Below are 56,614 nucleotides of genomic sequence, written 5' to 3'. Positions count from 1 at the left end.
TCATAGAGGTTCTTGTCCATGGCCTCGCCCGGCTCGATCTTGTTGGTGATCCCGTCAAGACCGGCCATCAGCAGGGCTGCAAAGCACAGATAGGGGTTCGCCGAAGGATCGGGGAAGCGGGCTTCGACGCGCTTGGCCTTGGGGGATTCCGTCCACGGGATCCGGACGCAGCCCGAGCGGTTGCGGGCGGAATACGCGCGCAGCACGGGGGCCTCGTAGCCCGGCACCAGACGCTTGTAGCTGTTGGTGGACGGGTTGGTGAAGGCGTTGAGCGCCTTGGCGTGCTTCAGGATGCCGCCGATGAAATACAGCGCTTCCTGGCTGAGATCGGCATACTTGTCGCCCGCGAAGAGCGGCTTGCCGTCCTTCCAGATCGACATGTTGACGTGCATCCCCGAGCCGTTGTCGCCCTTGATGGGCTTCGGCATGAAGGTGGCGGAGCGGCCATAGGCCTGTGCCACGTTGTGGATGACGTACTTGTATTTCTGCAGGTCGTCGGCCTGTTTGGTCAGCGTCCCGAAGATCAGGCCCAGCTCGTGCTGGCTGGTCGCCACTTCGTGGTGGTGCTTGTCGACCTTCATGCCGATGCGCTTCATGGTCGACAGCATTTCGGACCGGATGTCCTGACCGTCATCCGCGGGGTTCACCGGGAAATAGCCGCCCTTGTAGGTCGGACGGTGGCCGAGGTTGCCCATCTCGAAATCGGTGTCGGTGTTCCATGCGGCGTGGTCGGCATCGACCTGATAGGACACCTTGTTCGGGGTGACGGCGATCTTGACGTCATCGAACAGGAAAAATTCCGCTTCCGGGCCGAAATAGGCGGTGTCGCCGATGCCCGAGGACACGAGATAGGCTTCGGCCTTGGCAGCGGTGCCGCGCGGATCGCGGTCATAGGATTCGCCGGTATCGGGTTCGACCACCGAGCAATGGATGCAGAGGGTCTTTTCCGCATAGAACGGGTCGATATAGACGCTCTCGGTGTCGGGCATGAGCTTCATGTCGGACGCTTCGATCGACTTCCAGCCCGCAATGGACGATCCGTCGAACATGAAGCCTTCCTCAAGGAAGTCCTCGTCGACCTGATCCGCCATGACGGTCACGTGTTGCAGCTTGCCGCGCGGGTCGGTGAACCGGATGTCGACGTAAGCCACGTCCTCATCCGCCATGAGTTTCAGAACAGCGTCCTTGCTCATTCCCTTCTTCCCTTTCTGTATTTGGGTCCGGATTTTTCTTGGTCAGGCGTTACAGCGCGTCCGAGCCGGATTCACCGGTGCGGATGCGGATGGCCTGTTCGATCGGGCTCACGAAGATCTTGCCGTCGCCGATCTTGTCGGTCTTGGCGGCGGAAATGATCGCTTCGATGGCGGCGTCGACCTGTTCGTCGTCCAGCACCACCTCGATCTTCACCTTGGGAAGGAAATCGACGACATATTCGGCGCCCCGATAAAGCTCGGTGTGACCCTTCTGGCGGCCGAATCCCTTGACCTCAAGCACGGAAAGACCCTGAATCCCTGCGTCCTGCAGGGCTTCCTTCACTTCGTCGAGCTTGAAGGGCTTGATGATCGCCTCGACCTTCTTCATGGCCTTAGTCTCCTCGTGTTCCCGTGTCGGACCCTGCCAGACCACTTCTCGGGCGGCGTCACAATCGCCTAAGCCGTCCGGGCGCCGCCGTTCTGCGGGGTTTTGTGTCAGGAGTATAAATTTTGTGCAACTTGTCTGCAAAACAGGCAGAAATGAATCGCTGAGGAGACAGGCATGGCCGAGCTTCTGACTGCCGAACAAATGCGCAGTCTGGAACGCGCCGCCATCGACAGCGGGGCGGTCACCGGGCTCGATCTGATGGAGCGGGCGGGCGCCGGCGTGGTGGAGGCGGTGCTGGAGGAATGGCCGGATCTGGCCGAGGGGCCACACCGCGCCGTGGTGCTCTGCGGGCCGGGCAACAATGGCGGCGACGGTTTCGTGGTGGCACGCCTGCTGCACGCGCGCGGCTGGCAGGTGGACGTGTTCCACTATGGCGACGCGGAAAAGCTGCCGCCCGACGCGCGGGTGAATTACGAGCGCTGGGGCGCGCTGGGGCAGGTGTCGCCGCTGACGGAGGCGGCCATCGACGGCTATGCCGAGGACCATCCGACCTGCCGCCTTGCCGTGGATGCGCTGTTTGGCACGGGTCTTGCCCGACCGTTCCTGACTCTTGCGCGGGTGCAGATGGAGGTGAACAGGTGGCAGGCCGCATCGCGCGGGGGCGCCGCGCCGCATGTCGTCGCCGTGGACATCCCCAGCGGGCTTTGCGCCGATAGTGGTCGGTATCTTGGGCTGGACGGGGAAAATCCGTGCGACGCCTCCATCATGGCGAACCTGACCGTGACCTTTCACAGTCGCAAGCTGGGACATGTGCTGGCCGATGGTCCCGCCGCATGTGGCAGGCTGGTGGTGCGGGATATCGGGTTGCCCGCATCGCCCCGTGCCGAAACCGACGTGACGCAGGACTGCGGGGCCCCCGATGCACGCGGCTTGGGCAAACATGCGGGCCATAAATACGGCCACGGCCATGCGCTGATCCTGTCGGGCGGGTTTGGCCGCACAGGGGCTGCGCGGTTGGCGGCGCGCGGGGCGCTACGGGTCGGCGCGGGGCTGGTGACGCTGGGCGCGCCGGGCTCGGCGCAGATGGAGGTCGCAAGCCAGATCACGGCAGTGATGCTGCGCCGGGTCGAGGAGGCGGAAGATCTGGCGCTGCTGCTGGAAGACCGCCGTCTCAACGCGCTCTGCCTCGGGCCGGGGCTGGGGGTCGGGCGGGCGCGGGCGCTGGTGCCGGTGGCGCTTCGGGCGGAGCATCGGCCTCGTGTCGTGCTCGACGCCGACGCGCTGACCGCCTTCGCCGACGACCCTGCGGCGCTCTTCGGAATGGTGCACGACACCTGCGTCCTGACCCCGCATGGCGGCGAATTTGCGCGGCTCTTCCCTGACATCGCCGGGTCGCTGACCGCCCCTGCCGAGACCGGCCCCGCCTTTTCCAAGGTCGACGCCACCCGCGCGGCGGCGAAACGGGCGGGCTGTGTGGTGCTCTACAAAGGCCCCGACACGGTGATCGCCGCGCCGGACGGTCGGTGCCGCGTCAATGCCGCCGTCTACGACCGCACAGCCCACTGGCTTGCCACGGCGGGCGCGGGGGATGTGCTGGCGGGGATGATCTGCGGGCTGATGGCACGGGGCTTTCCGGCGATGATGGCCGCCGAAACGGCCGCCTGGCTGCATGTGGAGGCGGCCCGCAGCTTCGGCCCGGGGCTGATCGCCGAGGATCTGCCCGAAGACCTGCCAAAGGTCTTCCGCGCGCTGGGGCTCTGAACATCCCGCACGGGAGGCCGCAATTTGCTCTCGCCACCGGCGCGCGTGTTTGCTAGGTATCCGCCGCAATCGCGCGGCACTGTCGCGGGATCCGTGCGGGTGTGGCGAAATTGGTAGACGCACCAGATTTAGGTTCTGGCGCCGCAAGGCGTGGGGGTTCAAGTCCCTTCACCCGCACCACATTGAAATTCCTAGGAAATTCTTCGGATCAGAGGGCAAGCCGCTCAGGCGCCGCGAAAGAGTTTCGCAATTTGTTTCGCAGATTCATGCTTTGCCCCCGTTCCGTTCCCGTGCCTCCTGCGCCCGCTTCGACCGTTTGCGCTGGCTGGCGCGGCCCCGGTATTTCTGGACCATCTCCAGCGTCTTGTGCCCGGTGACCGACTGGATCTCCGCATCGCTGCATCCGGCCTCCGCCAGTTCCACCGCCGCATTGTAGCGCCAGCCATGCGGCACAAGCCGCCCCGCGCCATACATGGCGCCGATGCTGTCGCGCACCGCTTCGATCCTGATCTGCACCCGCCGCTTGGTCAGCGGCTCGGTCGCGGTGCGGGCAAGGATATGCGCGCCGCGCTTCGGCAGGGCGGCGAGATAGGCGCGCAGGCGGGCGGGGCAGAAGATCCACACATGCACGCCGGTCTTTTCCTGCACCACGCGCATGTATTCGCCGTCAAAATCCTCCCACCGCATCTTCACGCAATCCCCCAGTCGCTGCCCGGTGCCAAGGGCGAGCTCATAGGCGGTGCGGGCGGTGGTGGCCTCCAGCGCATCACAGGCGGCCTCAAAGGCGCGCAGCTGCGCCTCGGGCCATGGCTCATAGCCGCCACCCGTCAGCTTCGGCACGTCAATCACCGGGTTGCGGTCGATCCATTCCAGATCGACGGCATGGCGGCAGAGCGATGACAGCACCGATACGCGCATGCGCAAGATCATGGGGCTGCGGGCGCGCTGTCAGAAGGTGATCTCGGGCACCGCGCCGCCCGATGCGCTGGATCTGATGGCAGGCGCCAATGCCTCCGTTGCTTTTCCGGCGCCGCTTTCGGCGCGCAACGGCACCTATAAGGTGGAGTCGATCCATCCGGCGTTTGACATGGTGGGGCAGAGCGGCCTCGCGCTGCGCTGCCCGATCACCCTGCGCGAACATTATGCAGGCATCTATGCCTGGGATGCCGCCAGCGAGGAGGAGGCGCTGGACGATCCCGCCTATGAGGTGCCGGAGCCGGACTATCCCGGGCCCAGGGATCTGACCTATGCCACGGGGCCGGAGTTCGATCTGGTCACCGGCTGGAGCCGGATCGAGCGCATCTTTCTCAGCTTCGATCCCGGCGAGGCCTCCGAACATTACCTCGAGTACCGGGTGGAGCCGGACGGGCCCTGGATGGCGGCGGGGGTCATCAGCGAGGACATGCGCGAGGCGGGTGGCCGGGCCTATGCCTTCATCGCGCCTGCCAATCCGCTGGCACGCTACACGGTGCGGCTGACCGCGCGCTACATGTTCGGCGAGTCCGAGCCGCTGCTGCTGACCGGTGTCACCATCGGCGCGGGCCTGCCCGCCGTCAGCGGCAGCGCGGGTCTGGGCGCCGCCACCTTCACCGGCACAGCACCTGGCCTGTCCTCGCTGGCCGGGCTGCGGGTCTATCGGGCCGATCCCGGCGCGGGGTTTGCGGCGGCGGTGCCGGTCTCCGAGGTCATCGCCGTCACCCCGGGCGGGGCGTTCGAGATCGTCGCGGGCTCTTTTGGGGCGGTTGATCTGATTGAGAATGGGGAGTTTGAGGACGGCAGCGCCTGGACCTTCGGCGGCGGCTGGCAGCAGGAGCCGGGCGCTGTGCGGCATCTTCCGAGCAGCGCTGACAGTCTGACACAACCTGTCACGCTGTCAGCAGGCAGCCGCTTCCGGCTGGCGGTCACGATCACGGGCCGCAGCGCCGGGCAGGTGACACCGCAGCTCAGCGGCGGCGAGATCCAGAGCGGCGCCCCGATCACCGCCAATGGCCGCAGCCTGCAGACCCTGACGGCAACCTCGGGCAATGACACGCTGAGCCTTGTCCCCAGCGCGGATTTTGATGGCGCCCTCACAAGCGTGACACTCTTCGTCCAGACCGTCAGCGCCCTGCCGCAGGGCCCGGGCGCCTTCTTCGTGGTGCCGGTGCTGCAGAGCGGCGCCGCCGCCCCGCCCTCCAATCCCATCCCGCTCACCATCCCTTAAGCGAGAACCCTATGGCTGCTCCCACCTACAGGCTGCCGGTCACCGGCAGCGCCCATCCGCTCACCTCCAGAGCCGCCCATGAGGCGGCGGTGCAGGCCGTGGCCGATGCGCTTTATGCCGAGCTCGGCGCCATCGCCACCGGTCTCCGCCTGGCTGGAAACTGGGATGCCGCGTCCGGGACATTCCCGGCGAGTGCCGAGCGTGGCAGCTATTATCTTGTGTCGGCGGCGGGCACGGTCGACGAACAGGCTTTTGCGGTGGGCGACTGGCTGGTGCCTTTGGTCAATGAGGCCAGCACCAGCAGCTTTGCGGGACAGTGGGCGCGAGGGGATTATTCCAAGGTCGTCAAGCGGGTCTATGAGGACGTGCCCGCCCTGCAGGCCTCGGTGGAGCCTGCGCGGGGGGTCGGGGCGGAGTGGCGGGATCTGGGCGGCCATGTCTGCCGCGAGGTTGCGCCCGACTCGGAGGATTATCTGATCCGGACCTCGGCGGGGGTGAAGCTGCAGGTGGCCCCGGGGCCTTTGGGCCTGGTGGTGACGGCGGCGGGAGTGGACCCGACCGGCGCCCTGGCCTGCGATGCCGCGTTCAACGCGGCCTTCGCCTATGCCAGATCGAAGAATTACGGGCTGGCGCTGCCGCCGGGGCGGTTCCGGGTGGCACAAGGTCTGGACTTCATCGGCAGCCCCACGGTCAGCGGCTTCCAGATCCGGATGGGCATCCGGGGGGCCGGGGCGCAGAACACGGTGTTCTTCTCGCATGGCGCGCCGGACTATGTCCTGCGGATCGATGCCCGATATTTCGAGGCCAGCGGCTTTGCCATCACCGGCAGCATCGACGAGATCCGCGACACGGCGCATTCCGCCAAGACCGGCATCTGGGTCGAGAACATGCGCCAGGGCGCGCTGACCAATTTCGAGGTGCGCCATATCGTGGGCGCGGGGCTGCGGATCGACCGCTGCATCGTCAGCCGCATCGACGGCATCGTCTATCGCTGCGGATCGGACACCGCGTGCGCGGTAGATCAGACCGTCGCGGATCAGGATGGCTGTCAGGCCTCCTGGGTCAAAATCAACTGCGAAGATGCTCAGGGAGCCGCCGGGGCGATGCGCTTCCTGTCGCACCGCAACACCCATATCGAGGCCAAGCTGGAGAACCAGCCCTACTGGATCTTCGAGACCTCGGCGCCGGTGGGCAATGCCGCGCGCGAGGCGGCGGTCAGCTTCTCGGGCGGGGCCACGGGCGTGGTGGCGCTGACCAACACCGATCCGTCGAACCTGATCAACGGCAATGGCCAGCTGACGGTCAAAGACCTGACAGGAACGGTCACGGTGGGCGAGACCTTCACCAGCTCGGATGGCGCCAGCGGCACGGTGAAGGCCTTCACCGCCGCCAACGGGCCGCAGTTCTGGGCGGGGGGCGAGTATGGCACCTTCGACATTTACGCCAACCAGAACATCCTGAAGGCCGATCTGACCGCCGGTGACATCACCTTCGCCTGCAGCGACAGCCATATCCTGAAAGGTCAGGTGCGCGGCCCGCATATGGGCTATGGCGTGGTGATCTCGGGGGCGCGCAACGCGGCGCAGCTGCTGTATGTGGATCAGGGCCTGACGGATGTGGCCGAGGAGGCCAGCCGTTATGACGCGGTGCTGTTCAGCGCGGGGTCTGCCAACAATACGGTTCACACGATCCGGACGCGCAATGCGAAGGGCGTCGACAATGCCGGATCGCGCAACCGCATCGACCAGCTGGACCAGACCAACCTTTATGGCCGCTCCTATCGCGGGCAGGGCAACTACAGCGGTGTCACCTATTCCAACGTGCAGCAGCTGGCGGCGCTGGCGGAGACCTCTCCGGTCAACCTGCAGGGCGAGGGCACGTTCTTCGGCATCGGCGGTGGCGTGATCAGCGCGCCTGCGGCCACGGGCGAGGTGGTGCTGCTGGCCGGGGCGCGCGCGCGTCTTGGTCCGGTGCAGATCCCCGACATGGGGGCCGCCAATTATGGTCTGCGCCTGACCGGGGCCGATGCGCTGGTGCAGGGGGCTGTCATCGCGGTGGCGGCGGGCAAGACCGGGATCCAGAACGTGGCGACCCGGGGCCGGGTGCTGGACTGCGACATCAGCGGCGGCGCCAAGGGTGTTTATGCCCGCACTGCAGGCTGCGTGATCCGCGGTGGCAGCGTGTCGGGCTATACCAGCATCGGCGTGCATTGCGATCCGGCTGCAGCGGTGACCGGGATGCGGGTGGAGGGCGTGAGCTTCCACAGCGCGGGGGCTGGCGCCAGCGCCGACATCCAGTTTGCCGCGCTCGTCACCAAGTCGTTTGCGATCAACAACAGCCTCGCGACCGAGCTGGGCGCGACCGGGCTTGTCCTGCCGGGCAGCGGCTCCGGCAACATCCTCACCCAGAACGCCACATAAGGAGACAAGGATGCCAGATCAGGCTGATATTGATGACGCGCTGACCCGCTTGCGCGCCGAAGGCTATACCGACGCCGCCAATGACCAGCAGCTTTATGGCGAGCTGACCCGGGCGGCGACCTGCTATGAGGCGGCAGACGGCGCCAACAGCCCGATGCCACGGCACTGGCCCTTCGCCACCGCTGCCTGGGCCCCCGGCTCACCCGGCGCAAATACCGCCACCGCCGCCGCCTTCCGCGTGATGGACGCCGAACGCCTGGCGCGCGCCTCCTGATGCTGCCCGCGCTCCTCACCGCCCTGTCGCGGCACGATCTCGAGTCTGAGGCCGGAAGGTGGCCTAGGGGCAGGGCAGCCGGATCACTCCCAACTTGAGGCGATGAAGGCGCCGATGGCGCGCAGCAGCGGGACGGTGACGGTCACAAGGATGATGCCGAAAATATCCGCGATCACGTCATAGCCATGGACATGGCTTTGGTCGATCCGCAGCAGCTCCATCCCGATGGCGAAGCAACAGGCCAGCGGCACCAGCCAGAACATCCAGCGCGGGCGGAACAGCGCGGCGGGCAGCACCAGCGCGGCAAAGAGGATCACATGCTCCATCATGCCGCCCATCTGCGTGCGCGGCACAAGGGTGCCGTGCTCAACCAGTTCGACAAACAAAATTCCGAGGGCAAAGCAGATTGTAAGAATAGCTGTCAGAAAACTTCCGATGGTCACGCGCAGGCCCCTTGCATGGTCGGGTGGCTTGGACTGGCACGATGTACAACTTGAAGGCGACCGTGGCACGGCGGCTGCAAGGAGGCAAGCGCGCCGTAGAGGCAGGCTCCGTTCTCCCTAGTCCGGAAGCGGAGTCTTGCCATGTTTCCGCTCCCCATTCCCCCGAGGTGCCGACACCATGAACCCCATCCTGACTGCCGTCGCGCGACATTATCTTGATGCCTATGCGGGGCTTGTGCCGGTGCTGCTGGTCACGCTTCTGGCCGTCTATGCCTCCACCAGCGGCAGCGTGGTGTTTCTGGCCAGCTGGTCTGTCACGCGCATGGCAGGCCGCGCGCTGCGGCTGCTGGTGAAGGAGGGCGCATGAGCAAGACGGAAAAGCGCATCCGCTGGGCGCAGGTGCTGAGCCTCCTGGCCATCATCGCCCTCTTTGTCGCGGATATCGGCATGGACGTGTTGGCCAAGGAGGTGCCCGGCTGGGTCTATCCCATGCTGGGCCTGCTGGCGCTTGGCGTGGAAGCCCCCGCACTCTCGCGCTTCGTCATGGCGCTGCTGCGCGCCGGGGCAGGCGGCGGGGGCGATCCTCAGAAATGAGGATGGGTGTGAGCGCGACACTCGAGGCGCCACTGGTGCTGTGCGCGGGTAAGGGGCCTGCGCGGACGCGCTCACGGTTTCACGCTACAGGCTCAGACCGGTAGATGCCTACCTGTTGCGCCCAAATTGCGCGGGCTGACGCGGTCCCGTGCTGGCTATGCCTGTGGTTTGCGTCGTGCCGGGAAGTGTCGCGTCGCCATGGTCCTGAGGCGCGAGGGGATGAAAGCTGAGGGGAGGACCGCGTGAGCGCAGCAGATACCGCGTGCGGCCATACTCGAAAACTTCAGGCTGCGCTCACGAGACGGAACATGAAGCATTCCGCCGAGAAGGCGAGAGCGAGTTTTTGCAATTCCGGCTATGCAGGTGCGAACGCAGCCATGGGTTGGGGAACCGCAGGTTTATATGCCGGCCACGTTCGCGGACTGACCCTAGCTTTAGATCATACCATATATAATCCGATTTATTGGAAACAATAATCAGGTTTGTTCACGTATTTTGCACAAAAGCCCTGCGGGTTCGCGCAGTAGCCGCTTGAAGCGCAGGCGGTTGCCTACTTGCTGTGCATCTCAATCCCCATCTGCCCTGCGGCCCCGCCTTTGTGCGGGGCCTTTTGCTTGTGAGGAGAAAACAATGAAAGAGGACATCCGCCTGCTGCAGACAGCGGCCTCCGCGCTCAATTTTTCTGCAGGTCCAGCTGACGGGCTCTGGGGGCCAAAGACCCGGGCCGGGCTTCAGGCGCTGCGCGATGCCCATCAGGGGCGCTGGGGCGATTCGGTGCTGGAGATCGGGCGGGCCCTGATTGGCCTAGGCTATCTGGCTGAGGGACCGCTGAGCCGGGTCTGGACGCCGGAGCTGGACCGGGCGCTTGGCGCCCTGATCGCCGCCGATGGCCTGCCGCGCTCCGGGGCTGTCACTGAGCCCGCGCCGCAGCGCGCCGGGCCGGTGCTGCGCCCGGGTCATGGCAACCGGCTGTACCAGGGCAGGGCGGGGCATCTGGTGCAGCTGTTCGTGATCCACACCACAGCCACGCCCACCGGCTGGGGGCAGGGCCGCAGCAATGCCGAGCTCTTCGCCGAAATCCGCCGCTGGCACATGGACAAGGGCTGGCGCGACATCGGCTATCACGGCGTGATCTTCCCCGACGGCGAGGTGATCGAGGGCCGCCCTTGGGGCGAGATCGGCGCCCATGCCATCGGCCACAACGCCGGATCGCTGGGCTATTCCATGGTGCCGGTGCGCACCATCGCCCGCATGGCGCGGGCGGAGGACTTCTACACCGACGCCACCCTGTCCGCGATGCGCACCGTCATCGTCCGCGCCTGCGCCCGCACCCCCATCACCCGTATCGCCGGACACAATGAGTTCGCCGCCAAGCTCTGCCCTGGCTTCCCCGTGCGGCCCGAAGACTGGGCCCCGGCAGGCTGGGCCTGATCCCCATCACCGGCTGGCGCGCGCTGGCCCGTTCCTGCGGCCCGCGTGCCGCATTCCCCGCGCCGCTGGCGCATCTTCCCTGAAAGGACACATCATGACCGGACAAATCGCCCTGCTGCTGCGGGTCTTCATCCTGCTGCCCCTCGCGGGCCTCGCCGCCACGCTGCCCTTCGTCACCTATGACAAGGCGGCAGGCCTGCTCACCATCGACCTCAACGCCGCCTCGCTCGCCATCGCGGCGCTGCTCTATGGCCTGCTCAGCGGCGGCACCTTCGCCTGGTCGCGCTGGGTGAAGGGGGTGGGCGGGAAGACGTGAAGAAGGCGTGCTTACAGACACTTTAGCGGAAAAAACGGATGCAGGGCATCTCACGCCCTTCATCTGTCGCTGCATTTGCACAGAGCTACAACGGCGCGAACGGCCCTAAGCCGACATTCAGGCCGTACATGGAGCACGGCCGGACCCCAGCCCGAAGCTGCCGGTCACGTTCCTGCGCAGCGCCAGGTGCGCTGCCACCCGTAGTGCCGCAAACTCCCCTGTTGCTGTGCCGCATGGCAGTCTGGACATGGCTACGGATGCCGTCGTCAAAGCGGTCGGCGAAGCGAAAATGTCACCATGCGAACCAGCTCTGGTAGCTACTGGACCGTGAGCGCAAGCTACAGTGCAGAATGGCAACCGGGGGAAATGCTGCATGTGCGATGACTCAAGCAACAGCCCAAAATGTCCTCAGAGTAAATTAGAGGCAATCAAAGATGGTACAGGCAATCGCACGCCGTCGCGGCGCTCCGCTCGCATCCACTCAATCAGCCGCAGGTACAGGTCTTGTGCAACGGCAGAATACGGTCGATTCTTGGCCGCACGAGCGGCGATCGCGGCTAAAGCCGTAGTAGACCGAGTATTGGCCGCATGTTTAGCTGCTTGGTCTTGGGCGGCTTCCGCAGCGTCGAGACTACTCTCCAGTTCCAGGACGTGCTTCCGCAAATCCATGAGAACGCCTGTTCGCTCGCGCACCAGTCGGAACCTATTTAACGCTGAGACATTTATCGTAGCTAATCCATAGACGTCGGGGCCCGTTGGGGTTTCTCGAGGAACAGCAAGACTGATCCCTTGATCGGGTGGGAAGTAGAGATGTTTCCTCGGATCTCTGCGGGTAGGATCGATAAGGAGGGCATCCTCTTTTTTGGGCCGCCGACGAACACCCTTGATAGGAAACTGATTTCCTTTGCCATGGGTGGGCTTTTTAAGGGTATCGCGATGGAGACGAGTCGCTTCCTCCATAGTCATGCCCGGCGTGACTATGATCTGTCCGCGACTCTCGTTACAGTGCTGGCAACTGAGCAAAAGGTTGTCCCACCTTGCGGCCAACCACCAGTAGCCCGGGCGGTTTTCAGCAATAAATCTACCCTTCGGTCGATAATGTTCGACGGCGCCATCACCACTAGCTCCAAATCGGGTTTCACAATATGCGCACTTCTCGTCAAACACGATATAAAGCGCCTGCTTGACGTCAGCCCTTCTGTAGGCGGTGAATACCAATCGACTGAGGGGATTGGCGTTGAATAGAGCTTTGTTGGAGTTGAACTCTATCGCTCCATGGGAGGTCGATCCGCGCAATGATTCTGGACCTTTTTTGGGACGGGAAACAAAGATCATTGTTCAACGTGACCCGCCTCAATCGCAGCCAGAACGGCTTCAATTGCCTGCCTGCGGCTTTCCGAAACCTCCTTGCCAGTACGGGAAGGACGATTTCGAAGATACTTGAGCATCGCTGTGTCCGCAATCTGCCGCTGCGGACTATCGCCAATAAGCAGCCCGTCGAAGATACTACCGATCCTCTCAGATAAATCTAAACTACTATGGGTAAAGTCGTCAGCTTTGCGTGCGATAAGAATGTCAAGAGTTGGGTCGGACGTCGTCGAAAGGCCAAAATAATCCGACATCAACAATTGTTCGGCGCTCATCCCGCGAAAATCTGGTAGTTCTGTAACAAGGTCGAACCGTTGAAGCGATGATCTCTTCATTACGGAGACCTCTCCCGGCCCCATACCACGTAAGCACAACGGGTCATGTGTTGTCGCGATAAATTGCACCTGAGGCATGGCCTCGCGTAAGGCCTTCATGATTTGTAACTTCCATCTTGGGTGCAGGTGCGCGTCGACCTCGTCAATTAAAACAACTCCCCGGGCCGTCTCGAGTTCAGGCCAATCAGCAAGAAGCCAGCGCATCGTGTCGACAGCCATCGCGATGACTGATCGATAGCCGTCACTTAGAACCTCGATGGGTGTCGGTTGGCCGTATGTTTTAACGAAAATGTTTCCGCTATCGTCTCGGACCAAACCATCGCCATCCTGAAGTAAAAGCACTTCAGCCAATGCTCTCGCAATCGGCTCGAACAGAATATGACTTCGCGCAAGCCAAGCCTCAGGATGTGCAATGACGGCTTTGCTGTCAAAGAGCGTTGCGACGCGTGCAGTTGAGAGTTTGCTACGCCTAGTCCGGTGGTCAAGTAATCGGTGAGCCCCATAGGCGATAAGAGCATCGGGATATTTGCTATAGCCGTCAAACTCCAGCCGGATAGGGTCGACCACTATCTCGGAATGGTCACCTGAGTAATATTCGACTCGTACTCGCGCAGGCTTTTTTGACAGGATGCCCCATTCTGTCGCCCCGCTATTGCGCAATAGACGGTCTGGCCTGATTTTGAGCTTTTTTGCCCGCTCCGCGCCCATCATCGCCAAGGCTATGGCTTGCAGGACACTAGTTTTTCCGGCACCATTATCGGCCAATAGCATCATGCAACCAGCCGAATGCCCCTCAGGACTCACCTCGGGAAACCTAAGCTCAAGATTATCAATCCCCTTGAAGTTCTCAATCTTAACACCACTAATATGGCGTTCGAACCTTAATGTCTCGGTCGGCACGCGGCGTTGCACCACGTCCAGATATCCAGCGCCGACTCTGCCAACGCTGCTTGAGGAAACAGAACTTTGCACGATCCTAAAAAAATCGCTCTGAGGTAAATCTCGCAGGTGCTTAACGAAGAAATTCAGCTCTCTCGAACGCGTGGGAATATCTAGGTCGAGAAATCGCGCAACAGCTCCTGCCGACCGCCGAGCCAAAATTTCGAACCCACCGATATGAGGTCGCCTTATGTCGAAGACTTCGCTCTCAGTATTCGACAGTCCGTTGCGTATCTGGTCGAGATACTCCCGAAAAGCTGAAGATCGCGCTTTTACTAGGTCATCTCTATTTAGATTGAGGACTGCAATCGTCATCTTTCCCACCGTGTCGCGTCCGAAGCACACCCCACCAAGGTCAAACTCAAAACTCTTCGTCGGATCGTCTTCGCACGGATTCAATAGGAGCGGAGCTTCTCTAGCGTTAGCTTCATCAAGGGCAACTAGGAGTGGCAGCCTGGGCCCTTTTACCGGGAAGCGATTGCGTTTAGATGCGTTGCACTCTCGGCAAGCTAGATAGATATTGCGCCAATCGTAGGCTAACCAGCTATAATGATGTAGCGATGTATTTCGCTCACCTTGGTCGGCTGCTGCGCCGATTGGCCGAAAATGATCAATATTAACGTCTTGCACTCGCTGTTCGCAATACGCACACTTTTCCGAGAATAATTTCAGAAGCGCGTGCGCGACCTCTTGAGAAGAATATATTTCGTGATTTACACTAATACGTCGCACGAACGAAACGCGATCAGCACTAATGGCTCTCGCAATTTCATTATAGGCATTGATTGCTGCTGACCCCAGAAGCGATGAGGGTGTTTCGATCGAAGCTCTGTCTATCTTGCGCATGTCCCCTCGAACGCTACTATGGGTGCAATTTCAAGCTGTGTAATTCGAGATTAGAGGAATTTCCTCCGCATCTCTGCCGTTCTTCCAAGATGCAGCGAAGGTCGGCTTTCCGCCCTTCTGGACGCTGGCAATTCCTAACCGAGAGCTCGATGGGTCAAGGGAACCCTCTCTGGATCTCGCCTTCAGTTGCCAGCACTGCAGGCTCCGGAACGCTGGTACGTTCGTATTCCTTGGCCATAGCTCTCCCCGCTCTGGCACTTCTTCCGTGGCGGGGAGCCTGAGGTTGTGATGGGCGAGCTTATAAATGTGCGCTCAGCGCGCCTTGCGCGCCAGAGCTTGACCTGCGCTTGCCGCCTTCTCCGCCTCGATGACAGTGGCGAGCCGCACGGCATCTGGCGGGTGGGTGCCCCAGAAGGAGAGGTTGCCTGCGCTTGTCTTGGCAGCCGCGGCGCGGGCGAAAAACTTCGCGCCCTCGATGGGATCGTAGCCTGCGGCCCGGGTGATATGGGTGGCGATCACGTCCGATTCGAGTTCGTAGCTTTGGGAGTAGGCGCTATGCCCCAGCGCCATGCCTAGGTTAACATTGCGCTCCATCTCGGCGCTGTCGCCGCCGGTGTAGCGATAGGGGTTGGCTTCTGTGGCATAGGCCTGTCCTGCCGCTGTGATCGCGCCAAGGATCAGCGCACCTGCAAGCGCCTGCTGGCGGCCCTTCTCGATATGGTCCGCGATGTGGTGGCCGTATTCATGCCCGAGGATAAAAGCCAGTTCGTCATCGCTGCCGATCTCCAGGAGCATGGGGACGGTCACTGCGACATAGGGCTGATCTTCGGCATCGCGGGTGTGATAGGCGTTCGCGACCGGCATGTCGCGGTCGATCAGGATGGGCAAATCACAGGATTTATCTGCGCGTTCCCCCAGCTGCGACTGGCAGAACGAAGATGCGACCGGCTTCACCCGGGAAGCGACGCGCTCCAGCCGGGCCACTGCCGCCTGCGAAGACGTCTTTGCCCGATGGGTCTTGGACTGTTCCGCAGCGAACATCGTCCGGGCTTGAGCTTCGGAGCCTTCACTGACCTCGGGCAAGCTGTAGGTTGTCCCGCAAGCCGTGAGGCTCATGAAGGCGAGCGAAAGTCCCGCCGCCAGAAGATGTCGCAAACGCATATCGTCCCTCTGAGTCTTTAAGCGGTCTTTGTGCCGCAGTTCTCTAGGTGTATATCCGGGCCGGTTTTTCCGGCAAGGTAGAAGATGCTTTCAAAGCGCGTCTGTCGTAATCAGCAGACTGGGCTGGATCGGTGAGAGCCCTAAGGGGTTTTCTCCATCTTAAGGCGTCCCTGATGTTTGGCGGAGACGCGCCAGAGTTTCTTTCGCACCCCTTCGGGTTCCAAATGGCGATAGGCTCCGCCGCTGAATTTTGCCCAATCCAGCGCGAGGCCCTGTTTCACCATCTCTGCGGAAAGATCGGTGCCATCTGGCAGGTAACATTTGGCGACCAGCCGGTCATAGCTTGTGCTTTCGTCCAGCTCCGCCGTGATGACATGGCCTTTGCACAGGGTCACCATGGCGAACTTGGCCTTTCTTCCCCAGGGCTGATCCATCTCGGGGGCATCGATGCCTGCAAGTCGGATATGGGTGCCGTTGATGACGATGGTGTCGCCGTCGATCACATAGCAGCGTCCCTGCAGTTTTCGCAGACTGGGGGCCTGTATGGGGTCTGGTGGGGCGGTCTGCGGCTGCGGCGCCAGAGAGGGGCGGGTATGGACGGTGCGCGGCCTTTCCGGTCTTTCCGGGGGTGGTGCGGGTTTGCGGCGGGCAGGCGCGAAGAGTTTGCGCAGAAGCGACAGGAGCGACATCAGGGTATTCAGCTTTCCGATAGGCAAGGCCCGTCAGCTTCACATGACGCCCGAGTGTGGCGCGCAAAGAGAGGCTGAAAGGCCGGTCGATAGGTTCCGATATCCACCGGTAAACGGGCGTTCCGGAGCCGCCGGAAAACCAGATGCAGGGGGATCAGGTGAGTCTTATTCTGAGGTGCCGGGCCGCAGGCAGAGCTGCAGCGGCTTCTGGATCACGGCTTCTTTTCGCGATTGAAAATTCTCCAGATACCCCAGCAAACAAGGGCGACAAGGATCAGGCCGGGCAGGCCAATGTTGTTTAGCAATCTCTTCTCCTCCATTTGGCAGTCAAAAACGAAACCTCAAAAAGGTTGTTATACGCAGCATAAGGAGGGAGTGACCAGCCGGGCCTAGACCTTTTGTCTAGTCGCGCCAGCAGGCAGGGCGCCTGGCGTGACGCAAAGGCGATAGGGACGGGGGCAGATCAGGGGCAGATGGCCCCGCAAAAGGGGCAAAATCAGGTTTCGCAGGTTGCCCATTCGTTTCCGATTTGTCCTGCGAAACTTTTGGGGTAATTCCGTTGAAAGGACTGGATTTTCGCTGAATTTAGGTTCTGGCGCCGAAAGCTATGGGGCAAGACGCTTCACTGACTGTCTTCGGCGGGGGCGGGGGGTGTCAGGTAGGGGGCGGTCAGGGCTTGCAGATCCACCCGGGCGCGCAGGCGGGTTGCGAGCAGATAGAGCCCGCCGAATTTGCGCTGCACGTAAAGCGCGTCCACAGGCGGCAGGGGCAGCTCTGCGCGCTCTTCGGCCAGCGTGAGCCCCGCCGCATTGAGCCGCTGCGCCAGATCCGAGCGGCCGAAGTCGAACTCGCCCGTGGTGCGGAGCGGGGACAGCGCCAGCGTCAACAGATCGAGCAGCGTTTTCTCCAGTCCGGGCGGGGTGCGGGCCTCCAGCAGGCCGAAGCCCTGTGCGGCGGCCCGCAGCGCCTCCCGCTCGCCGCTCTGCCCGGCGCGCAGCATCTCGCGGCAGAGCGCGCGGAACGGCGGGGCAAAGCTGCGCGTCGCGCCAAAATCCAGCAGCACGATCCGGCCGGTTTCGGGCTGGTAGCGGTAATTGGCGAAATTGGGGTCGGTCTGCATCAGGCCGAACTCGAAAAGCTCGCGCAGGGCCAGCCCCAGCAGCAGCGTGGCGACCCGGTCGCGCTCCTCCTGCGGGGCAGCGACCAGATCCTCCACCGGGTGGCCCGGCTCGTGGCTCATGGCGAGCACGCAGTCTGTGGTCAGGTCGGGCACAAGCGCAGGCACGTGGAAGTCGGGCGTATTCTCCAGCAGCGCGCCGAAGCGGCGGAGGCAGGCCCCTTCGCGGGGATAGTCGGCCTCTTCATGCAGCTGCCGCCTGGCCTCGGCCAGAAGGGCGTCCAGATCGAGCCCGCGCGGCACCAGACCCGACAGCCGCAGCAGGGCGCCCACATTGGTCACGTCGCTGTCGATGCTGCGGCGCACGCCGGGATACTGCACCTTGATCGCCAGATCGCGCCCGTCGCGGGTCAGCGCGCGATGCACCTGCCCGATGGACGCCGCCGCGAGCGGCCGCACCTCGAAGCGCTGGAAGCGCCGCAGCCAGTCCGGCCCCCATGCGGCGGTCAGCACCGTCTTCAGCTGCTGGGGCGGCATCGGATTGGCCTCGGCGCGCAGGCGCGACAGGATCTGCGCCAGCTCGGGCGGCAGCAGCTCGCCTGCATCCATCGACAGCAGCTGCCCCATCTTCATGGCGGCGCCGCGCATCCGCGAGAGTTCATCCGCCAGCCTGCGGGCATTGGCGGGGGTCAGCAGCAGGTCGTTCCAGCGCGGACTCCGTCCCTGCGCCAGCTCGCGCGCTCCGCCTGCCGCGACCCCGCCTGCGATGCGCGTGGCGAGCCCGCCGAGCCGGGTCATCCGCGACAGGCGCGAGGCGGGCAGGGGCAGGGGCGGCGGCTTGGGCGGGTCTGCGGGCATGGCGGCATCCGGGGCTGGGAAGGGGCTGATCCGGCCAAGATAGCGCGCGGTGCGGGCCTGTCGCTGCGGCACAGGCGCCCTGCGGCGGCGCATGGCAAAAGGCCCCCGCGTTGCGGGGGCCTCTGCCGGTGTCATCTGGTGTCGTGTGCTCAGTCGGTCTTGCCATGCGACAGGGTCGCGGCGGTGACCACGCGGCGCTGCCACAGGAACAGCGCCACGGCGCAGGCGAGACCGATCAGGTCGGTGATCCAGCCCACCGAGATCATCGACAGCGCCGCCCCGACCAGCACCAGCCGCACCAGCAGCGAGGCATGGCCGAAGTAGTAGCCGATCACCCCAGCGGAGAGCAGGAACATGCCCAGAAGCGCCGTGGCCGTGGCATGGATGATGTCCAGCGGTTCACCCTGCATCAGCAGTTCATGCGCGCCGAAGAACATGAAGGGCACGATGAAGGCGGCAAGGCCAAGCTTGAAGGCCTCGACGCTGGTCTTCATCGGATCCGATCCCGACAGGGCCGCGCCCGCATAGGCGGCCAGCGCCACCGGGGGCGTGATGGCCGACATCACCGCGTAGTAGAACACGAAGAAATGCGCGACCAGCACCGGCACGCCAAGCGCGATGAGCCCCGGCGCCACGACCGCTGCCGCCACCGCATAGGCCGCCGTGGTGGGCATGCCCATGCCGAGGATGATCGAGATGCACATGGCGAAGAACATCGCCAGATACTGGTTCTGGTCGGCGATGGTCAGCAGCAGCGAGGAGAAGCGCGCCCCCACGCCGGTCAGCGCGATCACGCCGACGATGACGCCCGCCGCCGCACAGACCGCGACCATCTGGATGGACATGCGCGCACCCATGTCCAGCGCCTTGAAGATTTGGCGCGGCCCCATCTTGTAGGGGGTCAGCCAGCTGACCACCGCGGCGGCGGCCATGCCCATGGCGCCTGCGCGGATCACCGAATAGCCGGCGAACAGCGTGTAGATCAGGATGATGATCGGCAGGAACAGGTAGACCTGCTTGATCAGCACGTCAAAGCGCGGCAGTTCCGACCGGGGCAGGCCCTTCATGTCAAGCTTCAGCGCCTGCAGGTCGACCATGAAATAGACCGACACGAAATAGAGCAGGGCCGGAATGATCGCCGCCACCACGATGTCGGTATAGGGAATGCCCGTCACCTCGGCCATGATGAAGGCGCCCGCGCCCATGATCGGCGGCAGGATCTGCCCGCCGGAGGAGGCGGTGGCCTCGATCGCGGCGGAGGATTTTGCCGAATAGCCCACGCGCTTCATCAGCGGGATGGTCAGCGAGCCGGTGGAGACCACGTTGCCCGCCGAGGTGCCGTTGATCATGCCCATGAGGCCGGAGGCAAAGACCGCCACCTTGGCGGGGCCGCCGCGGGCCTGACCGGCGCAGGCAAAGGCGAAGTTCACGAAGTAATCGCCGACCTTGGACGCCTGCAGGAAGGCGGCAAAGACGATGAACAGGATGATGTAGGTCGACGAGACCGCGATGGGATCGCCCAGCACGCCCTGATCGGTGAAGATATAGGTGAAGAACCGCGTCGCGGTATAGCCGCGGTGGTTCAGGAAACCGGGCAGCCACGGCCCGAGGAAGCTGTAGGCGATGAACACGCCGACGATGACGACGAGCGCAAGCCCGGTCAGGCGGCGGGTCAGTTCGAGGATCAGCAGGACACCGGTCACCGCCGCCCACAGATCGCCGGGCTGCGCCAGCGCCGTGCCTGCGCGCATCCGCAGCGCCCCCACGACGAACAGGATGTAGCCCAGCACCGCGATGGAGGCGAGGCAGAGCAGCAGATCACCCGGATAGACCCGCGCGCGGTCACGCGGCGACCAGATCCAGCCCGCGACGATGGCGGCGGTGGTGCCAAGCGCCAGCGGCAGGCCATAGGTGCTGAAGCCGAAGGCGGGGGGCATGGCGACCCCGGCCAGCCACCACGCGCCCCAGGCATAGGCCACCACGGCCAGCCCGTAGATCACGCCCGCGGCAGCCGCGAGCAGCAGCGCGATTTCCATCGGGCCACGGCGGGAGGAGGTGGGGTCTGCGGCGTCGTCGCTCTGGGTCAGGGCGGAATAGGTCAGGTAGCCGATGATGAGACCGCCGCAGAGGTGCATCATGCGATAGGTCCATGTCTCCAGCGGGTAGAGCACCATGACGACCAGATGGAACAGGGTATAGGCGGCGCAGAGGGCCGCGATCATCAGCCCGGCCCGCGCCTGCGGGTCGCGCTGGTTGGGGGCCATCGGCTCGTCATCCACGTCTTGCGCGATGACGGGGCCCGCCCCTGCCGCGGCAGCAGCATCAACAGACATGAGGAATCTCCGTCGGCGCGGTCCGTCCGGTCAGCGCCGAAGGCCGGTCCGATCAAGGTGAACGGGAAAGCAGGTCAGCAACCGGGGGCCACGCGGGCCCCCGGAAGGCAGGCGGCGTCAGTCGCGCAGCTCTGCCGGGATCTCGATGCCCTTTTCATCAAAATAGCGCAGGGCGCCGGGATGATAGGTCATGAAGGAGTTCTTGTCGGCGTTTTCCGGGATGGTCTCGGCGGCGGTGGCGTGGATCTGCATCATCGCCTCGTTGCCGTCCATCACCAGCTTGGTGATTTCATAGGCAAGGCTTTCCGGCATGTCCTGATGCGCCACGGCAAAGTTCCACATCGCCACGGTCTTGTGGCTGTCGGGGAAGCCCTGATACAGACCGCCCGGCACTTCGAATTCCGCGACTTCCGGCATGGCTTCGAGGATCTGGGCCAGCTGCTCGTCGGTGAAGCCGAAGATGTTGACGGGGTTTTCCGCCGCGATCTGCGCAAAGGCCGAAATCGGCACGCCTGCCGCAAAGGCGAAGGCGTCGATCAGGCCGTCCTTGACCTGCCCGGTCGCGTCATTGGCGCCCGAATAGCTGATATTGGCTTCGATCCCCAGCACTTCGAAGAAGCGCGGCCAGTAGGTGGCGGCGGTGCCGCCAGCCGGGCCGACCGAGACGCGCTTGCCGGCCATGTCGGTGACATCGGCGATGCCCGAGGACTGCAGCGCCACCGCTTCGAACGGGGTCTGATACATCGGGAACAGCGCGCGCAGCGACTTGTGCTCCACGCCGGGGGCCAGTTCGCTGTTGCCGGTCCATGCCTCATAGGCCGGGCCCATGGTGACAAGGCCGATCTGGTGATCGCCGGTTTCCACCAGCGTGGCGTTCTGCACCGGGCCGCCGGTGACTTCGGCGGAGGCGTTCACGTTCAGGTTCTGGCTGATCAGCCCGGCAAGGCCGGTGCCATAGATGAAATAGGTGCCGCCCTGGCTGGCGGTGCCGACGGTCAGGCTCGAGGGCCAGTCGGCGCGGTCATCCTGCGCAAAGGCGGGCGACAGGCCGAAAGTGGCCGCAACGGCGGCGGCGGCGGTCAGGAAACGCATTGAAATCCTCCCAGATTTTCCAAGTGGCCACGCATGCCGGGGCAGCGCGGTCCTGTGAAGCGCCCCCAGCTAGGGCGCGCCATGCCTTTGGCGCAATGCCGCCATGCGAAAGCCGCCCGTTAAATTTGCATCCGGGCTATGGGAGTGGGTGGATTCGGTAACATCGGCTGTGACAGGTGGGTGGAAATCCGCCCATCAGCCTTCGCCATCCTCGCCGCTTTCGACGTAATGCGTCTTGTCGATGAGATGTTTCTGCATCTTTTCGTAAAGCGATTTGCGCGACAGGCCCAGCGATTCATACACGGGTTTCAGCCGTCCGCCATGGGCCGCCAGTGCTGCCACGATCACATCCCGTTCAAAGGCTGCGACCCGCTGCGCCAGCCGCTGCGCCACCGGGCCGCGATCCTCTGCCGGCTGCAGCGCGATGCCAAGCGCGTGGCGGTCGGCGGCGTTGCGCAGTTCCCGCACGTTGCCGGGCCACGGCCGTTCCGAGATGGCCGCCAGCAGCTGCGGCGACACGGCGACGGGCGGGCGGCGGTGGCGGGCGGCGGCCTCCTGCACCAGCTTGATGAACAGAAGCTGGATGTCCTCGCGCCGGGCGGTAAGCGGTGGCACATGCAGTGTCACCACGTTGAGCCGGTAGAGCAGGTCGGCGCGGAACCGCCCAGCCGAGACTTCTTCTTCCAGCGGCTGGCGCGAGGTGGCCATGAAACGCACGTCCAGCGCGCGGCCCTCGTTGGCCCCCAGCGGAAAGATCATGCGGTCCTGCACCACGCGCAAGAGCTTGCCCTGCACGTCCCATGGCATGGAACCGATCTCGTCCAGCAGGATGGTGCCGCCGCGCGCATGTTCGAACTTGCCATACCGCGCCCGCAGCGCGCCGGGAAAGGCGCCCGCCTCATGGCCGAAAAGCTCGGATTCGATCAGGGCGGCGGGCAGGGCGGCGCAGTCGATGGCGATGAAGGGCCGACCCGCGCGGGGCGACAGGTCATGCAGGGCGCGCGCCACCACCTCCTTGCCGACGCCGGTCTCGCCCACGATCAGCACGTCGGCATCGGTGGGCCCGATGGTGCGCAGGCGGCGGCGCAGGTCGATCATGGCATTGGACCGCCCCACCAGCCGGGTTTCCAGATCATCGGCCTGTCCCGCCGCCGCGCGCAGCACGCGGTTTTCCAGCACCACGCGGCGATAGCCCATGGCGCGGGCGGCAATCTCGGCCAGCTGTCCCGCGTCAAAGGGCTTTTCCACAAAATCATAGGCGCCTTCGCGCATGGCGCGCACCGCCAGCTGGATGTCGCCATGGCCGGTGACAAGGATCACCGGGATGTCGGCGTCAATCTCGCGGATGCGGCACATCAGGCTCAGCCCGTCCATGCCGGGCATCCGGATGTCGGTCACGAGGATCCCGGCAAAGCCGAAGCTCACCCGGTCCAGCGCCGCCTGCGCATCGGGCGCCTCTTCGACGTCGAACCCCGCCAGATCCAGCGCCTGCGCGGTGGACAGGCGCATGTCGGGCTCGTCATCCACCAGCAGAATGCGTCCAAGACTCATGACTCCACTCCCGGCAGGTCGATGCAGAAGGCCGCGCCGCGCTCCGTGGGCAGGATGCGCAGTTCGCCGCCAAAATCCTTGATGATGTTGAACGAGATCGACAGCCCCAGCCCCAGCCCGCTGCCCACGCCCTTGGTGGAAAAGAACGGATCGAAGATGCGGTCCTCCAGCCCCTGCGGGATGCCGGGGCCGTTGTCGCGCACGGTCAGCAGCACCCGGCCTCCGTCGCGGCGGCCCTCGATATGGATGGTGCCGTCGGGGCGGTCCTCCAGCGCGTCAAGCGCGTTCGACACCAGATTGACCACCACCTGCTGGAACCGCACCGGCCCCGCCCGCACCCGCAGCGGCTCGGAGGGCAGATCAAGGCGCAGCGTCACCGGCACCCGGTCCAGCCGGAAGGCGATCACCTCCATCGCGTCGCGCAGCACGTCCTGCAGCGCCACCTCTGACAGCTGGGCATTGGGTTTGCGGGCGAAGGTGCGCAGGGTGCGCCCGATTTCGGTCATGCGGTCGGTCAGCGACAGGATGCGGGTGATGTTCTGCCGCGCGTCCTCAGCCCGGTTGCGCTCCAGATAGGTCAGGGCGTTGGCGGCGAAATTGCGCACGGCGCCCAAGGGCTGGTTCAGTTCATGCGACAGCGCGGCGGACATCTGCCCCAGCGCGGCGAGCTTGGCGGACTGCACCAGATGGCGCTGGGTGCGGCGCAGTTCCGCCTCGGTGGCGCGGCGTTCGTCGACCTCGGCGCCCAGCCGGGCGTTAAGCTCGGCCAGTTCGGCGGTGCGCGCCGCCACGCGGCCTTCAAGCTGGGCCTGCGCTTCGGCCTGAATCGACAGGCGTTCGCGCAGCCGGGCGCGGCGCTGCGCCCATGCCATCAGCCCCGCCGCCCCCACGCCAAAGATCATCAGCCCGGCCAGCGTGCCGGTCAGCGCCTGACGGCGGGCGGGCGCGGTGTCGAGCAGCACATGCACCGTCCAGTCGGCTTCGGGCAGCGCCTCGGACACGGTGAGGAAGTCGCGCCGCTGATCGGGCAGGCCAAGCCGCAGGATCGGATGGCCCTCGACCCGGCCCGCAGGCGACAGCGGCAGCACCTCCAGCGGCTCGTCGTCATAGCGCCGGGTGGCGGCGATGCGGGTGCGCGCCTCGGCGGTCAGCGGGGCCAGCGCGTGAAACTGCCAGTCGCGGCGGCTGGCCAGAAACACGATGCCTTCGCTGTCGGTGACGATCATCTCGTATTCGGCGGCGCGCCAGCTGTCCTCGATCGCGTCCATGTCGATCTTCAGCACCAGCACGCCCACGATGCGCCCCCGGTCCCGCAGCGCCCGGCCAAAGTAATAGCCGCGCTTGCCCGAAGTGGTGCCAAGCGCGGAAAACCGGCCCTGACCGCCCGCCAGCGCCTCGGTGAAATAGGGGCGGTAGTCGAAACGTTCGCCGACAAAGCTGAAGCGCTGGTCGAAATTGCTGGCGGCGCGGGTCGTGCCGTCCGGGGCCATGATATAGGCATCCGACAGGCCCATGCGCTGTGCCACATGCCGCAGATAGAGGTTCGCCGCCGCCAGATCGACCGTGTCGGCATCGGGTTTCAGCGCCCGCACCAGCACCGGGTTGCGGTCCATCAGATCGGGCAGGCGTTCATAGCGCGCCAGTTCGCCGCGCAGGCCGGACACCGCCAGCCGCAGGATGTTTTCGCCCTGCGGGATCGTGGCCGCCACGTAGCGCCCGGTCAGCCAGCTGTTGCCCGCCATGACCAGCACCAGCCCCGCCGCCGCCAGCAGCAGAAGCGCGAGCCCGCGGCGCCGCAGCAGCCGGGGCAGGCCTGCGCCCCGCCGGTCCAGCCGCAGCCAGCCCCGGCGCAGGATTGGAACCGCGCCGCGCGTGTCGGTCGCCTCGCTCACCGCGTTCCTCCCTTGGCATCTGGCTGGCGCCATAATGTCGGCTGCGCGCGGCAGGGGCAAGGGACCGGCCCGCGGCAGGACCGCGTGACCGTCCGGCTGAAAGGGATAGGTCGATGGGAAGCCGCGCCTATCCTTTTGAACAGGGGGGCCATCCTGCGGTCCCGCTGCTGATCCTGACGTGCGCTCGCGCCAAAGCGATCTCGGGAATATAAGATTAATTATTGAAGTTTAACGAGTGTCCCTGAAGGAGCCTCCCCATGACCGGCTACATCGACATCCTGATCTGCCTTGTGGTTCTTTTCGCCGTGGTGGAGTTCGTTCAGGATCATTTTTCCCGCAAGAACAGCGATCAGGACATCTGACTGGCGCAGAGCTGCCTGCGCCCAGCACGTGAAGGCGGCCTCGCAAGGCCGCCTTCTTTGTGTCTGGCAGACACCCCCGGGGGCAGGGGCGCTGCGTGGCTCAGATCTGTTCCTTCTGCGCGCCGGACATGGGCTTGGCCTTGCCAAGGCTCGGCTTCTGGCCCAGAGGCTCCACCTTTTCGCGCACGGTGAATTCGCCGCGCCCGTCCAGCGAGGCGCCAGAGCTCCAGCGGCCTTCCGGGGTGGGCTCGTCCAGCGAGGTGTTGAGGAAGTAATAGCTGTGCTCCACCGCCTCATGTTCCTGCGGGGTGGAATTGGGCACCGGCAGCTGCGCTTCCCAGCCGCCCAGTTCCTCGATCACCGCCAGCCACTGCTGCTGGTGCATGGTGTCGCGCGCGATCAGGAAGGACAGCATGTCCTTCATGCCGGGATCGTCGGTCATGTTGTAAAGACGGCTCGCCAGCACGCGCCCGCCCGCTTCGGCGGTGGCATTGGCCAGCATGTCGGCGCCGATATTGCCAGTGGCGTAGACATGGCTCATGTCGAAGGGCACGCCGTTGGAATTGACCGGCATGGCCGACAGCCCCGAGGACAGGATGTGCCGCGGATTCATGCCGCCAAGGATGGCATGGACCACCGGATCCTGCGCCGCCTCGTCCTGCATGGAGACCGGCGCGCCCTCGAGGTTCAGCGCGACGGCATGGCCCAGAAATTCGATATGGCTCAGTTCTTCGGTCGCGGTCATCATCAGAAGATCGCGATACTTGTCGTCGCCGCGGCAGCCCATGGCCTGAAAGAAGTACTGCATGGCCACGCGGATTTCGCCTTCGATGCCACCGATGGCCTGCTGCAGATGCTTGGCAAAGGCCGGGTTGGGCGTGTCGACGCGGACCCGGTACTGCAGCTTCGAGGAATGGTGAAACATGGTGTCTCCTTGCGTTGAAGACCCCATGAACCGCGTGCCGCTGTCGATGTTCCGAAAGTTAGCCGCGCCCCGCCACACAGGCGGGGCAGGGACGGTCAGGCGGCGCGCAGCGGGCGCAGATGCCCGGCGCCGATCGCCTCGGCATGGACCACCCCCAGCTGCGCCGGGATGCGCGGCAGCTTCAGGATGCGCGCGATGGCAAAGCGGTGCCAGCCGCCGCTGGCGCGCAGCAGCGTGCCGTCGCGGCCCACATGCACAAGGATGCCGCCATGTTCGCGCCGGAAGAAATCCGGCAGTTCGGCCTTGGTCAAAAGTCGGCCCCGGCGCCGTGTTTCCTCGAAGATGCGGTCCAGCGTCTCGTAACGGTGCTGCACATCGGCGGCCGAGGTGCAGCCATCCGGCGCCTTGCCCGCGGCGATCTCGCTCAGCATCTGATGGTAAAGCGGCGTGTCTTCCCATGGCACGCCGCGCAGGAAGTGATCCTCGCAGCTGGTGATCTTGACCTGTCCGTCCACCCGCGTGCGGCACAGATCCCAGTCACCGCCAAGGATCATGCCGCTTTCGGGCCGCCGGAGCCGCCGTCGCCCGGCCTTGCCGTCATAGGTCCAGTCGATACGGGCCGGATCCACATGGATCAGCTCGTCCGACAGCGGCGCCTCGGGACCATAGCGCAGCCGGTTCCACAGATCGCGCGCGGCCTTGCGCGGCACCTGCGCGTGCAGGTCTCTCAGCCAGTTGGCCGGGTGAAGCGTGGGGTGGTCCGCAAAAGCCATGCGCGCGCCTTTCGTGACGATAGCATGACGAATATGTAACCAGTTGACGAAGCTTTCAAGCGGCGCGTGCGGCTTCGGCGATGGCGCGGGCCGCCGCCGCCCCGGAGGACCACGCCCACTGGAAATTGTAGCCGCCGAGCCAGCCGGTCACGTCCACCGCCTCGCCGATAAAATGCAGCCCCCGCACATGGCGCGAGGCCATGCTGCGGCTGTCGAGCCCGGCGGTGTCCACCCCGCCCAGCGTCACCTCGGCGGTGCGCCAGCCCTCGGTGCCCTGCGGGCGCAGCGTCCAGCCGCCCAGATCCGAGGCCAGCGCGGCAATCCGCCGGTCCGACAGATCGCCGAGCGTGCCGCCCAGATCCAGATCCTCCGCCAGATGCGCGACCAGCCGCGCGGGCAGATGCTGCTGCAGCGCGGTGCCGAGCCCGCGCCGCCCGGTCTCGCTCCGCGCGGCGCGCAGCGCCCCCGCCAGATCGGTGCCGGGGATCAGGTCGATGCGCAGATCCTCGCCCTCCTGCCAGTAGCTGGAAATCTGCAGCACCGCAGGCCCCGACAGGCCGCGATGGGTAAAGAGCAGCGCCTCGTCGAAACTGGTGGCGCCGCAGCTTGCCCGCACCGGCAGCGCCAGCCCGGCAAGCCCGGCAAAGCGGCCCTCGGGAAAGGTCAGCGGCACCAGACCGGGGCGGGGGGACACCAGCGCGTGCCCGAACTGCTGCGCCAGATCATAGGCAAGCCCGGTGGCGCCCATCTTGGGGATCGACTTGCCGCCCGTCGCCACCACCAGATGCCGGGCGCGCACCTCGGTCACGGCGCCCTCGCGCTCCAGCCGGGCCACGAACCAGCCGTCGCGATGCGCCAGATCGCGCAGCGAGGTCGAGAGCCAGAGCGTTGCCCCCGCCGCTTCCATCCGGCGCAGCAGCAGCGCCACGATCTGCGTCGCCTTGCCGTCGCAGAACAGCTGGCCCAGCGTCTTTTCGTGCCACGCGATCCCGGCCTGCGACACCAGATCCAGAAAATCCCACTGCGTGTAGCGCGCCAGCGCCGATTTGGCGAAATGCGGATTGCCGGACAGGAAGCGCGCGGGCGCCACCTCCAGATTGGTGAAGTTGCAGCGCCCGCCGCCCGAGATGCGGATCTTCTCGCCCGGCGCGCGGGCATGATCCACCACCAGCGTGCCCGGCCCTGCCATGCCCGCACACATCAGCCCCGCGGCGCCCGCGCCCAAGATCAGCGTTGTCACATCCATGCCGCCCTGAACCACAGCCGCCCCGGCCCGCGCAAGCCCTCCCTTCATCTTGCCCGGAAAACTCCGGGGTGAATGACCCGCCGCAGGCGGGGCAGAGGGGCAGCGCCCCTGCCGTGTCGAGCCTTCCCAAACCGTCCGGCCTTTGCTACGCTCCGCGCAAGATCCGGATCCATCCGGACGACAGGCACATTCGGCAAAATTGAGCGGTACTCCCATGACGGAAATGGTTTACGGCACGGTCACCGTGCGCGATGGCGAACCCGTTTTGCCCAAATGGTGGCGCACGGTGGACAGATGGGCGCTGTCCTGCGTGCTGATGCTGTTCGGGGTGGGGATCCTGCTGGGGCTGGCCGCCTCGCCGCCGCTGGCGGAGCGCAACAATTTTGCCCCCTTCTACTACGTGCAGCGGCAGGCGTTTTTTGGCGGGCTGGCGCTGACGGCGATGTTCCTGACCTCGCTGATGACCCCGGTCATGGTGCGGCGCATGGCGGTGGTGGGCTTTCTCATCACCTTCCTGTCGCTGCTGGCGCTGCCCTTTCTGGGCACGGATTTCGGCAAGGGCGCGGTGCGCTGGTATTCGCTGGGCTTCGCCTCGCTGCAGCCTTCGGAATTCCTGAAACCCGCCTTCGTGATCGTCACCGCGTGGATGATGGCCGCCAGTCAGGACATCGGCGGCCCTCCGGGCAAGACATGGTCCTTCGGGCTGACGCTGGCCATCGTCATCGTGCTGGCGCTGCAGCCCGATTTTGGACAGGCGAGCCTTGTGCTCTTTGGCTGGGGGGTGATGTGGTTCGTGGCGGGCGCGCCGATGCTGCTGCTGCTGGGAATGGCCGGGCTCGTGGTGCTGGGCGGCAGCTTTGCCTATAACAATTCCGAACATTTCGCCCGCCGCATCGACGGCTTCCTGACGCCGGATGTCGATCCGACGACCCAGCTTGGCTATGCGACCAATGCCATCCGCGAGGGCGGGTTCTTTGGCGTCGGCGTGGGCGAGGGGCAGGTGAAATGGTCGCTGCCCGACGCCCATACCGATTTCATCATCGCCGTCGCCGCCGAGGAATACGGCATGGTGCTGGTCATGGTCATCATCGCGCTCTACGCCACGGTGGTGGTGCGCTCGCTGCTGCGGCTGATGCGCGAACGTGATCCGTTCATCCGGCTGGCGGGCACCGGGCTTGCCGCCATGTTCGGCGTGCAGGCGATGATCAACATGGGCGTGGCGGTGAGGCTGCTGCCCGCCAAGGGCATGACCCTGCCGTTTGTCAGCTATGGCGGCTCCTCTCTGATCGCGGGCGGCATCGCGGTGGGGATGCTGCTGGCCTTCACCCGCTCGCGCCCGCAGGGCGAGATCGGCGAGATCCTGCGCGCCCGCACCCGCTGAGCCGTTCCGCAGGCGGTCGGGCTTTTACGGCCCGGCCCCCTGCGCTAAGGGCGGAAGGCACGGGCGGGGGCGGCGAAGCCCCCCTGCGCCGCACAGGCGACAGGCAAGCGACGGGGGACAGCCCCCGCACAGGGACAAGGACAGGCACCATGGCGGAACGGCCCCTTCTGGTCATCGCGGCAGGCGGCACGGGCGGTCACATGTTCCCGGCGCAGGCGCTGGCCGAGATCATGCTGCGGCGCGGCTGGCGGGTCACCCTGTCCACCGATGCCCGCGGAGCGCGCTACACGGGCGGCTTTCCGCATTCCACCCGGATCGAACAGGTGGCCTCGGCCACCTTCGCGCGGGGCGGGCTGCTGTCCAAGGCGCTGGTGCCGCTGCGCGTGGCGCGGGGCGTCGCCGCCACGGCGGCGCGGTTCCGGCAGGACCGGCCTGCGGCGGTGGTGGGCTTTGGCGGCTATCCCTCGATCCCGGCGCTGGCGGCGGCATGGCTGCTGAAACTGCCGCGCATGATCCATGAACAGAACGGCGTGCTGGGCCGGGTCAACGAGATCTTCGCCTCCCGCGTCGACATGGTGGCCTGCGGCACATGGCCCACGAAACTGCCCGACGGGGTGGAGGGCGTACATGTGGGCAACCCGGTGCGCCGCGCCGTCAAGGAGCGGGCAGGGGCCGCCTATATCCCGCCCGGCGATTACCCGATGTCGCTGCTGATGATCGGCGGCAGTCAGGGCGCGCGCATCCTGTCGGATGTGCTGCCCCCCGCCATCGAGGCGCTGCCGATGGAGATCCTGCGCCATCTGCGGATCAGCCATCAGGCCCGCGACGAGGACGGCGCGCGGGTGGCGAAATATTACTACGAACACGGCATCGACGCCGAGGTGAAGCCGTTTTTCGACGATCTGCCCGCCCGCATGACCGAAGCGCAGGTGGTGGTCTCGCGGTCGGGCGCCTCTTCGGTGGCCGATATTTCCACCATCGGGCGGCCCTCCATCCTGATCCCCTATGCGGTGGCGGCGGGCGATCACCAGACCGTCAACGCGCAGGCGTTGGTCGAGGCGGGGGCGGCGATCCGCATTCCCGAAAGCAAGCTGACCGTGGACAGCCTGCGCGACGCGCTGGAGGCGGTGCTGGGCAATGCCCAAGGCGCGCTGCAGATGTCGCGCGCCGCGCTGTCGGTGGCCCGGCCCGATGCCGCAGAGCATCTGGCGGCGCTGGTGGAAGACTTGGCCGGGATGGCCCCGGCCCCGGAACTGGCCGAAGATTTGGAAGACAGATGAAACTGGAACGCATCGAAGGAGCCGCCATGAGCCCCGCCACGAAACTGCCCGGCGATGTCGGACCCATCCATTTTGTCGGCATTGGCGGCATCGGCATGTCGGGCATTGCCGAGGTGCTGCTGAACCACGGCTATGTGGTGCAGGGCTCGGACCTGAAGCGGTCCAAGATCACCGACCGGCTGGAAACGCTGGGCGCGCATGTCTTCGAAGGCCAGAGCGCCGACAATCTGGAGCGGGCGCAGGTGGTGGTGATCTCCTCCGCCATCAAGACCGGCAATCCCGAGCTTGACGAGGCGCGGCGCCGTGGCCTGCCCGTGGTGCGCCGGGCCGAGATGCTGGCCGAACTGATGCGGCTGAAATCCAACGTCGCGGTCGCAGGCACCCATGGCAAGACGACCACCACCACCATGGTGGCGACGCTGCTGGATGCGGGCAAGTTCGATCCCACCGTGGTCAATGGCGGCATCATCCATGCTTACGGATCCAACGCGCGGGTGGGCTTGGGCGAATGGATGGTGGTGGAGGCGGACGAATCCGACGGCACCTTCAACCGGCTGCCCGCCACCATCGCCATCGTCACCAATATCGACCCCGAGCATATGGAACACTGGGGCTCGATCGAGGCGCTGCGCGACGGCTTCTATCAGTTCGTGTCCAACATTCCCTTTTACGGTCTGGCGATCTGCTGCACCGACCACCCCGAGGTGCAGGCGCTGGTGGGCCGCGTGACCGACCGCCGCGTCGTCACCTATGGCTTCAACGCGCAAGCCGATGTGCGCGCGGTCAACCTGCGCTACGAAAAGGGTGTGGCGAAGTTCGACATCCTGCTGCAGGCCGAAGGCGCGCGGATCGACGGCTGCTCGCTGCCGATGCCGGGCGATCACAACGTGTCCAACGCGCTGTCGGCGGCGGCGGTGGCGCATCATCTGGGCATGAGCGGCGACGAGATCCGCGCGGCGCTGGCGGCTTTTGGCGGCGTCAACCGCCGCTTCACCCGCGTGGGCGAGGTCAATGGCGTGACCATCATCGATGATTACGGCCATCACCCGGTGGAAATCGCCGCCGTGCTGAAAGCCGCGCGTCAGGCCTCCGAAGGGCGGGTCATCGCCGTGCACCAGCCGCACCGCTATTCCCGGCTGTCGAACCTTTTCGAGGAGTTCTGCACCTGCTTCAACGAGGCGGATGTGGTCGCGATCTCCGATGTCTATGCGGCGGGCGAGGATCCCATTCCCGGCGCCTCGCGCGATGATCTGGTGGCGGGGCTGATCCGGCATGGTCACCGCCACGCCCGCGCGATCCTGTCCGAGGACGATCTGGAACGGCTGGTGCGCGAACAGGCCCGGCCCGGCGACATGGTGGTCTGCCTTGGCGCGGGCACGATTTCGGCTTGGGCCAACAACCTGCCCGGACGGCTGGACCGCTGAGCGGCGCGCGGGGGGCAGGCCATGACCCTGTCGCTGGCGCTGGCCTGTCTGTGGGCGATCCTCGGCGGGCTCTTGGCGATGCTGCCCTCGCGCGACAATCACTGGCGGCTGGCCTATGCGCTGATCGCCACCGGACTGCCGCTGCTGGTCTATGTGGTCTGGCAGAACGGGCCGCTGGTCGGGCTGGTGGTGGCGCTTGGCGCGGCAAGCGTGCTGCGCTGGCCGCTGCGCCATGGCTGGCGCTGGCTGCGGGGCAGGGCCCTGCGATGGAAGGCACGACATGACTGACAGCTATCCCCCCCTGCGCGGCAGGCTGACCCGCGACCGCGCGCTGGCCGATCTGACCTGGCTGCGGGTGGGCGGGCCCGCCGATGCGCTGGTCCAGCCCGCCGATCTGCAGGATCTGTGCGATTTTCTGGCGGCCCTGCCGCCCAAGATGCCGGTCTTTCCCATGGGGGTCGGCTCCAACCTTATCGTGCGCGATGGCGGGCTGCGCGCCGTGGTGATCCGGCTCGGGCGCGGCTTCAACGCCATCACGGTGGAGGGGACGCGCGTCACCGCCGGGGCGGCGGCGCTGGATGCGCATGTGGCGAAGCGCGCGGCAGAGGCGGGGGTCGATCTGACCTTCCTGCGCACCATCCCCGGATCCATCGGGGGTGCGGTGCGGATGAATGCGGGCTGTTACGGCAGCTATGTCGCCGATCACCTGATCGAGATCCGCGCGGTCAGCCGCGACGGTCGGCTGGTCACGCTGCCCGCCGCCGATCTGAACCTGCGCTACCGGCAGAGCGATCTGCCCGAAGGCTGGGTGGTGGTCGAGGCGGTGTTGAGCGGCGCCCCCGGCGATCCGGCGGAGCTGGAGGCGCGCATGGACGCGCAGCTGCGCAAACGCGACGAGACGCAGCCGGTCAAGGACCGCAGCGCCGGGTCCACCTTCCGCAATCCGGCGGGCTTCAGCTCCACCGGGCAGGCGGATGACAGCCACGAGCTGAAGGCTTGGAAAGTCATCGACGCGGCGGGTCTGCGCGGTGCCACACGCGGGGCTGCGCAGATGAGCCCCAAACATCCCAACTTTCTGGTGAACACCGGCGGGGCAACCGCCGCCGATCTGGAAGGATTGGGGGAAGAAGTGCGAAAAAAGGTTTTCCAACACAGCGGATTGCAGCTACATTGGGAAATCATGAGGGTCGGTGATCCACTGGACAGGACCGGGGTCTGACCCCGGCGGCGACAGGCACGCCATCAGCCGGCCCGCGATGCGTCGTGGTTCTATTTGCGGGGGGCAGCCCCTGCAACAAAAGCGGGGTCAACCCCGTCAAAAAAGGGGCGCAGAGCCCCGCAGATCGAGGCGGTTTGGGGATGTCGAGCAGGACAAGCCCCAAGGTGGCGGTGTTATTGGGCGGGCCCTCGTCAGAGCGCGAGGTGTCTCTCAGTTCCGGGCGGGAATGTGCCGCCGCTTTGAGGGATCAGGGTTTTCAGGTCGTCGAGCTTGACGCAGGCGACGATCTGCCCGCGCGGCTGGCCGCTGAAGCGCCGGATGTGGTGTTCAACGCATTGCATGGCCGCTGGGGCGAAGATGGCTGCGTGCAGGGGCTGCTGGAATGGCTCCGCCTGCCTTATACCCATTCCGGGGTGCTGGCCTCGGCGCTGGCCATGGACAAGGAACGCACCAAGCAGGTTTACCGCGAGGCGGGGCTGCCGGTGGTGCCCAGCCTTCTGGCCCTGCGCGACGAGGTGCGCCGCCGCCATGTGATGGCGCCGCCTTATGTGGTCAAACCCTATAACGAAGGCAGTTCGGTCGGCGTCTATCTGGTGATGGACGGGGCGAACACGCCGCCGCAGCTTTCCGAAGACATGCCCGAGACGGTGATGGTCGAGGCTTATGCGCCGGGGCGCGAGCTGACCACCACGGTCATGGGCGACCGGGCGCTGACCGTCACCGACATCCTCACCGACGGCTGGTATGATTACGACGCCAAGTACAAGGCGGGCGGATCGCGCCATGTGCTGCCTGCCGAGGTGCCCGCCGAGATTTTTGACGCCTGTCTGGACTATGCCCTGCGCGCGCATCGCGCGCTTGGCTGCCGCGGGCTCAGCCGGACCGATTTCCGCTGGGACGAGGCGCAGGGGCTGGCGGGGCTGGTGCTGCTGGAAACCAACACCCAGCCCGGCATGACCCCCACCTCGCTGGCACCCGAACAGGCGCTGGCCTGCGGGATGAGCTTCGGCGAGGTCTGCCGCTGGATGGTGGAGGATGCCTCATGCAACAGGTGACACAGGTGTTCCGGCCCGATCCCGCGCCGTCCCGGCTGAAATACCGCATGGAACGGCTGATGCTGACGCCGCTTTTCCGCTTCGCGCTGCGCGTGGGTCTGCCCTTCGCGCTGGGGCTGGGCGGGGCCAGCTGGTATTTCTCGGTCGAGGCCAACCGCGCCGCCGTCATGGACGCGCTGCTGGGGCTGCAGGAGCAGGTCCAGTCCCGCCCCGAATTCGCCGTGAGCCAGATGTCGATCGACGGTGCGGGACCCGGGGTCACCGCCGCCGTGCGCGAGGCGATGGCGCTGCAGCTGCCGCTGAGTTCCTTTGATCTGGATCTGGACGCGCTGCGTGCCCGTATCGGCACCCTGGACGCGGTGAAATCCGTGGCCCTGCGCATCCGGCAGGGCGGGGTGCTGCAGGTGGATGTGGTGGAACGGGTGCCGGTGGTGCTGTGGCGCAGCGGCACGGGGCTCGAGATGCTGGATGACAGCGGCGCCCGCGTCGGCCCCGCCGCAAGCCGCACCGACCGGCCCGACCTGCCGGTGATCGCAGGCACCGGCGCGCGCGACCATGTGTCCGAGGCGCTGGCCCTGCTGACGGCGGCGGCCCCGCTGGAGGGGCGGCTGCGCGGGCTGGAGCGCATCGGCGAACGGCGCTGGGACGTGGTGCTGGATCGCGGCCAGCGCATCCTGCTGCCCGAAACCGACGCGGTGCAGGCGCTGGAACGTGCCATGGCCATGGATGGCGCGGTGGACATGCTGTCGCGGGACATCGCGGCGGTCGATTTGCGGCTGGCACAGCGGCCCACCCTGCGGCTGAGCGCCATGGCATCGCAGGAATACTGGCGGATCAAGGCCATGGAGACCGGAGACCAACGACAATGATCGAGCTCTACGAATCCCAGCGCGCGATGCGCAACATGCGGCGCGCGGCGATGCAGCGGGGTGTGGTGGCCGTGCTTGACGTGGGCAGTTCCAAGATCGCCTGTCTGGTGCTGCGCTTTGACGGCACCGACCGCCAGACCGACAGCGGCGTGGGCTCGCTGGCAGGGCAGGCGGGGTTCCGGGTGATCGGGGCCGCCACCACCCGGTCGCGCGGGGTCCGGTTTGGCGAGATCGCCGCGATGAGCGAGACGGAACGCGCCATCCGCACCGCCGTGCAGGCGGCGCAGAAAATGGCCGGGATCCGGGTGGATCACGTCATCGCCTGTTTCTCGGGCGCCACGCCGCGCAGCTACGGGCTGGCCGGTAAGGTCGAGGTCGACGCGCCCGTGGTCAGCGAACAGGATGTGGCGCGGGTGCTTTCGGCCTGCGACGTGCCGGATTTTGGCCCGGGCCGCGAGGTGCTGCATGCGCAGCCGGTGAACTTCGCGCTGGATCACCGCTCGGGGCTCAGCGATCCGCGCGGGCAGATCGGGCGCGATCTGGCCTGCGACATGCACATGCTGACCGTCAACGCGCAGGCGATCCAGAACCTTGCCCATTGCGTCAAGCGCTGCGATCTGGAACTGGCCGGGATCGCAAGCTCTGCCTATGTGTCGGGCGTGGCGGCGCTGGTCGAGGACGAGCAGGAGCTGGGCGCGGCCTGCATCGACATGGGGGGCGGCGCCACCGGCGTGTCGATCTTCATGAAGAAACACATGATCTATGCCGATGCGGTGCCCATGGGCGGCGACCACGTCACCGGCGACATCTCCATGGGGCTGCAGATCCCCATGGCCATGGCCGAACGCATCAAGACCTTTTACGGCGGCGTCGTGGCCACCGGCATGGATGACCGCGAGATGATCGAGATCTCGGGCGATACCGGCGACTGGCACCACGACCGGCGGCAGGTCAGCCGCGCCGAACTGATCGGCATCATGCGCCCCCGTGTCGAGGAAATCCTCGAAGAGGTGCGCGCCAGTCTGGATGCCGCAGGGTTCGAGCATCTGCCGAGCCAGCAGATCGTGCTGACGGGGGCGGCTAGCCAGATTCCCGGGCTTGACGGGCTGGCAAGCCGCATTCTGGGCAGTCAGGTCCGGCTGGGGCGTCCGCTGCGCGTGCACGGGCTGCCGCAGGCCGCCACCGGGCCGGGCTTTGCCTCTGCCGTGGGCATGTGCCTCTTCGCGGCGCATCCGCAGGACGAATGGTGGGATTTCGAGATTCCGGTGGACAAATACCCGGCCCGGTCGCTGAAGCGCGCGGTGAAGTGGTTCCGCGACAACTGGTGATCGCCACCGGCGGAGCTTTGCCGATCCCCGGTCACGGGCGGTAAACTCCAGCAAAACAACGGGTCCGCAGGGCGTGACAGCCTTGGGGGCACATGGTAGAAATGACAGACCGCCCGTCAGAGGCGGCATCAGGGTCGAGCAGACCCCCTTGAAATTCCGAAGCTCCGATGGCGTGGTTTTCCGCGCCCTCTCCGCTTTGTTGTGTCTTTCAGGGCGCCGTCCGCCATATCTGGCGGTATCGGCGAGATCTCGCGAGAAACAGCAGGTTTTAAGCCATATTCAGTGGCTTTTTCACCTTTTTCGCGTGACGGCTTGGCAAGATCCCGATAATGTTTGAACCAAATACGCAGGACAGGCGTGCAACAAGTCAAAGCAGGCGGAACAGACATGGCACTCAATCTTTCCATGCCCGGACAAGAAGAGCTCAAGCCCCGGATCACGGTGTTCGGTGTCGGTGGAGCGGGCGGCAACGCGGTCAACAACATGATCGAGAAGCAGCTTGAAGGCGTCGACTTTGTCGTTGCCAACACCGATGCGCAGGCTCTGCAGCAAAGCCGCGCCGGCAACAAGGTCCAGCTTGGGGTCAAGGTGACCGAGGGTCTGGGCGCGGGCGCCCGTCCGTCCGTGGGCGCCGCCGCCGCCGAGGAAAGCATCGAACAGATCGTCGACCACCTTGCGGGCGCACACATGTGCTTCATCACCGCGGGCATGGGCGGCGGCACCGGCACCGGAGCGGCCCCGATCATCGCGCAGGCCGCGCGGGAACTGGGCGTGCTGACCGTGGGCGTGGTGACCAAGCCCTTCCAGTTCGAAGGCGCCAAGCGGATGCGTCAGGCGGAAGAGGGCGTGGAAACCCTGCAGAAGATGGTCGACACGCTGATCATCATTCCCAACCAGAACCTGTTCCGGCTGGCCAACGAAAAGACCACCTTCACCGAAGCCTTCTCCATGGCCGATGACGTGCTCTATCAGGGCGTCAAGGGCGTGACCGACCTGATGGTGCGTCCGGGTCTCATCAACCTCGATTTCGCCGACGTGCGCGCGGTGATGGACGAGATGGGCAAGGCCATGATGGGCACCGGCGAGGCCGAGGGCGAAGATCGCGCCATCCAGGCCGCCGAGAAGGCCATCGCCAACCCGCTGCTGGACGAAATCAGCCTGCGCGGTGCCAAGGGCGTGCTCATCAACATCACCGGCGGGCATGACCTGACGCTGTTCGAACTGGACGAGGCCGCCAACCGCATCCGCGAGGAAGTGGACGCCGATGCCAACATCATCGTGGGCTCCACGCTGGATGACGGCATGGAAGGCATGATGCGCGTCTCCGTCGTGGCGACCGGCATCGACGCCTCCACCGACCATCAGGAAGTGCCGGTGCCGCGCCGCTCGCTGGCCCGTCCGCTGCCGCAGGGCGAAGAGCCCGCACCGCAGCCGGTCGCCGCGCGCCCCGCGCCGCAGCAGCGCCCCGCTGCCGCACCGCAGCAGCGTCCGGCTCCGCAGCAGCAGCCCGCCGCCGCCCGCGTGGCCGAACCCCGTCAGGAGCCGCGCTACGAGGATGAAGCGCCCGCGCGCTATGCCTCCGAAGCGGATCACGGTGCCGACACGCATCTGGATCACGGCTATGACGATCACGCCGAAGAGCCGCAGTCCGATGACGGTCTGCCGCCGCCCGCCTACCGTCCGCAGGTGGCGCAGTTCCAGCCGCAGTCCGACGCGCTCGACACCCGGCCCGAGGCTTTCGTGGCGCCGCGCGCTCCGGCTCCGGGGCAGGCCTCGCCCGATACGATGGCCCGCCTGCAGGCGGCAGCCGCGCGCAACCGGGGCGGCCAGCCCGCTCCCGCACCGCAGGCGCATCAGCCGCAGCACGGCCATGCCGCCGGGGCCGACAAGCCGCGCTTTGGCATCAACTCGCTGATCAACCGCATGACCGGTCATGCTGCTCCCGAAGCGCCTGCCGCCCCCGCAGCCCCCGCGCCGCGCCGTCAGCCGCCGGTGCATGGCTCGCACAAGCCCGCTCCGGTGCAGGATGCCGAGGAGGCACAGGATCAGGACCGGATCGAAATTCCGGCCTTCCTGCGGCGTCAGGCGAACTGAACCTTACGTCATGACATGACAAGATCACCGGCTCCGGCCGCGAACGCCCCCGAAATTTGGGGGCGTTTTCTTTTGTAATCAAGCGCTTGCCGGGATGGTTCCGCGCGGCGGCGCGGACCTGCCCAGACCGGGGGCGGGATGTTTCACTCCGTTGCAATCTTTGATTTGAGGAATGGGCCCCTCGTCCGTATCTCCCTCATCAAGACATGGCCCGCGTAGGGCGAGGCCGTGCCGGAGAAGAGGTGAGACCGTGCAGACGACCATTCGCAGCGCAGCAATCTTCGACGGTGTGGGCCTTCACTCGGGCGCACCCGCCCGCATGACCATTCGTCCGGCTCCCGCCGATCATGGCATCCGCTTCAAGCGGACCGACATCCGGCTGGGCAACCGCGTCGTGCCCGCCCTCTGGGACGCGGTGGAAATCACGCCGCTTTGCACCCGCATCGTCAATGCGGCGGGCGTGTCGGTGTCGACCATCGAACATGTCATGGCGGCGCTGTCGGGCTGCGGCATCCATAACGCGCTGATCGATCTTGACGGCCCCGAGGTTCCGATCCTCGACGGCTCCGCCGCCCCCTTCGTGCGCGGCATCATGGCGCGCGGCGTGCGCCATCTGGCCGCCCCCGTCCGCGCCATCGAGGTGCTGGCCCCCGTCGAGGTGCAGACCAAGGCAGGCTGGGCCCGGCTGGAGCCGGGGCAGGGCCTGACCATGAATTTCCACATCGACTTCCCCGATGCCGCCATCGGCACGCAGGACAAGCGGCTGGATCTGGCCAATGGCGCCTTCGTGCGTGAACTCTGTGACAGCCGCACCTTCTGCCGCCAGTCCGATGTGGACAGCATGCAGAAGAACGGTCTGGCGCTTGGCGGCACCTACGAGAACGCCGTGGTGGTGGATGGCGACCGGGTGCTGTCGCCCGGCGGCCTGCGCCATGCCGACGAGGCGGTGCGCCACAAGATGCTGGATGCGCTGGGTGATCTTTACACCGCAGGCGCGCCGATCCTTGGCCATTACACCGGGTTCAAGGCAGGTCACGCGCTGACCAACCTGCTGCTGCGCGAACTTTTCGCCACCCCCGAGGCATGGCGCCTGACGCTCTGCGATGAGCGGCTTGCCGCGCAGCTTCCCGGTGTCGGCGTCGAGCGCGAGGAAATCCCGGCTGTCGCCTGAGCCGGGATGCCGTTCAAAACGCCGTCAAGGCATTTTGCACCGGAATTTTCTGTGCTAGGACCGACCCAAGGGTCCGACAGGGGCCCCGTTCAGGAAATGTGAGGAAGTCGGGCATGGCAGGCGGCAGATCGCGAAAGGGTGTGATCGGAGCGGCTTTTTCCGCGATTCTACTGGTCGGGTGCTCGGCACAGGAACGCCCCGGATTCGGTCCGGGCGGCGTCCCGATGGAGACATATTCCGCCCAGCAGATTTTTGAGCGTGGCGAATACGAACTCGACGCGAGCGACGCCGAGGAGGCCGCCTATTATTTCGGCGAGGTCGAACGGCTTTACCCCTATTCGGAATGGGCCAAACGCGCGCTGATCATGCAGGCCTTTGCCTATCATCAGGACAGGGACTACGAAAACTCGCGCGGGGCGGCACAGCGCTATATCGACTTCTACCCGACCGATGAAGATGCGGCCTATGCGCAGTATCTGCTGGCGCTCAGCTATTACGACCAGATCGAGGAAGTGGGCCGCGATCAGGGCCTGACCTTTCAGGCCCTGCAGGCGCTGCGCACCGTGATCGAACGCTATCCCGACAGCGAATATGCCCGGTCGTCGATCCTGAAATTCGATCTTGCCTTCGACCATCTGGCCGGCAAGGAAATGGAAATCGGGCGCTACTACCTGAAGCGGCAGAACTATGGCGCGGCCATCAGCCGGTTCCGCGTGGTGGTGGAGGATTTCCAGACCACGACCCACACCCCCGAGGCGCTGCACCGTCTGGTCGAAGCCTATCTGTCGCTGGGCCTGACCCAAGAGGCGCAGACGGCGGGTGCCATCCTTGGCTACAACTACCAGAGCACCGACTGGTATCAGGACAGCTACAAGCTGCTGACCGGGCGCGGGCTGGAACTGGAAGCTGCGGGCGACAGCTGGCTGGCGCAAGTCTATCGCCAGATGGTCAGGGGCCAGTGGCTGTAACATCAGGCAGGGCATCCCATGCTCCGGGCGCTTGAAATCCGCGACATGCTCATCATTGACCGGCTGGATCTAAGCTTCCAGCCGGGCCTCAACGTGCTGACCGGCGAAACAGGGGCGGGCAAGTCGATCCTGCTCGACAGTCTGGGCTTCGTGCTGGGCTGGCGGGGCCGTGCCGAACTGGTGCGCGCAGGGGCGGCGCAGGGCGAGGTGACGGCGGTGTTCGACCTGCATTCCGGCCATGCCGCCCGTGCGGTGCTGGACGAGGCGGGGCTGCCGGTGTCGCAGGAACTGATCCTGCGCCGGGTCAACACCGCCGACGGGCGCAAGACCGGCTGGGTCAATGACCGCCGCGTCAGCGGCGAGGTGCTGCGCCGCCTGTCGGAAACGCTGGTGGAACTGCATGGCCAGCATGACGACCGCGGCCTGCTCAATCCGACGGGCCATCGCGCCATCCTTGACACCTATGCCGGGACCGAGCCGCTGATGGCCGAGACCCGCGCCGCATGGTCCGCACAGCGCGCCGCCCGCAAGCGGCTGGCCGAGGCCGAGGCCGCGCTGGAGGCGGTGCGTGCCGAGGAAGATTTCCTGCGCCATGCCGTAGCCGAACTGGACAAGCTTGCCCCCGAGCCGGGCGAGGATGCTGATCTTGACCGCAAGCGCCGCATGATGCAGGGCGCCGAAAAGGTGCGCGACGACATCGCCCGCGCCAGTCAGGCGCTGGGATATGAGGGCGCCGAGGGCGCCATGGCCGATGCGCTGCGCTGGCTGGAAGGTGCCTCCGAAGGCGCCGAGGGACGGCTTGACGGGGCGGTGGCGGCACTCGCGCGCGCCATGGCCGAACTGGACGAGGCCGGGCGCGAGGTGGCCGACTGTCTGGAGGCGCTGGAATTCGATCCGCGCGTGCTGGAAGATACCGAAGAGCGGCTGTTTGCCATCCGCGGGCTGGCCCGCAAGCATCAGGTGCTGCCCGACGAGCTGCCCGCGCTGCAGCAGACCCTGTCCGGGCGGCTGAACGCGCTGGATCATTCCGCCGAGGAACTGGACGCGCTGCGCGCCGCGCTGCGCGAGGCCGAGGCGGGCTATGACCACGCGGTGCAGGCGCTGAGCACGGCGCGGGCCGAGGCGGCGGCGCGGCTTGACGCGGCGGTGGCCTCTGAACTCGCGCCGCTGAAGATGGAGCGCGCGGTCTTCCGCACTGATCTGTCGCAGGCGCCCGAAGGCCCCGAGGGGCGCGATGGCGTGGCCTTCACCGTCGCCACCAATCCGGGCGCGCCCGCCGGGCCGCTCAACAAGATCGCCTCGGGCGGGGAACTGTCGCGCTTTCTGCTGGCGCTGAAGGTGTGCCTGTCCGAAGAGCAGGGCGGCGACGTGACCATGATATTCGACGAGATCGACCGCGGCGTTGGCGGGGCCACGGCGGATGCGGTGGGCCGCAGGCTGGCAGCCCTTGCCGAAGGCGGGCAGGTGCTGGTCGTGACCCATTCGCCGCAGGTGGCGGCCCTTGGCGCGCATCACTGGCGGGTGGAAAAGCGGGTGCGGGCGGATGTCACCACCTCTACCGTCACGCCGCTGGATCTGCCCGCGCGCGAGGATGAGATTGCCCGGATGCTGGCCGGGGACACCGTCACCCCCGAGGCGCGGGCCGCCGCGCGGGCGCTCTTGGCGGGCTAGGCGCCTGACGCGCCGAAAGGGGCTTTGCTTTCGCGCCGCCGCAGCTTACCCATATCGCCATGAGAACGCTTTTTCTTGGCGATGTGATGGGGCGCGCGGGGCGCGCCGCAATCCGCGATACGCTTCCCGGACTCCGCGAGGCGTGGAAAATTGATTTTGTGGTGATCAACGGCGAAAACGCCTCCAGCGGCGTGGGCCTGACCGGCCCCCATGCCAAGCTGCTGCTGGACGCGGGCGCCGATGTGGTGACGCTGGGCGACCATGCCTTCGACCAGAAGGACATGCTGAGCTATATCGAAAGCGAGCCGCGCATCATCCGCCCGCTCAACTTCTCCAAACAGGCGCCGGGGCGCGGGGCGGGGCTGTTCACCGACCGGCGCGGGCGCAAGGTGCTGGTGACGCAGGTGCTGGGGCAGGTCTTCATGAAGCGCCCGTTTGACGATCCCTTCTCGGCGGTGGACGACGTGCTGCGCCGCCATCCGCTGGGGGGGCAGGCGCAGATGGTGCTGGTCGACATGCATTGCGAGGCGACCTCGGAAAAGATGGCGATGGGGCATTTCTGCGACGGGCGCGCCAGTCTTGTGGTGGGCACCCACACCCATGTGCCCACCGGCGATGCGCAGATCCTGCCCGGCGGCACCGGCTATCTGACCGATGCGGGCATGTGCGGCGATTACCTGTCGGTGATCGGCATGGACAAGACCGAGCCGATGCGGCGCTTCATCACCGGCATGCCCAAGGGCCGGTTCCAGCCCGCGCTTGGCGATCCGACCCTGTCGGGCGTGCTGGTGGACAGCGATGACCGCACCGGTCGCGCCACGTCCATCCGCATGGTGCGGCAGGGAGGGCGGCTGGAGCAGGCCGGACCTTGAGCCGCCTCTGGCCCTTTCTGGCGCTGATCGGGGTCGGCGCGCTGTGGGGGGCCGGTCAGCCGCTGGCCAAGGTCGCCGTGTCCGAAGGTTACCGGCATTTCGGCATCCTGTTCTGGCAGCTGGCGCTTGGCGCGCTGCTTCTGGGGATCGTCACCCGGCTGCGCGGGCGGCCGCTGCGGTTTGGCCGCTCTCATCTGCCCGCGCTTGTCGTGGTGGCGCTGACCGGCACGGTGCTGCCGGGCATGGCGTCCTATACTGCCGCGATCCACCTGCCGGCGGGGGTGCTGTCGATCCTGCTGTCTTCGGTGCCGATGTTCGCCTTTCCGCTGGCGCTGGTGCTGGGAAATGACCGCTTCGCGTGGCGGCGTCTGGCCGGGCTGGGCCTTGGCTTTGCGGGCGTGCTGCTGCTGGTGCTGCCGGGGGCAAGCCTGCCCGATCCCACGCTGGCGGGCTGGATCCCGGTCGCGCTGATCGCCTCGGCCTTCTACGCGCTGGAGGGCAACTGGGTCGCGCGCTATGGCACCGGAGGGCTTGATCCGCTACAGCTTCTGGCCGGAGCCTCGGCGCTGGGGGCGGCGGTCACCTTGCCGCTGGCGCTGGCCACGGGGCAGTTCATCGACCCGCGCCCGCCATGGGGCGGGCCGGATCTGGCGATCCTTGCGGCCTCGGCGCTGCATGCCGTGGCCTATGCGGGCTATGTGGCGGTGGTGACTGCGGCGGGGGCGGTCTTTGCGGTGCAGGTCAGCTATCTGGTCACGCTGTTCGGCCTTGCCTGGGCGATGCTGTTTCTGGGCGAAAGCTACAGCGGCGGCATCTGGCTTGCGCTGCTGGTCATGATGTCGGGTGTGGCGCTTGTGCAGCCGCGTCCGCGTGCCGCGCTTGCCACCCTGCGCGGCGGCAGTCAGAATGCCCCGGTCGATCCACAGACAGGCCATTGCCCCAGATGAATTTTATTGAACTGAGCCAGAACACGCAGGCCTATGTCACTCTGGCCACCGTGGTGGGTATGTTCGTTCTGTTCATCCGCGAATCCTATCCCACCGAGGTGGTGGCCATCGGCGGCACCGCGCTGCTGCTGGCGCTTGGGGTGCTGCCCTATGCCGATGCGCTGGCGGTGCTGGCCAACCCCGCGCCATGGACCATCGCCGCCATGTTCGTGGTGATGGGCGCGCTGGTGCGCACCGGGGCGCTGGACACCTTTGCCACCTTCGCGCAGACGCAGGTGGCACGCCGCCCGCGTCAGGCCATGGCCAGCATCATGCTGGTGGTGATCGTCGCCTCGGCCTTCATGAACAACACGCCGGTCGTGGTGCTGATGCTGCCGGTCTTCGTGCAGATCTCCAAATCCTTGGGCGTGCAGCCCTCGAAACTGCTGATCCCGCTCAGCTATGCGGCGATCCTTGGCGGCACCACCACGCTGATCGGCACCTCCACCAACCTGCTGGTGGACGGGGTGGCCCGGGCGCAGGGCATGGCGCCGTTCTCCATCTTCGAGGTGACGCCGCTGGCGCTGATCCTTGTGGCGTGGGGGATGCTGTATCTGGCGCTGGTGGGGCGCTTCCTGCTGCCGGACCGGACCTCCATGGCGGGGATGCTGTCGGACCGGTCGCGCATGAAATTCTTCACCGAAGCGGTGGTGCCCCCCGACAGCAACCTGATCGGGCGCGAGGTGCTGGGCGTGCAGCTTTTCAAGCGCGAGGGCGTGCGGCTGATCGACGTGGTGCGCGGCGACGAGTCGCTGCGCCGCCAGATGGACAGCGTGCGCCTGCAGGTCGGCGACCGCGTGGTGCTGCGCACCCAGATGACCGAACTGCTGTCGCTGCAGCGCGACCGGTCGCTGAAGCGGGTCGATCAGGTCTCGGCCAAGGAAACCACCACGGTGGAGGTGCTGATCTCTCCGGGGTGCAAGATGGTCGGGCGCAGCCTTGGCGCGCTGCGCCTGCGCCGTCGCTACGGGGTCTATCCGCTGGCGGTGCACCGGCGGAACCAGAACATCGGCAGCAAGATCGAGGAACTGGTGGTGCGCGTCGGCGACACGCTGCTGCTGGAAGGCGCGCCCGAGGACATCAAGCGGCTGGCGGACGAGATGGAGCTGGTGGACGTGTCCCATCCCACCGCGCGGGCCTTCCGCCGGGGCCATGCGCCGGTGGCCATCGGGGCCATGGGGGCCATCGTGGTGCTGGCGGCACTTGGCGTGGCGCCGATCCTCGCGCTGGCGGTGATGGCGGTGGCGGTGGTGTTCTTCACCGGCTGCATCGACAGCGACGAGGCGTTTTCCTTTGTCGAGGGTCAGCTTCTGGCGCTGATCTTTGCCATGCTCGCGATTGGCGCCGCGCTGGAGGCGTCTGGCGCCGTGCAGCTGATCGTGGAGGCGATCGCGCCCTATCTGGCGCTGCTGCCGGGGCCGCTGCTGATCTGGGCGATCTTCCTGCTGACCTCTGTGCTGACCGAGGCGGTCAGCAACAATGCGGTGGCGGTGGTGGTCACGCCGATCGCCATCGGGCTGGCGGAGCATCTGGGCATCGACGCGCGCGCGCTGGTGGTGGCGGTGATGATCGCGGCCTCCTGCAGCTTTGCCACCCCCATCGGCTACCAGACCAACACGCTGATCTACGGCCCCGGCGGCTACCGCTTTTCCGACTTTCTGCGGGTGGGCGTGCCGCTGAACCTCAGCATCGGGCTACTGGCCTCGGCGCTGATCCCGTTCTTCTTCCCGCTGTGACCGGCTGAAACCCCGTGCCGTGCTCTTGCGGGGCGGGGCTGCTCTGGGGTAAGAGACCCCGATCCTTCACCACGCAAGACAAGGCAAGAGGCACCCATGGCCGGCCATTCCAAATGGGCAAACATCCAGCACCGCAAGGGCCGTCAGGACGCGGTGCGCGCGAAGCTGTTTTCCAAATTCTCCAAGGAGATCACCGTCGCCGCCAAGATGGGCGACCCTGATCCCGACAAGAACCCCCGCCTGCGGCTGGCCATCAAGGAAGCCAAGAGCCAGTCCATGCCCAAAGACAACATCGAACGCGCCATCAAGAAGGCCATCGGGGGCGACGGCGACAATTACGAGGAAATCCGCTACGAAGGTTACGGCCCCAACGGGGTTGCCGTGATCGTCGAGGCGATGACCGACAACCGCAACCGCACCGCCTCCAACGTGCGCTCCACCTTCACCAAGAACGGCGGCAACCTTGGGGAAACCGGCTCGGTCGCGTTCATGTTCGAACGCAAGGGCGAGATCGTCTATCCCGCCTCCGTGGGCGATGCCGATACGGTGATGATGGCCGCCATCGAGGCGGGCGCCGAGGATGTGGAAAGCTCGGACGAGGGCCATGTGGTCTATTGCGCCGACAGCGATCTGGGCGAAGTCTCCGCCGCGCTGGAAGAGGTGCTGGGCGAAAGCGACAGCACCAAGCTGGTGTGGAAGCCCGGCAACACCACCGAGCTTGATCTGGACGCCATGCGCTCGCTGATGAAGCTGGTGGATGCGCTGGAAGACGACGATGACGTGCAGCGCGTCACCACCAATTTCGAAGCCTCCGACGAGGTCATGGCGCAGCTCTGATCCGCGCGCAAGGCTGGGTTGCAGGCCCGTGAGGCGGAGGGGAAACCTTCCGCCTTTTTGTTTGGGTTCAACGGGTTGCGCGGCGGTCTTCACCGTTGTTCCGCTGCGTCACGGCGCGGGGGGCAGGGCTTGTCCTTCGGGCGGGGGCGGGACAGTCTGGGCGCGTTCCAACATTAGGCCCCGCTCATGACCGACATCCGCTATCTTGAAACCCCCACCGCCCGCCTTGCCTATGCCCGCAGCCCGGGGGTGGGGCCGACCATCGTGTTCCTGTCGGGCTACAAATCCGACATGGACGGCACCAAGGCCGTGCATCTGCAGGCCTGGGCGCGGATGCAGGGGCGCGATTACCTGCGGCTGGACTATTCCGGGCATGGCCGGTCCAGCGGCGCGTTCGAGGAGGGCTGCATCGGGGACTGGGTCCGCGATGCGGAGGCGGTCATCCGCCATGTCGCCAAGGGGCCGGTGATCCTTGTCGGCTCGTCCATGGGCGGCTGGATCGGCTGCCTGCTCAGCCAGCGCCTGCCGCGGGTGGCGGGGTTTGTCGGCATCGCCGCCGCCCCGGATTTCACCGAGGACAGCTTCTGGGCCTCCTTCACCGAAGAGCAGCGGCGGCAGGTGATGGAGCAGGGCGCGGTGCATCTGCCCTCTGCCTATGGCGATCCCTATGTGGTGACGCGGCGCCTGATCGAAGACGGGCGCGACCATCTGGTGCTGCGCACGCCGCTGCGGATGCCATGGCCGGTGCGGCTGCTGCAGGGCACCGAGGACGAGGCGGTCAGCCGCGACACCGCGCTGCGGCTGCTGGACCATATCGACAGCCCCAATCTGCGGCTGACGCTGGTCAAGGGCGCCGATCACCGCTTTTCCGACCCGGCGAACCTTGCGCAGATTGAACAGGCGATCCTTGCGGTGGGCGGCTGAGGTTTTCCGCTGCCCCGAATTTTTGTCCGGGCTTTGGCAGCACTTTGTTTACCAAGTCCGCGCAACCTGCCCCCAGCAACGGAGGCGACATGCGCGGATTCGATCCACAGTTCCGGGATTACCCCCATTACCTGCGCGAGGTGGCGCAGACCGTGTGGAACCGGCGCGGGCTGGGGCCGGGGCTGGCGGCGCTGTGGCACCCGCATGTGCTGCTGCGCCGTCCCGCCGGGCTTGGCTTCGGCCCCGAGGCGCTGCGGGCGGAGGTGCTGGAACTGACCGCAGCGCTGCCCGACCATGCCGCCCTGACCGAGGATGTGATCTGGTGCGGGGCGCCGCAGGTCGGCATGCTGGGGGCGCAGCGGCTTTGGGCGCGGGCGCGGCATGACGGCACCGGCGTCTTTGGCACCGCCAGCGGGCGGCGCGTCGCTTTCCGCATGATGGCGGAGCTTTACGCCAAGGACAACCGCATCAGCGATGCGTGGTGGATCCGCGACACCGGCGCGATCCTGCGCCAGCTTGGCATCTCTGTCTCGGACTGGGCGCGCTACCGCATCAGCGGGCGCGATGCCGAAACCGAACCGTTCCGCCCCGCCATCGACCAGCCCGGCCCCTATACCGGGCGCGGCAATGGCACCCAGTGGGGGCAGGCTTTTGCCGCGCTGCTGAGCACGCTCATGACCTCGGAATTTTCGGTGATCCCTGCGCAATACGATGCCGCCGCGCGCATGGCCTATCCCGGCGGCGATCCGGCGCATGGCCATGGCGGGGCAGAGCGGTTCTGGCTGGGGCTGCGCGCCGCCTTTCCGTCGGCGCAGTTCGTCATCCATCACCAGATCGGGGTGGAGGACCGGCTGATGCCGCCGCGTGCCGCGCTGCGCTGGTCGCTGACGGGGCGGCATGACGGCTGGGGCCCCTTTGGGCGGCCCAGCGGGGCGGAGGTGCATGTGATGGGCATGAGCCACGCCGAATTCGGCCCCGCAGGCCTGCGCCGGGAATGGACGCTTTATGACGAGGCGGCGGTCTGGATGCAGATCCACTGCGCCACCGGGCTTGGTGCCGCTCAGGCGGCAGCGCCGCGCCTGATGGCGGCAGAGTAGGGCGCGCGGGCGGTTTCCCGCTTTCCCTTGCGCGCTGCGGGGGCTAGGCTTTGGCCAAAGGCCCCCGGACCGCATCCCTTGCGGGAAAGACCCGCGTGCAGGCAGTGCTGGCACCATGCGGGCAGGGCGCAACGCAAGAGCAGGCAGAGGGCGCGGGGTGCATCGCAGAAACCGCAGGCAGGCCCGCAAGGGCAGGGATCCGGGGCATGGCTGAACCGCTGGTCCTGTTGCCCGAGATGCTGTGTGACGCGCGGCTTTATGGGCCGCAGATCGCCGATCTGTCGCGCGACATGGCGGTGATGGTGGCGCCCGTGCATCTGGGCGAACGGATCGAGGAAATCGCCTCCAGCCTGCTGGACGTGCTGCCCCGGCGGTTCGCGCTGGCAGGCTTGGGCTTTGGCGGCATGGTGGCGATGGAGGTGCAGCGCCGCGCCCCCGACCGGGTCAGTCGCCTGCTGCTGATGGGCACCTCGCCCTTGGCCGACACGCCGCAGCAGGCCGCCGAACGTGACCCCGCCATCATCAAGGCCCGCGCCGGGCGGCTCGATGCGGCGGTCAGCGCGCTTTTCCCCGCCGACTGTCTGGCGCCCGGTCCGTGGCGGCGCGACGTGCTGGCGCTGGTGCAGGACATGGCGCAGGGGCTGGGGGTGGAAACCTATGTGCGCCAGATCCGCGCGCTGCAGCGCCGCCGCGATCAGCAGGGATCGCTGCGCAAGCTGCGGGTGCCGGTGCTGGTGCTCTGCGGCGCGCATGACACGCTTTACCCCGAGAAGCGCCAGAGCTTCATGGCCGAACTCATTCCCGGCGCCCGGCTGCAGGTGATCCCCGAGGCGGGCCATCTGCCGGTGCTCGAACATCCCGACGCGGTCAGCGACGCGATCCGCGACTGGATGCGCTGGCCGATGCCGCTGCGCTGAGCGGCGCTTGACCCCGCGCGCGCACGCTTCTACTGGGAAGCTGCGTGGAGGGCCGGACGGCCGCTGCGGCGGGCAACCGCCGGAGAGGAAAGTCCGGACTCACTGAAGCATCGGTGCCGGGTAACGCCCGGGCAGGGCAACCTGACGGAAAGCGCCACAGAAAACAGACCGCCGCCCATCGGGCGGTAAGGGTGAAACGGTGGGGTAAGAGCCCACCGGGGGGCTGGCAACAGCGCCCGCATGGCAAGCCCCACCGGGAGCAATGCCGCATAGGGACCCCGCGCGGGGCATGATCCCTTCGGGGATATCGCCGCAGGGCCGCTTCAGCCCGAGGGGTCCGGGTTGGCAGCTTGAGCCACATGGCAACATGTGGCCTAGAGGAATGGTCGTCTGAGGATGGGGTGACCCATCCGACAACAGAATCCGGCTTACAGGCCCTCCACGCAAATTCTGTCGCTTTGGCCTGTTGACTTCGGGCCGGGTGTGGGTAAAAGGCGGGCTTCAAGGATTTCGCGGGCGGCGTACGTCCCCCGTTGCAGGAGAAGAAGAATGGCGAAGCCGACCACCATCAAGATCCGCCTGAACTCGACCGCCGGGACGGGCCATTTCTACGTGACCAAGAAAAACGCCCGCACCATGACCGAGAAGATGGCCGTACGAAAGTATGACCCGGTTGTGCGGAAGCACGTCGAATACAAAGAAGGCAAGATCAAGTAAGCCTTCCTTGTCTTGGGACAGTGACTGGGCCGCGCGGAACCTCCGGGCGGCCTTTTGCATGGACAGGATCCCTGCTGGACAGCTCCGGAGACCCCGCGCCCCGATGAGGGCCGGAGGAGTCGCCCGATGTTTCCCGATTGCCTGTTCTGCGACATCCTGTCGGGCCGCAGCCCGGCCGAGGTGATCTGCAGATCCCGCAGCCATCTGGTGATGGCCGATCCCGCCCCCATCCGTCCCGGCCATCTTCTGGTGCTGCCGCGCCACCACTGCGCCTGTTTCGAGGATCTGTCGCCGGTGCTGGCGGGCGGGCTGATGCGGCTGGGTCAGACCATGGCGCGGCTGCTGAAGGCGGAATATGACGTGCCTCGCGTGGGCTTTGTCATCACCGGCCATGACGTGCCGCATGTGCATGCCCATCTGGTGCCCATGGTGGAGCCAACCGACATCACCTCGCGCCGCTACATCCCGCTGGACGAGGTGCCCTTTGCGCTGCCGCCCCGCGCCCCCCGGACCGAGATCGCGGACACGGCGGAGCGGCTGCGGACCCGGTTTGAGCTGGCCTGACCGGGATTTCTGCAGCAGCGAAAAGGCGTTGCGGGGCGGGATGCTGCCTCGGTCTACCGTGGTATGCCGACAAGCCATTGATATTGCTGCATAACGGCTATTCCGCATCGGCAGTTTCGGGGAACCCTGCCGCGACATATGCTGCAATGCAGAATGATGCGCGTTGCTGATGCCGCGCCCCAACCGGATGAGACACCCATGAAAACCCTTGCTCTGCTGGCGGCGCTGGCCGCTGCTCCCGTCACTGCCCATGCCGATACGCTGCTGCTGCCGAAGCCGCTGTCGGGCGGCACGCTCCATGCCGACAGCGTCGACCTGTCCGTCTACTGGACCCCGGTCGACGGCGCCGCCGAGGTGGTGGCGTTTTACACCGACCGCCCCGATGCCACCCCGGCGCGGCTGGCGCTGCGTCTGGCCGAGGGAGAAAAGGTCACCTTCGGCCTGCCCGGCGTCACCGGCACCGTCTACCGCTTCGAACGGGCGGGCGAGGGGGTCTCGGTGACCTCTGCGCGCACCAGCACCGATCTGGCGCTGAACTGACCTGTCCATGATGCCAAGGCAGGGCCGTCCCGCAGGGGGCGGCCCTTGCGCTGTCTGGAGCCCGGCTTTTGATGCTGCTAAGACGGCGCGAAGCGGGGGCTGCGGCGGGGAACGGGCGTGACCGGAGATCATGTGCTGCTGGAAGAGGGCCCCGACCGCGGGCCGGTCCTGTTCGCCGAGCCGCGCGAGCGGGTGGTGGCCCATACCGGCCCCGAGGCGCTGGCGGCGCTTGACCGGCTGGAGCAGGCGCGGCGCGCGGGGGCATGGATCGCCGGGGCTGCCGCCTATGAGCTGGGATTCGCGCTGGACCCGGCGGTGGCGGATCTGCTGACCCCCGGACCCGAGCCGCTGCTGAGGTTCGGCATTTTTGACGGCCCCGCCGATCCCGCGCCGCTGCTGGCGCAGGCCGGGCAGGAGGCGGCGCAGGTGGGGCTGCGCCATGTCACGCCGCTCTGGTCGCCTGCCGATCACGCGGCGCGGTTCCATGTCATCAAGGAGATGCTGGCGGCGGGTGATCTTTATCAGGTCAATCTTACCCTGCCGGTGGAGGTGGGGTTTGACGGCACGCCGCTGGGGCTGTGGGGGGCGATGCGCGCGCTGCAGCCGGTGGGGCATGGCGGGCTCTTGCACCTTGGCGGGCAGACCGTGCTGTCGCGTTCGCCAGAGCTGTTCTTCCGGCTGGATGCGCAGGGCCGGGCCGAAGTGGCGCCGATGAAGGGCACCGCCCCGCGCGATGCCGACCCGCAGCGCGATGCCACGCTGCGCGAAACCTTGGGGCGCGACATCAAGAACCGCGCCGAAAACATCATGATCGTCGATCTGATGCGCAACGACCTGTCGCGGATCTGCCGCGTGGGCTCGGTCCGGGTGCCGGAGCTTCTGAAAGTCGAAACTTACGCCACGCTGCATCAGATGATCTCGCGCGTCGAAGGCCAGTTGGCCGGAGCTGCAGCGCTGCCCGATCTGATGCGGGCGCTGTTTCCCTGCGGGTCCATCACCGGCGCGCCGAAGATTGCCGCCATGCGCGCGATCCACCGGCTGGAGGGCTGGCGGCGCGGCATGTATTGCGGAAGCATGGGCTGGATGGCCCCGGACGGGCGGGCGTCGTTCAACGTCGCCATCCGCACGCTGACCGTCACCGGCCCCGGCACCGCCCGCATGGGGGTGGGCGGCGGCATCGTCATGGACAGCGAGGCAGAGGCCGAATAACAGGAGGCGCTGTGGAAATCCCGTTTCGTGACCGGACTGATCCCGCCCTGCGCGTGATCGAAACGATGCTCTGGCAGCCGGGGGGCGGCGTCGCCCGGCGCGACGCACATCTGGCGCGGGCGCGGGCGACCTGCGCGCGCTTGGGCTTTGGCTTTGAGGCGGGGGCGGTGGACGCGGCGCTGGACGGCTTTGCCGCAGAGGGGGCCGCACGGCTGCGCCTGACCCTCGGGCGGGACGGGGTGCCGGATCTGACCCATGCGCCCTTCGATCCTGCCTCGGTGCCCGCGCGGGTGGCGGTGGCGCTGTCGGAGGTGCGGCTTGACCCCGCCGATCCGTTCCTGCGGATCAAGACCACCCGCCGCGCGCTGTATGACGCGGCGCTGCGCCACAAGCCCGCCGATCTGGCGGAGGTGCTGTTTTTCAACAGCCGCGACGAGCTGTGCGAGGGCGCCTATACCAATGTGTTTCTGGAACGGGCCGACGGGCGCTGCGTGACCCCCGCCGCAACCTGCGGCCTGCTTCCGGGCGTGCTGCGCGCAAGCCTGCTGGACAGGTTCGCCGAGGCGGTGGTGACCCGCGCCGATCTGCTGGCGGCACGGCGGCTCTGGATCGGCAATGCCCTGCGCGGGCTGATGGCAGCGGATCTGCGCCCCGGCGCGCTGCCCGATCCGCGCCCATAAAAAAGGCCCCGCCGAAGCGGGGCCTTCTGCTGTCCGGAGCGGCCGCTTATTCGCGGTTGCCGAAAAGCTGCAGCAGGAACATGAACATGTTGATGAAGTCGAGGTAGAGGTTCAGCGCGCCCATGATGGCGGCCTTGCCCAGCCACTCGCTGTCGCCATGGGCGGCATGTTCGATATAGGTGTTCTTGATGTTCTGGGTGTCATAGGCGGTCAGGCCCGCGAAGATCAGCACCCCGAGGATCGAGATGGCGAACTGGATCGCCGGCGAGCCAAGGAAGATGTTGACGATCGAGGCGACCAGAATGCCGATCACGCCCATGATCAGGAACGATCCCCAGCCGGAGATGTCCTTCTTCGTGGTGTAGCCCCAGAGCGACAGGCCCGCGAAGGAGATCGCGGTCACAAGGAAGACCTGTGCGATGGACATGCCGGTGAAGGCCACGAAGATCCACGACAGCGACAGGCCCATCACCGCCGCGAAGGCGTAGAAGAACAGCTGCGCGCCAGCGGCGGACAGGCGGTTGATGGCCGCGCCAAAGGCGAAGGCCATGCCCAGCGGGGCGAACATCACGATCCAGCCCAGAATGTTGGGCCGCAGGGTCGCGGGGTCGCGGAACACCGCCAGAAGCTCGGGGCTGGTGCCGACCGCCCAAGCCACAGCGAAGGTCAGGAGCATGCCCACGGACATGGTCCCGTAGACCTTGTTCATATGTGCGCGCAGACCTTCATCAATCTGGGCCGAGCGGGCGCCGGCTGCGCCAGCGGTCCGGATTGTTCTGTATTGAGCCATCGAGTCCTCCAAGTTGTACAGGTTCGGGAGTTATATCCCCTCGCTTCCGATATTGGCAGAGTGGCGCCACATTTCAAGAACACGAAACCGCGAAACGCGCTGTTTCGGCACGAAAACCTCGGGACGGGCCCGCCGCAGGTCAGCCGCGCCAGTGCTGGGGCGCGTCCCACGGCCTGCGCCGCGCCTCGGCCAGCGCATCCGCGCGGGAGATGCCAAGGTCGCGCAGCGCCGCCTCGTCCAGTTCCGCCAGTTTGCGGCGCTGGCGGGCGAGGGCGGCCATGGCGAAAAGCCTTGCCAGAAGCGGCGGACGGGCCCTGTGGCGGCGGCTCAGGACGAGATCACGGATCATGACGGTCTCCTTCACAAAGGTTGATGTGTTTCCCCATTTCCATGGGCCTTGGTGATGGATATGCTGCTGCGGGACTGATCTGTAAAACGAATGTTCTTGACGGGCTCCATCACGGGACGTGATCCATGCGCAATCTTGACCTGACCACGCTGCGCTCTTTCGTCGCGGTGGCCGATGCGGGCGGCGTGACCCGCGCGGCGGGGTTTCTCAATCTCACGCAGTCGGCGGTGTCGATGCAGCTCAAGCGGCTGGAGGATGGTCTTGGCCTTGCGCTGCTGGACCGGTCGGGGCGCGGCGTGGCGCTGACCCCGGCAGGGGAACAGCTGCTGAAATACGCCCGCCGCATGGTCGACCTGAATGACGAGATCTATGCCCGCCTGACCCGGCAGGACTGGGAGGGCGAGATCGTGCTGGGGGTGCCGCATGACATCGTCTATCCGGTGATCCCCCGGATCATCAAACGCATGGGGCGCGACATGCCGCGGGTGCGGGTGCAGCTGATCAGCTCTTACACCGCCGAGCTGAAAGAGCAGTTCGCCCGGGGCGCCGTGGACGTGATCCTGACCACCGAGGCCGATCCCGCCGAGGGCGGCGAGCCGCTGCTGGACGTGCCGCTGCGCTGGTATGGCGCGGCAGGGGGCAGCGCGTGGAAATCCCGGCCGCTGCGCATCGCCTTTTCGCGGCGCTGCGGTTTCCGCCCGGTGGCGGCGGCGATGATGGAACAGCATGACATCGACTGGGAGCTTGCGGTGGATTCCGAAAGCGACCGCATCATCGAAGTGTCGGTGACGGCGGATCTGGCGGTGACTCCGGTGCTGGAAGGCCACGCGCCCGCGCATTACGATCTGATCCCGCGCGGGGTGCTGCCCGATCTGGGGGTGCAGAAGATCTGTCTTTACGGGTCTGCAGCCAAGCCGCAGATCCTCGCCCCGGTGCTGGAGATGCTGCGCGCCGAATTTCGCGCGCTTGGCACGCGCGGGACAGAGATGGCCGCGCAGTAGCGGTCAGATCCGGATCACCACCTTGCCGGTGGCGGCCCGGCGGCGCAGCAGGTCGAGCCCTTCGGCGGCGCGCTCCAGCGGCAGCACAAGGCTGACATGCGGGCGCAGCCGCCCCGCCGCATGCCAGTCGAAAAGCGTGGCCAGCGACCGGGTCAGCACCTCGGGGCGGAAGCCCAGATAGCCGCCCCAGTAAAGACCCATCACCGTCAGGTTCTTGACCAGCAGGTGATTGGCCTTGATCTGCGGCACGCTGCCGCTGGCAAAGCCGATGGTCAGGATCCGCGCCTCGGGGCGGCAGGCGCGAAAAGCGGCCTCGAACTGGTCGCCGCCCACCGGATCATAGACCACATCGGCCCCGCCAAGCGCCTTCATCTCGGTGCGGATGTCCTGCGTGGCCGCGTCGATCAGGTGATCGGCCCCGGCGG

General features: G+C 66.3%; 52 protein-coding genes, 1 tRNA gene and 1 other RNA gene (1 of these 54 running past the window's edge). 35 read left to right on the top strand and 19 right to left on the bottom strand.

What is annotated here, in order from left to right:
- Positions 1-1,193 carry the 5' portion of a type I glutamate--ammonia ligase gene (glnA, locus tag VK682_RS10605; RefSeq protein WP_089850469.1) on the bottom strand. It extends 214 nt beyond the left edge of the window, so only the first 1,193 of its 1,407 coding nucleotides appear in the window; its start codon is at positions 1,191-1,193; its stop codon lies off the left edge, out of view.
- A gap of 49 nt (positions 1,194-1,242) precedes the next feature.
- Complete coding sequence (locus VK682_RS10600; RefSeq protein ID WP_089850467.1) at positions 1,243-1,581, bottom strand: P-II family nitrogen regulator; 339 nt, start codon at positions 1,579-1,581, stop codon at positions 1,243-1,245.
- A gap of 174 nt (positions 1,582-1,755) precedes the next feature.
- Between VK682_RS10600 and VK682_RS10595 the strand changes: the two genes are divergently transcribed.
- Positions 1,756-3,342 (top strand): NAD(P)H-hydrate dehydratase, encoded by a 1,587-nt coding sequence (locus tag VK682_RS10595; RefSeq protein ID WP_230794252.1) that lies wholly within the window; start codon positions 1,756-1,758, stop codon positions 3,340-3,342.
- Positions 3,343-3,437: 95 nt separating this feature from the next.
- Positions 3,438-3,522 (top strand) — tRNA-Leu (locus VK682_RS10590).
- An 84-nt stretch (positions 3,523-3,606) separates the two neighbouring features.
- Here VK682_RS10590 and VK682_RS10585 read toward each other — a convergent pair.
- Positions 3,607-4,260: a tyrosine-type recombinase/integrase gene (locus VK682_RS10585; RefSeq protein WP_230794253.1), complete on the bottom strand. Its 654-nt coding sequence runs from the start codon at positions 4,258-4,260 to the stop codon at positions 3,607-3,609.
- Between VK682_RS10585 and VK682_RS10580 the strand changes: the two genes are divergently transcribed.
- The 3 genes from VK682_RS10580 to VK682_RS10570 are packed head-to-tail and all read left to right on the top strand — an operon-like array spanning position 4,259 to position 8,239.
- Positions 4,259-5,545, top strand: coding sequence for a hypothetical protein (locus VK682_RS10580; protein WP_230794254.1), 1,287 nt, complete (start codon positions 4,259-4,261; stop codon positions 5,543-5,545). The genes VK682_RS10585 and VK682_RS10580 overlap by 2 nt on opposite strands.
- Before the next feature lie 11 nt (positions 5,546-5,556).
- A complete protein-coding gene (locus tag VK682_RS10575; protein WP_230794255.1) occupies positions 5,557-7,965 on the top strand; it encodes a hypothetical protein in 2,409 nt (802 codons plus the stop codon).
- Positions 7,966-7,975: 10 nt separating this feature from the next.
- A complete protein-coding gene (locus VK682_RS10570; protein WP_230794256.1) occupies positions 7,976-8,239 on the top strand; it encodes a hypothetical protein in 264 nt (87 codons plus the stop codon).
- Positions 8,240-8,322: 83 nt separating this feature from the next.
- On the opposite strand, the gene VK682_RS10565 is transcribed toward VK682_RS10570, so the two are convergent.
- Positions 8,323-8,682, bottom strand: a complete 360-nt coding sequence (locus tag VK682_RS10565) for a hypothetical protein (protein WP_324781768.1) — start codon at positions 8,680-8,682, stop codon at positions 8,323-8,325.
- A gap of 178 nt (positions 8,683-8,860) precedes the next feature.
- On the opposite strand from VK682_RS10565, the gene VK682_RS10560 reads away from it, so the two are divergent.
- The 4 genes from VK682_RS10560 to VK682_RS10545 all read left to right on the top strand — a co-directional run bounded on the left by VK682_RS10560 (position 8,861) and on the right by VK682_RS10545 (position 11,023).
- Entirely contained in the window at positions 8,861-9,049 is a 189-nt protein-coding gene (locus VK682_RS10560; RefSeq protein ID WP_230794258.1) for a hypothetical protein, read from the top strand.
- On the top strand, positions 9,046-9,276 hold the full coding sequence (locus VK682_RS10555; RefSeq protein WP_230794259.1) for a hypothetical protein: 231 nt from the start codon (positions 9,046-9,048) through the stop codon (positions 9,274-9,276). The genes VK682_RS10560 and VK682_RS10555 overlap by 4 nt, the downstream gene beginning before the upstream one ends.
- A gap of 630 nt (positions 9,277-9,906) precedes the next feature.
- Entirely contained in the window at positions 9,907-10,707 is an 801-nt protein-coding gene (locus VK682_RS10550; protein WP_230794260.1) for an N-acetylmuramoyl-L-alanine amidase, read from the top strand.
- Between the two features lie 94 nt (positions 10,708-10,801).
- Positions 10,802-11,023: a hypothetical protein gene (locus tag VK682_RS10545; RefSeq protein ID WP_230794261.1), complete on the top strand. Its 222-nt coding sequence runs from the start codon at positions 10,802-10,804 to the stop codon at positions 11,021-11,023.
- A gap of 408 nt (positions 11,024-11,431) precedes the next feature.
- Here the strand turns inward: VK682_RS10545 and VK682_RS10540 are convergent, their stop codons facing one another.
- The 12 genes from VK682_RS10540 to VK682_RS10485 form a co-directional block, all read right to left on the bottom strand.
- Positions 11,432-12,358, bottom strand: a complete 927-nt coding sequence (locus VK682_RS10540; protein WP_324781767.1) for an HNH endonuclease family protein — start codon at positions 12,356-12,358, stop codon at positions 11,432-11,434.
- On the bottom strand, positions 12,355-14,511 hold the full coding sequence (locus VK682_RS10535) for an AAA family ATPase (protein ID WP_230794263.1): 2,157 nt from the start codon (positions 14,509-14,511) through the stop codon (positions 12,355-12,357). Before VK682_RS10535 ends, VK682_RS10540 begins: the two co-directional genes overlap by 4 nt.
- Positions 14,512-14,823: 312 nt before the next feature.
- Positions 14,824-15,666 (bottom strand): M48 family metalloprotease, encoded by an 843-nt coding sequence (locus VK682_RS10530; RefSeq protein ID WP_380715839.1) that lies wholly within the window; start codon positions 15,664-15,666, stop codon positions 14,824-14,826.
- Positions 15,667-15,812: 146 nt separating this feature from the next.
- Positions 15,813-16,175 carry a thermonuclease family protein gene (locus VK682_RS10525; RefSeq protein ID WP_230794265.1) on the bottom strand — a complete coding sequence of 121 codons (363 nt, stop codon included), beginning with the start codon at positions 16,173-16,175 and terminating at the stop codon, positions 15,813-15,815.
- Between the two features lie 808 nt (positions 16,176-16,983).
- Complete coding sequence (locus VK682_RS10520; RefSeq protein ID WP_324781766.1) at positions 16,984-18,336, bottom strand: ABC1 kinase family protein; 1,353 nt, start codon at positions 18,334-18,336, stop codon at positions 16,984-16,986.
- 149 nt (positions 18,337-18,485) lie between these two features.
- Positions 18,486-20,669 carry a TRAP transporter permease gene (locus VK682_RS10515; protein WP_230794267.1) on the bottom strand — a complete coding sequence of 728 codons (2,184 nt, stop codon included), beginning with the start codon at positions 20,667-20,669 and terminating at the stop codon, positions 18,486-18,488.
- 117 nt (positions 20,670-20,786) lie between these two features.
- The gene (locus VK682_RS10510; protein WP_089847056.1) at positions 20,787-21,761 is read right to left on the bottom strand and encodes a TAXI family TRAP transporter solute-binding subunit; all 975 of its coding nucleotides are present in this window, start codon (positions 21,759-21,761) and stop codon (positions 20,787-20,789) included.
- Between the two features lie 195 nt (positions 21,762-21,956).
- Positions 21,957-23,312: a sigma-54-dependent transcriptional regulator gene (locus VK682_RS10505; RefSeq protein WP_089847058.1), complete on the bottom strand. Its 1,356-nt coding sequence runs from the start codon at positions 23,310-23,312 to the stop codon at positions 21,957-21,959.
- Complete coding sequence (locus VK682_RS10500) at positions 23,309-25,204, bottom strand: sensor histidine kinase (RefSeq protein ID WP_324781765.1); 1,896 nt, start codon at positions 25,202-25,204, stop codon at positions 23,309-23,311. The genes VK682_RS10505 and VK682_RS10500 overlap by 4 nt, the downstream gene beginning before the upstream one ends.
- A gap of 462 nt (positions 25,205-25,666) precedes the next feature.
- On the bottom strand, positions 25,667-26,491 hold the full coding sequence (locus tag VK682_RS10495) for a manganese catalase family protein (protein ID WP_089847062.1): 825 nt from the start codon (positions 26,489-26,491) through the stop codon (positions 25,667-25,669).
- Positions 26,492-26,586: 95 nt separating this feature from the next.
- Positions 26,587-27,264 (bottom strand): hypothetical protein, encoded by a 678-nt coding sequence (locus VK682_RS10490; RefSeq protein ID WP_230794269.1) that lies wholly within the window; start codon positions 27,262-27,264, stop codon positions 26,587-26,589.
- 55 nt (positions 27,265-27,319) lie between these two features.
- Positions 27,320-28,558, bottom strand: coding sequence for a BaiN/RdsA family NAD(P)/FAD-dependent oxidoreductase (locus VK682_RS10485; RefSeq protein ID WP_380715835.1), 1,239 nt, complete (start codon positions 28,556-28,558; stop codon positions 27,320-27,322).
- A 166-nt stretch (positions 28,559-28,724) separates the two neighbouring features.
- On the opposite strand from VK682_RS10485, the gene ftsW reads away from it, so the two are divergent.
- The 25 genes from ftsW to VK682_RS10360 all read left to right on the top strand — a co-directional run bounded on the left by ftsW (position 28,725) and on the right by VK682_RS10360 (position 54,049).
- Positions 28,725-29,891 carry a putative lipid II flippase FtsW gene (ftsW, locus tag VK682_RS10480; RefSeq protein ID WP_089847067.1) on the top strand — a complete coding sequence of 389 codons (1,167 nt, stop codon included), beginning with the start codon at positions 28,725-28,727 and terminating at the stop codon, positions 29,889-29,891.
- A gap of 149 nt (positions 29,892-30,040) precedes the next feature.
- The gene (locus tag VK682_RS10475; protein ID WP_089847069.1) at positions 30,041-31,171 is read left to right on the top strand and encodes a UDP-N-acetylglucosamine--N-acetylmuramyl-(pentapeptide) pyrophosphoryl-undecaprenol N-acetylglucosamine transferase; all 1,131 of its coding nucleotides are present in this window, start codon (positions 30,041-30,043) and stop codon (positions 31,169-31,171) included.
- A gap of 26 nt (positions 31,172-31,197) precedes the next feature.
- Complete coding sequence (gene murC, locus VK682_RS10470) at positions 31,198-32,595, top strand: UDP-N-acetylmuramate--L-alanine ligase (RefSeq protein ID WP_089847418.1); 1,398 nt, start codon at positions 31,198-31,200, stop codon at positions 32,593-32,595.
- A gap of 21 nt (positions 32,596-32,616) precedes the next feature.
- Positions 32,617-32,883 (top strand): DUF2484 family protein, encoded by a 267-nt coding sequence (locus tag VK682_RS10465; protein ID WP_230794270.1) that lies wholly within the window; start codon positions 32,617-32,619, stop codon positions 32,881-32,883.
- Positions 32,876-33,814 (top strand): UDP-N-acetylmuramate dehydrogenase, encoded by a 939-nt coding sequence (murB, locus tag VK682_RS10460; protein ID WP_230794271.1) that lies wholly within the window; start codon positions 32,876-32,878, stop codon positions 33,812-33,814. The genes VK682_RS10465 and murB overlap by 8 nt, the downstream gene beginning before the upstream one ends.
- Positions 33,815-33,954: 140 nt before the next feature.
- Complete coding sequence (locus tag VK682_RS10455; protein ID WP_230794272.1) at positions 33,955-34,869, top strand: D-alanine--D-alanine ligase; 915 nt, start codon at positions 33,955-33,957, stop codon at positions 34,867-34,869.
- Entirely contained in the window at positions 34,857-35,738 is an 882-nt protein-coding gene (locus VK682_RS10450; RefSeq protein WP_089847077.1) for a cell division protein FtsQ/DivIB, read from the top strand. The genes VK682_RS10455 and VK682_RS10450 overlap by 13 nt, the downstream gene beginning before the upstream one ends.
- On the top strand, positions 35,735-37,066 hold the full coding sequence (gene ftsA, locus VK682_RS10445; protein WP_089847079.1) for a cell division protein FtsA: 1,332 nt from the start codon (positions 35,735-35,737) through the stop codon (positions 37,064-37,066). Before VK682_RS10450 ends, ftsA begins: the two co-directional genes overlap by 4 nt.
- 387 nt (positions 37,067-37,453) lie before the next feature.
- A complete protein-coding gene (ftsZ, locus tag VK682_RS10440) occupies positions 37,454-39,160 on the top strand; it encodes a cell division protein FtsZ (RefSeq protein WP_089847081.1) in 1,707 nt (568 codons plus the stop codon).
- A gap of 250 nt (positions 39,161-39,410) precedes the next feature.
- Positions 39,411-40,331: a UDP-3-O-acyl-N-acetylglucosamine deacetylase gene (gene lpxC / locus VK682_RS10435; protein WP_230794273.1), complete on the top strand. Its 921-nt coding sequence runs from the start codon at positions 39,411-39,413 to the stop codon at positions 40,329-40,331.
- 113 nt (positions 40,332-40,444) lie between these two features.
- On the top strand, positions 40,445-41,299 hold the full coding sequence (locus VK682_RS10430; protein ID WP_089847084.1) for an outer membrane protein assembly factor BamD: 855 nt from the start codon (positions 40,445-40,447) through the stop codon (positions 41,297-41,299).
- Between the two features lie 18 nt (positions 41,300-41,317).
- Positions 41,318-42,970, top strand: a complete 1,653-nt coding sequence (gene recN, locus VK682_RS10425; protein ID WP_230794274.1) for a DNA repair protein RecN — start codon at positions 41,318-41,320, stop codon at positions 42,968-42,970.
- 59 nt (positions 42,971-43,029) lie between these two features.
- Positions 43,030-43,842 carry a TIGR00282 family metallophosphoesterase gene (locus tag VK682_RS10420; RefSeq protein WP_089847088.1) on the top strand — a complete coding sequence of 271 codons (813 nt, stop codon included), beginning with the start codon at positions 43,030-43,032 and terminating at the stop codon, positions 43,840-43,842.
- Positions 43,839-44,789 carry a DMT family transporter gene (locus tag VK682_RS10415; RefSeq protein WP_230794275.1) on the top strand — a complete coding sequence of 317 codons (951 nt, stop codon included), beginning with the start codon at positions 43,839-43,841 and terminating at the stop codon, positions 44,787-44,789. Before VK682_RS10420 ends, VK682_RS10415 begins: the two co-directional genes overlap by 4 nt.
- On the top strand, positions 44,786-46,564 hold the full coding sequence (locus VK682_RS10410) for an SLC13 family permease (protein WP_089847092.1): 1,779 nt from the start codon (positions 44,786-44,788) through the stop codon (positions 46,562-46,564). The genes VK682_RS10415 and VK682_RS10410 overlap by 4 nt, the downstream gene beginning before the upstream one ends.
- Before the next feature lie 96 nt (positions 46,565-46,660).
- Positions 46,661-47,401, top strand: coding sequence for a YebC/PmpR family DNA-binding transcriptional regulator (locus tag VK682_RS10405; protein ID WP_089847094.1), 741 nt, complete (start codon positions 46,661-46,663; stop codon positions 47,399-47,401).
- 186 nt (positions 47,402-47,587) lie between these two features.
- On the top strand, positions 47,588-48,325 hold the full coding sequence (locus tag VK682_RS10400) for an alpha/beta hydrolase (protein ID WP_230794276.1): 738 nt from the start codon (positions 47,588-47,590) through the stop codon (positions 48,323-48,325).
- Between the two features lie 89 nt (positions 48,326-48,414).
- Entirely contained in the window at positions 48,415-49,422 is a 1,008-nt protein-coding gene (locus VK682_RS10395) for a nuclear transport factor 2 family protein (RefSeq protein WP_089847098.1), read from the top strand.
- Positions 49,423-49,628: 206 nt separating this feature from the next.
- On the top strand, positions 49,629-50,339 hold the full coding sequence (locus tag VK682_RS10390; protein ID WP_089847100.1) for an alpha/beta fold hydrolase: 711 nt from the start codon (positions 49,629-49,631) through the stop codon (positions 50,337-50,339).
- Between the two features lie 44 nt (positions 50,340-50,383).
- An RNA gene (gene rnpB, locus VK682_RS10385) (RNase P RNA component class A) lies at positions 50,384-50,786 on the top strand.
- 102 nt (positions 50,787-50,888) lie between these two features.
- On the top strand, positions 50,889-51,056 hold the full coding sequence (gene rpmG, locus VK682_RS10380) for a 50S ribosomal protein L33 (RefSeq protein ID WP_084353547.1): 168 nt from the start codon (positions 50,889-50,891) through the stop codon (positions 51,054-51,056).
- Positions 51,057-51,182: 126 nt separating this feature from the next.
- Positions 51,183-51,620 (top strand): HIT family protein, encoded by a 438-nt coding sequence (locus VK682_RS10375; protein ID WP_089847101.1) that lies wholly within the window; start codon positions 51,183-51,185, stop codon positions 51,618-51,620.
- A gap of 198 nt (positions 51,621-51,818) precedes the next feature.
- Positions 51,819-52,160, top strand: a complete 342-nt coding sequence (locus tag VK682_RS10370) for a hypothetical protein (protein WP_230794278.1) — start codon at positions 51,819-51,821, stop codon at positions 52,158-52,160.
- Positions 52,161-52,277: 117 nt separating this feature from the next.
- Complete coding sequence (locus VK682_RS10365; protein WP_324781764.1) at positions 52,278-53,369, top strand: aminodeoxychorismate synthase component I; 1,092 nt, start codon at positions 52,278-52,280, stop codon at positions 53,367-53,369.
- Positions 53,370-53,380: 11 nt separating this feature from the next.
- The gene (locus VK682_RS10360) at positions 53,381-54,049 is read left to right on the top strand and encodes an aminotransferase class IV (RefSeq protein WP_230794280.1); all 669 of its coding nucleotides are present in this window, start codon (positions 53,381-53,383) and stop codon (positions 54,047-54,049) included.
- Between the two features lie 46 nt (positions 54,050-54,095).
- Here the strand turns inward: VK682_RS10360 and VK682_RS10355 are convergent, their stop codons facing one another.
- The gene (locus tag VK682_RS10355) at positions 54,096-54,839 is read right to left on the bottom strand and encodes a Bax inhibitor-1/YccA family protein (RefSeq protein ID WP_089847108.1); all 744 of its coding nucleotides are present in this window, start codon (positions 54,837-54,839) and stop codon (positions 54,096-54,098) included.
- 139 nt (positions 54,840-54,978) lie between these two features.
- A complete protein-coding gene (locus VK682_RS10350) occupies positions 54,979-55,188 on the bottom strand; it encodes a DUF1127 domain-containing protein (RefSeq protein WP_230794281.1) in 210 nt (69 codons plus the stop codon).
- A 125-nt stretch (positions 55,189-55,313) separates the two neighbouring features.
- Here VK682_RS10350 and VK682_RS10345 point away from each other — a divergent pair, with 125 nt between their 5' ends.
- The gene (locus VK682_RS10345; protein ID WP_089847111.1) at positions 55,314-56,189 is read left to right on the top strand and encodes a LysR family transcriptional regulator; all 876 of its coding nucleotides are present in this window, start codon (positions 55,314-55,316) and stop codon (positions 56,187-56,189) included.
- 3 nt (positions 56,190-56,192) lie between these two features.
- Here VK682_RS10345 and VK682_RS10340 read toward each other — a convergent pair.
- Positions 56,193-56,614, bottom strand: a 422-nt coding sequence (locus tag VK682_RS10340) for a zinc-binding dehydrogenase (protein WP_324781763.1), incomplete at its 5' end; no start/stop codon positions are given.

It is taken from the genome of Salipiger marinus (assembly GCF_035481585.1).
Classification (GTDB): Bacteria; Pseudomonadota; Alphaproteobacteria; order Rhodobacterales; family Rhodobacteraceae; genus Salipiger; species Salipiger marinus.
Note: the sequence above shows the minus strand (reverse complement) of the source record. Positions and strands in the feature narration are given on the sequence as shown.

Excerpts from the sequence above, each read along its gene's own strand:
- VK682_RS10600 (WP_089850467.1), bottom strand. The coding sequence starts at position 1,581 with ATGAAGAAGGTCGAGGCGATCATCAAGCCCTTCAAGCTCGACGAAGTG.
- VK682_RS10595 (WP_230794252.1), top strand. The coding sequence starts at position 1,756 with ATGGCCGAGCTTCTGACTGCCGAACAAATGCGCAGTCTGGAACGCGCC.
- VK682_RS10580 (WP_230794254.1), top strand. The coding sequence starts at position 4,259 with ATGCGCAAGATCATGGGGCTGCGGGCGCGCTGTCAGAAGGTGATCTCG.
- VK682_RS10585 (WP_230794253.1), bottom strand. The coding sequence starts at position 4,260 with ATGCGCGTATCGGTGCTGTCATCGCTCTGCCGCCATGCCGTCGATCTG.
- VK682_RS10575 (WP_230794255.1), top strand. The coding sequence starts at position 5,557 with ATGGCTGCTCCCACCTACAGGCTGCCGGTCACCGGCAGCGCCCATCCG.
- VK682_RS10570 (WP_230794256.1), top strand. The coding sequence starts at position 7,976 with ATGCCAGATCAGGCTGATATTGATGACGCGCTGACCCGCTTGCGCGCC.
- VK682_RS10560 (WP_230794258.1), top strand. The coding sequence starts at position 8,861 with ATGAACCCCATCCTGACTGCCGTCGCGCGACATTATCTTGATGCCTAT.
- VK682_RS10555 (WP_230794259.1), top strand. The coding sequence starts at position 9,046 with ATGAGCAAGACGGAAAAGCGCATCCGCTGGGCGCAGGTGCTGAGCCTC.
- VK682_RS10550 (WP_230794260.1), top strand. The coding sequence starts at position 9,907 with ATGAAAGAGGACATCCGCCTGCTGCAGACAGCGGCCTCCGCGCTCAAT.
- VK682_RS10545 (WP_230794261.1), top strand. The coding sequence starts at position 10,802 with ATGACCGGACAAATCGCCCTGCTGCTGCGGGTCTTCATCCTGCTGCCC.
- VK682_RS10540 (WP_324781767.1), bottom strand. The coding sequence starts at position 12,358 with ATGATCTTTGTTTCCCGTCCCAAAAAAGGTCCAGAATCATTGCGCGGA.
- VK682_RS10535 (WP_230794263.1), bottom strand. The coding sequence starts at position 14,511 with ATGCGCAAGATAGACAGAGCTTCGATCGAAACACCCTCATCGCTTCTG.
- VK682_RS10520 (WP_324781766.1), bottom strand. The coding sequence starts at position 18,336 with ATGCCCGCAGACCCGCCCAAGCCGCCGCCCCTGCCCCTGCCCGCCTCG.
- VK682_RS10515 (WP_230794267.1), bottom strand. The coding sequence starts at position 20,669 with ATGTCTGTTGATGCTGCTGCCGCGGCAGGGGCGGGCCCCGTCATCGCG.
- VK682_RS10510 (WP_089847056.1), bottom strand. The coding sequence starts at position 21,761 with ATGCGTTTCCTGACCGCCGCCGCCGCCGTTGCGGCCACTTTCGGCCTG.
- VK682_RS10505 (WP_089847058.1), bottom strand. The coding sequence starts at position 23,312 with ATGAGTCTTGGACGCATTCTGCTGGTGGATGACGAGCCCGACATGCGC.
- VK682_RS10495 (WP_089847062.1), bottom strand. The coding sequence starts at position 26,491 with ATGTTTCACCATTCCTCGAAGCTGCAGTACCGGGTCCGCGTCGACACG.
- VK682_RS10490 (WP_230794269.1), bottom strand. The coding sequence starts at position 27,264 with ATGGCTTTTGCGGACCACCCCACGCTTCACCCGGCCAACTGGCTGAGA.
- VK682_RS10485 (WP_380715835.1), bottom strand. The coding sequence starts at position 28,558 with ATGAAGGGAGGGCTTGCGCGGGCCGGGGCGGCTGTGGTTCAGGGCGGC.
- ftsW (WP_089847067.1), top strand. The coding sequence starts at position 28,725 with ATGACGGAAATGGTTTACGGCACGGTCACCGTGCGCGATGGCGAACCC.
- VK682_RS10475 (WP_089847069.1), top strand. The coding sequence starts at position 30,041 with ATGGCGGAACGGCCCCTTCTGGTCATCGCGGCAGGCGGCACGGGCGGT.
- murC (WP_089847418.1), top strand. The coding sequence starts at position 31,198 with ATGAGCCCCGCCACGAAACTGCCCGGCGATGTCGGACCCATCCATTTT.
- VK682_RS10465 (WP_230794270.1), top strand. The coding sequence starts at position 32,617 with ATGACCCTGTCGCTGGCGCTGGCCTGTCTGTGGGCGATCCTCGGCGGG.
- murB (WP_230794271.1), top strand. The coding sequence starts at position 32,876 with ATGACTGACAGCTATCCCCCCCTGCGCGGCAGGCTGACCCGCGACCGC.
- VK682_RS10455 (WP_230794272.1), top strand. The coding sequence starts at position 33,955 with ATGTCGAGCAGGACAAGCCCCAAGGTGGCGGTGTTATTGGGCGGGCCC.
- VK682_RS10450 (WP_089847077.1), top strand. The coding sequence starts at position 34,857 with ATGCAACAGGTGACACAGGTGTTCCGGCCCGATCCCGCGCCGTCCCGG.
- ftsA (WP_089847079.1), top strand. The coding sequence starts at position 35,735 with ATGATCGAGCTCTACGAATCCCAGCGCGCGATGCGCAACATGCGGCGC.
- ftsZ (WP_089847081.1), top strand. The coding sequence starts at position 37,454 with ATGGCACTCAATCTTTCCATGCCCGGACAAGAAGAGCTCAAGCCCCGG.
- VK682_RS10430 (WP_089847084.1), top strand. The coding sequence starts at position 40,445 with ATGGCAGGCGGCAGATCGCGAAAGGGTGTGATCGGAGCGGCTTTTTCC.
- recN (WP_230794274.1), top strand. The coding sequence starts at position 41,318 with ATGCTCCGGGCGCTTGAAATCCGCGACATGCTCATCATTGACCGGCTG.
- VK682_RS10420 (WP_089847088.1), top strand. The coding sequence starts at position 43,030 with ATGAGAACGCTTTTTCTTGGCGATGTGATGGGGCGCGCGGGGCGCGCC.
- VK682_RS10410 (WP_089847092.1), top strand. The coding sequence starts at position 44,786 with ATGAATTTTATTGAACTGAGCCAGAACACGCAGGCCTATGTCACTCTG.
- VK682_RS10405 (WP_089847094.1), top strand. The coding sequence starts at position 46,661 with ATGGCCGGCCATTCCAAATGGGCAAACATCCAGCACCGCAAGGGCCGT.
- VK682_RS10400 (WP_230794276.1), top strand. The coding sequence starts at position 47,588 with ATGACCGACATCCGCTATCTTGAAACCCCCACCGCCCGCCTTGCCTAT.
- VK682_RS10395 (WP_089847098.1), top strand. The coding sequence starts at position 48,415 with ATGCGCGGATTCGATCCACAGTTCCGGGATTACCCCCATTACCTGCGC.
- VK682_RS10390 (WP_089847100.1), top strand. The coding sequence starts at position 49,629 with ATGGCTGAACCGCTGGTCCTGTTGCCCGAGATGCTGTGTGACGCGCGG.
- rpmG (WP_084353547.1), top strand. The coding sequence starts at position 50,889 with ATGGCGAAGCCGACCACCATCAAGATCCGCCTGAACTCGACCGCCGGG.
- VK682_RS10375 (WP_089847101.1), top strand. The coding sequence starts at position 51,183 with ATGTTTCCCGATTGCCTGTTCTGCGACATCCTGTCGGGCCGCAGCCCG.
- VK682_RS10370 (WP_230794278.1), top strand. The coding sequence starts at position 51,819 with ATGAAAACCCTTGCTCTGCTGGCGGCGCTGGCCGCTGCTCCCGTCACT.
- VK682_RS10355 (WP_089847108.1), bottom strand. The coding sequence starts at position 54,839 with ATGGCTCAATACAGAACAATCCGGACCGCTGGCGCAGCCGGCGCCCGC.
- VK682_RS10350 (WP_230794281.1), bottom strand. The coding sequence starts at position 55,188 with ATGATCCGTGATCTCGTCCTGAGCCGCCGCCACAGGGCCCGTCCGCCG.
- VK682_RS10345 (WP_089847111.1), top strand. The coding sequence starts at position 55,314 with ATGCGCAATCTTGACCTGACCACGCTGCGCTCTTTCGTCGCGGTGGCC.